The sequence below is a fragment of the Syntrophales bacterium genome, assembly GCA_023228425.1.
GTDB lineage: Bacteria > Desulfobacterota > Syntrophia > Syntrophales > UBA2210 > MLS-D.
Window position 1 is genome coordinate 1 of the sequence record JALOBE010000001.1, and the last position, 57,671, is coordinate 57,671.

Consider the following 57,671-nt stretch of genomic DNA (forward strand, 5'->3'; position numbering starts at 1 on the left):
TTTTTCCCACGGGATAGGTTCTTTCAAGCAAGGCTTCGATGGGGGTCCAGTCAACGATGGCGTTGATCTCTTCCATGCGTTTGATGGCCCGGTTTTTCTCCATTGAGGTTGACAGTGCTATGTCGGCGAAGGTGAAATTGACTTTCATGTTTTTGAAGCCCATGGAATTCTCCCAAGAGTGAGTTTTATGGGCGAACTATGACAGGAAAACGTTTGAATGTCAAGGAATATTAATATGATAGCTTTGAATAACGCAGTTTTTCAGGGCCTATGTGAACGTGAAGGAAAGGGATAATGAGGGAGTTGTGCAAAGGTCTCAAGAGTATTTTGAGGTTCTTTACAAGCGGTATAAGGAAGCCCGCCGTAAAGAAAAAACGGTTATCATCAGTGAATGTTGCGCTGTTTGCGGTTACCATCGGAAACATGCGATCCGTCGGTTAAGAGGATATAAGCGGTTTACAAAGCCAAAGGTTAAGAAAAGAGGAAAACCTTCTGTTTACAATAAGAGACCTTTGCACAACTCCCTCATTATCCCTTTCCCTCACGTCCACATAGGCCGAGAGCTCTGAATAACTGCCATTTTTGTCATTTCGACCGAAGGGAACCGGAGGGAGAAATCTTTCAAAAGAAACGACAGGACAATGGAAAAGAAAGATTTCTCGTCGCTTCGCTCCTCGAAATGACGGACCTTAAGACGCTCCTCGAAATGACATTTTTAAAGGTCATTTCGAACGCATGTGAGAAGTCTCAAAGATCCCTCGCTGTGCTCGGGACATGGATTTCTCGTCGCGATGCTTCTTGAAATGACAAAATAAAGGTCTCGAATTGTGCCATTCGTTGTGATTTTTTTGAATTTGGGTCATATCGATAGATACAGCTCCGCTCCTTCAATTACAGAGAGCTGGTTTGCACAACAACCATTTTCGTCATTCGCCCGCGAGGGTGAATCCAGGAAGTTCCCGATAACACTGGATTGCCGCCTACGCGGCAATGACGGATTCGCTGGTTTTATACGGCTCTGCAAACGTCTCAGAACACGATCTTTGAAAAGCTATCGATTGTGTCATTTCGACCGCAGAGAGAAATCTTTTAAGATACTAGTAAAGAAAGATTTCTCGTCGCCATGCTTCTCGAAATGACAAAACTCGAAGCTTTCAGAACGTGACTGTATTCCGTAATCTACTGGCGTTACTCTCTATTCACGGGTGTACTTGAAGTCCCGCTATAGTCTTTTGTATTTACTGCCGCGTGCCTCGACTTCTGTTTTCAGCTGACGGATCTCTTCTTCCAATTGGTGGTATTCCTGTATTTTATGCTTGAGAAAATAGTAGGTGATCCGAGCTTTTTCTTCGATGCCATAAGGCGTCAAAAGATACAGGTACGCGGTTTTGTTGTCTGATTTTTTAAAGTTGTCGGCCTTGATAAGTCCCTTGCGAACCAGCGCCTTGAGAAGAAAATTGATCTTCCCGAGGCTGACCCCGAGACTGGCCGACAGTTCCCGCTGAGTCATTTCAGGGTTCCTGTGTATCTCGCGGAGGATGTTGAGAACCTCTTCTCGTTCAGTGTTAAATGTCTGTGTATCCAGCATGTCCAGCGACCTTGTTCAACTAATGAACGTGACTAACCTTACTATTAAAGCTGTTATTCAATGTCAAGAGAAATTAAAATAATTCTTGCAATACTGATCATGATAGAGTAGCCAATTCATATAGGAAATATATGATATGAAATTATCCGGCAAGAGCCTGTACGCTCTGGAAGCTTTGCAGCATCTCGCCCGCAATTACGGTGAGAAACCTCTGTCAGCGACCCGGCTTGCCGCTGAATGCGATTTTTCATTGAAATACCTGGAGCAGGTACTCGCCACACTGAAAAACAAGGGAATTCTGGTAAGCACCCGTGGAAAGCACGGCGGTTACTCCCTGCGGCTGCCACCGGCGGAGGTCACCCTGGGTGATATCGTCCGCGCCATTGACGGACCGCTAGCACCGATTGAGTGCGCGAGCAGAACGGCTCCTTCCTTCAACCGGTGCAAGCATTGCGAACCCGATACCTGCTGGATTCGAAAGGTTATGTTGCGCGTCCGGGACAACATGTCGGCCATTATGGACAGGGAGACGCTGGCGGGAATGTTGCAGGAAGCTGAAAAACCCTCAATTCGGTCTCATACCTCCGGATTTCCGCCTTCTCGGGAATGACGGAAAAGGTTTATTTTTTGCGACAATATCACATATAGCATATAGGAGAATAGTTGTATGATTGCCGGAACCTGTCGTTACGTGGCTGTCTTGGTGGTGATGTTGTTCTCGCCACTCAACGCTTTCGGAGGAACGGTTGAACTGCTGAATGCCTCCTATGACCCGACACGGGAGCTCTATCGGGAGTTCAACGATGCCTTCGCTTCGCACTGGCACGAGAAGACCGGGAACACGGTGGTCGTCCGCCAGTCCCACGGTGGATCGGGGAGCCAGGCCAGGTCTGTCATTCAGGGTTTACAGGCCGATGTGGTTACCTTGGCGCTGGCGGCGGATATCGACGCTATCGCCGAGCATTCGGGGCTGCTTCCGAGCAATTGGCAGACTCGTTTTCCCCACAACAGCGCTCCGTACTCGTCGACTCTGGCATTCCTGGTGCGCAAGGGCAACCCCAAGAACATACATAACTGGGATGATCTGGCACGCGAGGATGTACAGGTCATAACGCCCAATCCCAAGACCTCCGGCGTGGCGCGCTGGAACTACCTGGCGATCTGGGGGTTTGCACTGCGCCGGGAACTGGGGGAGAACTTCGTGGCCAGACTGAAGGACCCGCTCGACGCGGAAGAAGTTGCCGCAGCGCAGGAAAAGGCACGGGATTTTACTGCCAGGGTGTACAGGAACGTGCCCGTTCTGGACAGAGCGGCTCGAGGGGCGACCAATACCTTCATACAACGCAAGCTCGGCGATGTGCTGATCAACTGGGAAAACGAAGCCCTGCTGGGCGCCAACGAACTGGACGCTGCAAGAGTGGAAATCGTGGTCCCGCCGGTGGCTATCAAGACTGAACCCGTGGTGGCACTTGTCGACGTCAATGTGGACCGCAAGAAAACGCGGGAGATCGCCCAGGCGTACCTTGAATTTCTCTACTCACCCACCGGCCAGGACATAGCCGCCAGGAACTATTACCGTCCGGTGGATCCCGCTGTTTTCGCTCGATACGCGCACCAGTTCCCCGAACTTGAACTGTTTACCGTCGACGAGGTTTTCGGTGGCTGGCCCAATGCTTACCGTGACCACTTTGATGACGGCGCCTCCTTTGACCGGATATACAGCCCACGGTAAGTAGTGTGTACTCATGACTCCTTCGTCTGTCATACAGCGTGTACGCCTGAAACAGACCAGCGTGCTGCCCGGCTTCGGGCTCAGCATGGGCTTCACTCTGTTTTACCTTGCCCTGCTGGTGCTGATACCGCTGGGCGGTCTGGTGTTGTTTACGGGAACGCGGATCACCTTGGACGAATTCTGGGTCAAGGCCATTGCCGATCCCCGAGTGCTGGCGTCCTATCGGCTCAGTTTGGGCGGATCCTTCATCGCGGCGTTGCTGAACGCTGTTTTTGGCCTGATTGTAGCTTGGGTGCTGGTGCGCTATGAGTTTCCGGGCAAGCGGTTCATGGACGCCATCGTTGATCTACCCTTCGCGCTACCCACCGCCGTCTCGGGTATTGCTCTCACGACACTCTACGTCCATACCGGGTGGATCGGGCGATGGTTTGAACCGCTGGGCATCCAGATTGCCTATGCATGGCCGGGCATCATCATTGCCCTGACACTGATCGGCCTTCCCTTTGTTGTGCGCACCGTTCAACCCGCACTTGAGGGACTGGAGCCGGAGATCGAAGAGGCTGCCGCCAGCTTGGGCGCAACGCGATGGCAGACATTTGTCTATGTGACTCTGCCGACGGTGATGCCGTCACTGCTGACGGGGTTCGCTCTGGCCTTCGCCCGCGCTGTCGGTGAATTCGGGTCGGTTTACTTCATCGCGGGCAACATGCCCTACAAGACCGAAATAGCACCCCTGCTCATCCTTATAAAACTTGAACAGTTCGACTATGTCGGCGCCACGGCCATTGGAGTGGTCATGCTGATTGTCGCATTTGTTCTGCTTTTAATCATCAACCTGCTCCAGTGGTGGAGCAGACGTCATCAGTTGTGATGGATTGATTGTGTCGGAGGATCGTGCATTGGACGAGAACCTGTCTGCTTTTCGTGCTATCAGGTCGAATACCGAGTCCGCTCTGGCCCGCCGTATTCTGATCGGTACGGCACTGACCTTCATTGGACTGTTCCTGTTTTTGCCCTTGGTGCTCGTGTTCAGCTACGCATTCAGAGAAGGTTTCGGCATGTATCTTTTCTCCTTCACAACGCCGGATGCAGTATCAGCCATACGTCTCACGCTCGTAGCCGCTGCGATAGCCGTACCGCTGAACACGCTCTTCGGTGTCGCCGCAGCCTGGGCCATCGGCAAATTCGAGTTCAAGGGCAAGAGCGTTCTCATCACCCTTATAGACCTGCCCTTTGCCGTTTCGCCTATAATCGCCGGATTAATTTTCGTGCTGCTCTTCGGATCCCTCGGCTGGTTCGGCCCGTGGCTGCGCGATCTCGGCATCAGCATCATATTCGCGACGCCCGGGATTGTTATCGCAACCATGTTCGTTACCGTACCATTCGTCGCCCGGGAATTGATTCCCCTCATGCAGGCCCAGGGAACAGAAGAGGAACAGTCGGCGCTGACATTGGGGGCCAGCGGTTTTCAGACCTTCCGGCATGTAACGCTACCGAATATCAAGTGGGGACTTATTTACGGCGTGATTCTGACCAACGCGCGAGCCATGGGGGAATTCGGGGCCGTGTCCGTCGTCTCGGGACATATTCGGGGTCAGACCAATACCATGCCCCTACACATCGAGATTCTTTACAACGACTACCAGATGACCGCCGCTTTTGCCGTGGCATCCCTGCTGGCATTTCTGGCCGTAGTCACACTGGTGATAAAATTCATGGTCGAGTGGAAGGCCCATCGAGACCGGGATGCGGCGGCCCGCAGGGTGGAACAGGGGAACAGTCCATGAGCATAGAAATCAGAAATATTTCAAAGACCTTTGGAACCTTCAAGGCACTGGACAATGTGAGTCTTACCGTAAAGAACGGTGAACTGGTGGCGCTTCTTGGGCCGTCGGGATCGGGGAAGACAACGCTTTTACGCATCCTTGCCGGACTGGAGGAGGCGGATCCCGGTGGGGGAGGCATCTTCTTTCATAACGCGGATGTCGCCCGACGCCACGTCAGCGCCCGGGGTGTGGGGTTTGTCTTTCAACACTACGCGTTGTTTCGCCATATGAGTGTTTTTGAAAACATCGCTTTCGGGTTACGGGTCAAACGCCGGAATCAAAGACCGGACAAACAGTTCATCAGTAACAAGGTGCATGACCTGCTGAAACTGATCCAGCTTGAAGGTATGGCAAACCGGTATCCCCACCAGTTGTCCGGCGGCCAGCGCCAGCGGGTTGCCCTGGCACGGGCTCTTGCCGTGGAACCCAAAGTTCTGCTACTGGATGAACCCTTCGGGGCCCTCGATGCCAAGGTCCGCAAGGAGCTTCGGTCCTGGCTGCGTCGCCTTCATGACGAGATTCATGTCACCAGCGTGTTCGTTACTCACGATCAGGAAGAAGCTCTTGAGGTTGCTGACCGTGTAGTCGTCACTAATCTGGGCAGGATCGAGCAGATTGGAACACCCGATCAGGTCTTTCACCGGCCGGCAAACGAGTTTGTCATGAACTTTCTTGGCAACGTGAATACCTTCCGTGGGCGGATCAACGAGGGAACCGTTCAATTTGACTCCATTGAAATGCCCTTCTCGGAAAACAGGCGGAAGATAAACGGAGAAGCACGTATTTTCATACGACCCCATGACGTCACCATCGATACGACGGCCGGCGGCCAGTCCGCACTGGAGGCGGCAGTCCTTCGGGTAAACACCGCAGGGCCGCTTGTCCGGGTTGAACTGATTACCAGCGCCGGCCAGAACCTGACTTCGGAGATATCACAGGAACGCTTTGCCTCAATGAACTTGGAACCGGGCGGAAAGGTCTATGTTCGTCCCCGCCATATAAGGGTTTTCGCAGAATAAAGGAATGGGGACGTACTTAACTTATTAACTATCTGACCTGACCGCCTCACCGAAATGCGTCCCGACGTCCTCTGTTCTCCTGAACAGCCACGGCTGATTCCTCTCCCAAGGAATTCGAGAGCGGTTCGTGAAGATTCATGGATCGGCACTCCGTGCGCCGGGGTAGTCATCAGAAGCAGATAGTTAATAAGTTAAGTACGTCCCCCAATCTTTTTCAGCGCAGCCAGCACCCGGTCGTGAATGACGCCGTTGCTTGCGATGACGCCGCGGTTATCCTCCATCGTTGGAGCGTCGACGAAGTTCAGGGGTTTGCCGTCCATATCGCTTACCCGTCCACCGGCTTCCTCGACTATGATTGATCCCGCCGCGTGGTCCCAGATCTTCTCACGGTAATGCGGGGCCGCGGGGGAGGGCAGGCGCACATACAACAGGGCTTTCCCCGATGCCAGGACCCCGTATTTAACCTGGGAATCCATTCGAAGGGGGGGAGTTGTGATCCCCACGGAACGGGCGATCCTGGTCTGGCGCTCCTGGTCTCCGTGGGAACTCTCGACACTCTCGACAAAGCGCATATGTTCCCCGTCGCCGGGACCGGCAACGCGAAGAGGACGGGAGTCACCACCTGTCATGGATGTCATTATGGCGCCCTCGCCGCGGGTCGCCACGTAGAGGACACCCGTTTCGCCCTTTTCATCGGCCATGGCGGGACAGCCCAGGACACCGACCTTGACGTCCCCTTCCTCGACCAGCGCCAGGGCGACGGCATACTGGTCCCCCCGCAGGAACCCCTTTGTCCCGTCGATGGGATCAACCGTCCAGTACCGGGGCGCGACGATGCCCTTTCCCCGGTCTATCCAGGCAATGACCCGGTCCGGCGTCGTCCCGGAGACCTGTTCGCCCACATACCTGGTGACGCTCAAAAGATGGCGTGCCATGTCCGGGCGGCTCAAGGCCGCCGCGTCCTCTTCGGCCACGATCATGTCACCGGGAAAGGCCTCCGACAGGACCCTGCAGATCAGGGCCTGGGATCCGAAGTCGGCTACCGTTACGGGGCTTTTATCGCTTTTCTCCAGGGCCGCGGGGATGTCGGCGCGGGCCTGCTCACAGAGCCTGACTGCGGCAACAACGGCGGCGATGGCGATCTGCTGTTCTCGATCGTACTTCATGGGGGTCAGGTCTGCTTTCTTGTCTTTTTCAGGGTTCCTTGACACCGTATATATGCCGGTGTGCTTCCGTGTCTGCGCGGTGCGCCTTGAGATCTGCGGCGACGCCATCAAGCTTGGCTGCCGTAGCATCTCCTCGCAAGGCAACCTCATCGAGCTTCGCTGCCGTAGCATCTCCACGCAAAGCAACCTCATCGAGCTTCGCTGCAACCGCATCCAGCTTCGCCGCCGTGGCATCTCCTCGCAAGGCAACCTCATCAAGCTTCGCTGCAACCGCATCCAGCTTCGCTACCGTAGCATCTCCACGCAGAGCAACCTCATCAAGCCTCTCGTTGACCTTATCAAGCTTGCTCGCTGTAAGGTCGCCTTTCGCGGCGGTGACATCGAGTTTATATTCAACGCAACTAAAGCGTCGGTCTACGTCAGCCTTGAATCGATGCATCTGTTCCGAAAGCATCTGGTGACCTTCAACGAGAATATCGAATTTATGATTGACCGATTCAGCATACACACCTATGTGGCGGGCGATCATGCTTTCAATTTTTTCTAAATCCTTGTCATTCATATTTGTTTCCTCCGGTTCTCCGTTTTTTTCAGAAATGGTTCTTACGCACAAGTCGGAGCGGAAGCTGAGAGGACGGGATGGGGACGTACTTAACTTATTAACTATCTGACCTGACCGCCTCACCGAAATGCGCCCCGACGTCCTCTGTTCTCCTGAACCGCCACGGCTGATTCCTCTCCCAAGGAATTCGAGAGCGGTTCGTGAAGGTTCATGGATCGGCACTCCGTGCACCGGAGCAGTCATCAGAAGCAGATAGTTAGTAAGTTAAGTACGTCCCCCCAGTACCGCGTCGAAGGCTTCCAATGTTTTCCGGATGTCCTTGTCGCTGTGGGCGGCGGAGACGAAGGCCGCTTCGAACTGAGACGGCGCCAGGGCGATGCCCCGCTCGAGCATGCCCCTGAAATAGCGGGCAAAGCGATCCGTATCGGCTTTCTGTGCCGTAGCGAAGTCGGTCACATCATCGGGAGTAAAGAAGAGCGTAAACATGGATCCGGCCCGGTTGACAGTTGCCGGAATCCCATGGGCCTGAAGAACGTTTTTCACAGCTTCGCAGAGCGTCTCGGCCTTGAGATTCAGATCGTCATAGATGTCCGGAGTCTTCTGGAGAATCTCAAGGGTTGCCCGGCCCGCGGCCACGGCCAGGGGATTGCCCGACAGGGTTCCCGCCTGGTACACCGGCCCAATGGGGGCGAGCATGTTCATGATGTCCCGTCTGCCGCCGAAGGCCCCTACGGGCAGGCCGCCGCCGATAATCTTGCCCAGGCAGGTGAGATCAGGCTCGATGGTATAAAGCGTCTGGGCCCCTCCGTAGGCGAGCCGGAAGCCGGTGATGACTTCGTCGAATATGAGCAGTATGTTCCGTCGGGCGGTGACCTCCCGCAGTTCCCGCAGGAAACCCGGCCGGGGGGCGATGACACCCATGTTTCCCGCCACGGGTTCGACGATGACGGCGGCTATATCACTACCCCGTTCATCGAGAACGGCGCGAAGGGCGGTAATGTCATTATAGGGAACCGTCAGGGTCAGCTCCGCCAGAGACGCGGGAACACCGGGGCTTCCCGGAATGCCCAGGGTGGCGACGCCCGATCCCGCCTTGACAAGGAGCGAGTCGGCGTGCCCGTGGTAGCAGCCTTCGAACTTGACGATGCCGGTGCGGCCCGTATAGGCCCGGGCAAGGCGTATGGCGCTCATGACGGCTTCCGTTCCGGAGTTGACCATGCGGACCGAGTCCATGGCCGGAAAGGCCTCCACGATGAGCTCCGCCAGCTTCACTTCGCCTCTTGTAGGAGCCCCGTAGCTTGTCCCCCGCCGTGCCGCTTTCCGTAGCGCCTTGACAACGGCGGGGTGGGCATGCCCGAGGATAAGCGGGCCCCAGGACGCCACATAGTCGATATACTCGCGGCCGTCGACATCACGGACCACGGAGCCCTCGGCCCGGTCGATGAAGATCGGTTCGCCTCCCACGGATCGGAAGGCTCGGACAGGGCTGTTGACGCCGCCGGGAATGACACGGCGGGCGCGGCTGAAGAGCTTGATTGATTTTTTTGTCATGGCCGGAAGTACTCCATGCTTACTTTCTTGAATTCTTCGACGCTTTCGAGAACCAGGTAATCATTGACACCCAGTTCTGCCGCGAGGTCCCGAACGATGTCGGCCAGCGGCCTTTCCAGGCCGTGAAGCATGGTGAAGAGCCCGTAGGTTCCCTGGAAGGGGGGTGTCCTTTCGTAGCAGTGGGACACTTCTCGATGTCGCGCCGCCAGGGTCCCCGCGCGCTCCATGTCTTCAGCGGGAACGGCCCAGACCACCAGGGCGTTGCTCGTGATACCGGCCCGCTGGTGGCGCAGGACGGCCCCGAAGCGGCGAATGACACCCCGCTCCCTGAGCCGGCGGATGATGTCCAGGACCGTCGCTTCATCCAGGCCGGTCCGCTTCGCGATGGCGGCAAAGGGATCGGAATCGATGTCGATGTCGCCCTCGATCGCGGCGGCGACCCGCCGTTCATTATCCGTCAACATACATGCATGTTTTTCCATATCAGGCGGCTGCACGCCCGTGCCATTCACAGAAGATCCAGCCAAAGATCTAAAAGACATATTCCGTCAGCAGACAACCGCTCAGCAGTGTCGGGAGACCTGTGCATTGTGTCATGTCGATCGCTCCCTCGGGTCATGTCGATTGTTCCATCGTGTTATTTCGACCGTTCCCTCGGGTCATTTCGACCGCTCCATCGTGCCATTTAGGCCGCTCCCTCGGGTCATTTCGACCGCAGGGAGAAATCTTGCTGCATGCCACTGGTAAAAAAAGATTTCTCGTCGCTGCGCTCCTCGAAATGACACAATGGGCAATCGAAATGACACAACAGCGCCGTCGTAACGGCTCAATGAAGCGAGCGCAGTCGTAACGGCTCAATAAAGCGGTCATAACGGCTCCACCGGGGAACAGTGATGGCCCTTCTCGACGTCCAGGACGTCGTAACGGCTCAACAGAGCGGCCGAAATGACGCACCCCGTGAAATTCAGACGTCCGTCTTACGAAGACAGTGACACCTGACGGCTTTGTAAAGAAGTCCAAATTTTCCAAAAGCAGCTTTGTAACTCATTGGAAATATTAGGCTCGATTTTTAAAATTTGCCATTTTTCGACTTTTTACGGAGCCGTCACACCTGAATCTTGCATTTTTTTGTGGCCAAGTCAAAAATTTTCTTGACAAGGATCACTGTTCTCTATATCAAGCACGTAGCGGATTTCCGGTATTGAAGGAAGGTTCCAGCCAACATGACAAAGGAACCTGGGACTCTTCAGTCGATACCACAACCCGGGGAATCCGTAAATTCAGCACAGGAGGTGCGTTATGCGTAAAGGGTTAAAGGGAGTAGTTCTGTGTTTGCTGGTTCTCGGTCTGGTTATGGCGTTGTCGTCCTTCGCAATGGCCGCCGAGGAAGGTGCGACGGCTGTTGTGGACTATTCACTGGCAATCGTTCTCGCCGCGAGCGTCATCGGCGCGGGATTCGCCATGGGAATGGGCGCGCTCGGACCCGGTAGCGGTCTGGGACAGGCCACAAGCGGTGCCGCGAACGCTGTCGGCAGGAATCCGGAAGCCCAGGGCAAGATTCTTCTTACCATGCTCGTTGGTATGGCCATGACGGAATCCGTTGCTATCTACGCGCTTGTTATCGCACTGGTCATTATGTACGCTAACCCGCTGGTGAGTATTATCGCGGGCTAGTGCCACGTAATAGCCGGCTCTTCGGAGCAAATCCCGTCACGCGGAGTACCTTGGTCGTACTGACCGGAGAAACAATACAGCGTGACACGGTATTAGTTGAAGGCTTCATACGAGAAAAGGGGGATGCCGCAACCACGAGCATTCCCCTTTTTTTGTCTTGTTTCGCCGCCATCCCGTCGTCTCGACCGGAAGGGGCATTGTTTCTGGCCCGGCACAGGCGCGGGCATGTCTCGCCGTCCGGTTTTCACCCCGGGCTGAGGCATCTTTGCCGATCGTAAGAAGACCGCTGAATCATACGTCCGGAACCGGCGGCTTCCGAAGCTCTTTCTTTTCCGACTGGCGGCGTTTCGCTTCCAGGACTTTCTCCTTCGCCCGTCCGGATCGTTTCCGTTTCTGCCGCCGCATTTTTTCTATGCGCTGGCGCTCCGCCGAAACGATGCCATCCCGCATCCGTTCGATCCTGTCCATGAGAAGCCGCCTGGCAAAAAAACGGTTCAGGGCTTGTGAGCGCTCCCGCCGGCATTTGACGGCAAGTCCCGTGGGAATGTGGAGGAGGTGAACACAGGAAGAGGTTTTGTTGACCTTCTGGCCGCCCGGCCCGGAGGAACGGACGAAGGTTTCCCGCAGGTCATCCTCGCAGACTCCGAGTTTTGCCATCCGCTTTTTCAGTTCCTGTTCCTTTGCCTCTGTTACGGTAAACATACTGCGCGCATTTCTGATCCGTCTCCCCGCTTAAGCCCGGGATCCATCGTCGTCTTGGCGGCCTGCCCGTCCAGTCATTTTCGCCCGGGCGGGAACCTGGGGGTAAAAAAGAAAATGCCGATATCTTTAAAACCTGTCGATTGTGTCATTTCGGCCTCTCCCCCTATCACTTCGGCCTCTCCTCCGTCACTTCGAACGCTTCCCTGTCACTTCGAACGCATGTGAGAAGTCTGAAAGATCCCTCGCTTTGCCCGGGACAGGGATTTCTCGTCGCTTCGCTCCTCGAAATGACGGACCTTAAGGTGCTCCTCGAAATGACGGACCTTAGGGCGCTCCTCGAAATGACAAAATTTCAAAGGTCATCGATGATGACACAATTCAACGGTCTCGTATATTGATATTTCCTGTACGCTTGTCTATACTTCGCCTGGCATGAACGGCATCGAACGTTTTTCGATCCTATACGAGAGCATCGGTATTCACGGACCTTAAACCACCTGGGGCCACTGCTTGTCAATACCGGAGAGAGGACACGGCGTATCGCCTTCCATGTTTTCGGCGCAACTCATCAATGAACCATGTTCAGATCCGGGGCTCTATGTCAAACTGAAGCACCGACAGGAGGCTTTTCTTTTTGATCTCGGGGACATCAGCCGCCTGTCCCCCCGGCAGATTCTTCGGGTGAGTACGATTTTCGTCTCCCACACTCACATGGACCACTTCATCGGATTTGACCACTTTCTGCGAATCAGCCTCGGCAGGAAGGGCGGTGTATCCCTTTTCGGGCCGCCCGGTTTTATCCGAAACGTCGAAGGAAAACTGGCATCCTACACGTGGAATCTGGTTCACAACTATCAGAATGATTTTATCCTTCGCGTCACAGAAGTTGACGAATACTCGATGGTGTCGAAACAGTACCGGTGCAGGCGGGGATTCGAGCCGGAAAACCTTCCGTCGGCACCTTTCAACGGAACGCTTCTGGACCGGGATGACCTGATCGTGAAGGCCGTGTTTCTCGATCACCGCGTCCCCTGCCTTGCCTTTTGCCTGAAAGAAAAGCGGCACATCAACATCATGAAAAACGTGCTGACCGAGATGGGTTTTGAGCCGGGCAGGTGGCTGCGGGAGGTGAAGGATGCCCTGCGGAGCGGCCCTCCGGGAGACATGACCATTGATGCTCCGGCGATTGAACGCGGAAAGGACGGTGAAATCAGGCGGGAAACCATCAGCATCGGCGAGCTGGCGGAGCGGGTGGTGAAGATCACGCCGGGCCGGAGGATCGCCTACGTGACCGATGCCCTGTTCACCGCGGAAAACGCCCGGAAGATTGTCGATCTCGCCCGGAATTCAAATGTCCTGTTCATTGAGGCCGCATTCATGGATAAGGACCGGGACAGGGCAGTTGAAACCTGTCACCTGACGGCCCGGCAGGCGGGAATGCTGGCCCGGGCGGCCGGCGTCGGTTACATACGGGTTTTTCACCTGTCACCACGGTACACGGACCAGGTGGACATGGTCATCCGGGAAGCCGAAGAGGCCTTCAGCCCCGGCTCTCTCCCGTCGCCCGCGTTCGAGACGTAACGGTCATCAAGGAAACTCGGCGCCGCTTCTACCACCCCCGCGAGCATCCTTGTGAACGGATCCGTCCTGCAGGACACACCGTGGGAAAGACGGTCGCGCTTCGGAACACCCTCCCCTCGGGAATTTCCTCTCGACCGGAGCGGCAGAACACCGGTCGAAGGCGATACCGGGAGTCTTTCAGGGGCGGATGGCCGATTCGGGAGCCGCGGCTCCGCCCTGTGTTCAGGCGCACCTGCAAGCTTCCTGTTGTGATGAGACAGGCTCGATGGTATAATCCATTCTGTTGCCGTCGCCGTTTTGTGATGCCGATACGGGCTTACAAGAGGAACTCCCGGAAGTAACGCTATGAAAAAAGTTCTGTACATTCTGTATCAACCATACAAGTGGCTTATTTTTGCTCCTGTGCTGCTTCTGTCGACGCTTCTTTTGGGAATCACGGCTCTTGTTCTCCTCATGTTCCTGGGGCCCAGGACGGTCAGCCGGGTCTGCGGGCAGACCTGGGCCCGCATCAACAGCTTTGTCACCCCCATGCTTGTCACCGTGGAAGGCCGGGAGAACATAGATCCCGAGCAATCCTACGTTGTCATCAGCAACCACCAGAGCCAGTTCGATATCTTCGTTCTCTACGGCTGGCTGGGCATCGATTTCAGATGGGTTATGAAGCAGGAACTGCGCAAGGTGCCGGCCTTGGGGGTCGCCTGCGAGAAAATCGGCCATATTTTTATCGACCGATCGAACCACGAAAAGGCCCTGGCGTCCATAAACAGGGCGAAGCAACAGATCACCGGGGGAACGTCGGTATTGTTTTTCCCCGAAGGAACGCGAAGCTGCAGCACGGAGATGCTTCCCTTCAAGAAGGGGGCCTTCAGGATGGCCGTCGACATGGGCCTGCCCCTGCTGCCCGTAACCATCGTGGGAACGGAAAAAATACTGCCCAACAAGACGATCGATCTGTTCCCGGGATCGGCAACCATGATTGTTCACCCGCCCATAGACACCACGGGATACGATGATGGGACACTCCGGGAGCTCATGGACCGGGCCCGGGAGGTCATCGAATCGGCTCGACCCCCGCGGAACCAATAAGACTGCACCTATGATCTCTCTGAACAGGGTTTCAAAACGCTATGGGGACAAGCTTCTTTTCAACGATTTCTCCTTTCAGATCAATGACGGCTCCCGAATCGCCCTCGTGGGATCCAACGGAACAGGAAAATCGACGCTTCTGAAAATCATTGTCGGAGAGGTGGAGCCTGATTCCGGATCGGTGGAGCGGGCGCGCTTTGCTACAGCGGCGTACCTCCCCCAGGAGGGGGTCCGGCACCGGGGGAACACGCTGATGCGGGAGGCGGAACAGGCCTTTCCCGATGTTCTCCGCCTGGAGGAACACATAGCGGCCGTGAGCCGCCGAATTGAAGATCTCGCCGCGCGCGGCGGGACACCGCCACCGGAGCTTCCGGCGCTTCTCGAAGAACTGGGGCACGCCCAGCACGACATGGAACGGTGTGAAGGGTACACCAGGGAAGCGAAAATAAAGGAAATACTGTTCGGACTGGGATTCACCGAGGAGGATCTGCCCCGAAAGACGGAGGAGTTCAGCGGCGGCCGGCACATGCGGATCGAACTGGCCAAGCTTCTTTTGCGTGAACCCTCGGTGCTTCTCCTGGATGAACCCACGAACCACCTGGACATGGAGTCCCTGGAGTGGCTCGAAGAGTTCCTCGTGTCCTACCGGGGCTCGGTCGTCCTGGTCTCCCATGACAGCCGCTTTCTTGACACCCTGGTGAACCGGGTGGTGGAACTGTCCCAGGGAAAGGCCACGGAGTACCGGGGAAACTACTCGTCATACCTGTTGCAAAAAGCCCAACGACGAAAAATCGCTGAATCTTCCTACGAAAACCGGCAGAAATTCATTGAGCGGACCACCCGGTTCGTCGAACGGTTCCGCTACAAGAATACCAGGGCGCGCCAGGTTCAGAGCCGGCTGAAGATGCTGGAAAAGCTGGCCGCTATAGAAATCGGGGGACCGGAGCGGCAGATCGCCTTTTCCTTTCCTGATCCTCCCCGTTCAGGGCGGGTGGTACTGGAACTTGCAGGTCTGGAAAAGTCCTATGGAACCAAACCTGTTCTCAGGGACATCTCACTCACCATAGAGTCGGGAGACCGTATCGCCTGCCTGGGTGTCAACGGTGCCGGAAAATCCACACTGGCCCGCGTCATGGCGGGTATCGAAGCCTGTGACCGCGGGGAACGCAGGGTGGGACACAATGTCACCATCGCCTATTACGGCCAGAACACGACAGAACTGCTCAATCCCGACAGGACGGTGCTCGGGACCCTTGACGAGCAGGCTCCTTTCCGGTCACCCGGCGAATTGAGGACCCTGCTGGGATCCTTTCTCTTTACCGGTGATGACGTGTTCAAGCCCGTGTCGGTCCTGTCGGGAGGTGAAAAAAGCCGTCTCGCCCTGGCGAAAATGCTGCTTGAACCGGCGAATTTCCTCATCCTCGATGAACCCACCAATCACCTCGATGCCCGATCGAAGGCGGTGCTGCAAAAGAGGCTGCGGGACTTTCCGGGAACCTTGTACATCGTGTCTCATGACCGGGACTTCCTGGCACCCATAACCAACAAGGTGCTGGCCCTCCGCCGGGGGGGAGTGGATGTTTACAGAGGAACCCTCGAAGAGTACCTGGAGAGGATACACGGGCTTCGTGAAAGTCCGGAGAATCTTGAAAGAGACACCGGCACGGCCGGCGGCGGGAAGGAAGCTTCCGCCGACCGCGAGCGGAAACGCCGGGAAGCACTCACCAGGCAGGAGCGTCACAGGCGAATCAAGCCTCTTCGGGACGAAGCCGCCGCCCTCGAGGGGACCATTGAAGAAGCAGAAGCCCGTCTCCGGCAAATCGAAGCGGCCTTTGCCCGGGAAGAAACCTTTGTCGACGAGCGTCTGATACAATCGCTTCAGAAAGAGTACGCCGATCTTTCAGCCCACCTGGAGTCGCTCTATGACACATGGACCGCCCGCCACGAATCGATCGAAGCCGTTGAACGGGAGTTCTCGGTCCCTTGAGACACCGCGTGGACGGCCTGAATCCTCAGAACGGCTTCTCCCAGGCAGGGAAAAAGGCAGGACGCAGGGGATCCCACCTTCCGACGAGCCTGTCGTAACAGGGATCGGGAAAGGTTTCCTTGAATATCCCGTAGTAGTAGAGCTCCTCCACCGATGACAGCAGGGGGGTGCCCCGCCGACTGTTGAAGGCCTCCAGATCAGCCTCGGAATACACCTTCTCCGCTTCTCTTCGCATGACGTGGGAAACACCCGAACCCTGGGCAAAAAACCGCTTCGTCTGATAGAGGACATGTTTCGGGAGAATGCCTTCAAAGGCCTCCCGGACAATCCATTTCCCCCTCAGGTCCGGACCGTGAATCTTGCACTCCAGCGGAATTTTACGGGAAAAATCCACAACAGCGGCGTCTGTAAAAGGGACGCGGCTCTCGTAACCGTTGGCCGCGTTGAGACGGTCGAGACGTTGCAGGGCCGTGTTGTGGGCCACGTTGATGAGGCTGTCCACGATGCTCGCCCGCTCTTCCGGGTTTTGCGCCTCCCCGTACTGACCGTCGTAACCGGCGAAATGTTCGTCCGCTCCCTCGCCGGAAAGAACACAGTCGGCTTTCCCCCGCAGGAAGCGCCCGGCCAGGAAATGCGCGATGGCGCCGTGGACACAGCTTTCTTCGTACATTTCCTGGTGATGGATGGCCGGGGGAAGAATTTCGTTGATCTCCTTCTCACCGAAGATCAGGACATGGTGCTTGAGCCCCAGGTATGCGGCAACATCCCGGGCGAGGGGCAAATCGGCCCCCCCTTCCATGCTGACGGTGAAGCATTCAATGTCGGGCTCGACCTGTGCCGCCATGGCCGCGATGAGGCTGCTGTCCAGACCGCCGCTGAGGAGAATACCCGTGACGGCCCCGTCTTTCATGCGTCTGACTACGGCGGACTCCAGGAGATTCCTGAGAACCACCTTGGCCTGATCGAAGTCTTCGAATTCCGGGGTTTCCACGGCTCCGCACCGGAATGCTCTGAAGCCCCGTTCCCGTGAATAGCAATAGCCCGGGGGAAATTCTCGAACATCATTCGCGAGGCCCACAAAGGCTTTCGCCTCCGAGGCAAAGCAGAGGTTCCCCTCGGAATCGTGGCCGTAGTACAGAGGCTTCACGCCTGCCTCGTCACGTGCCAGGATGAGCGAGCCCTCGTGGACGATGGCGCAGGCAAAGTCTCCGTCGATTTTTTCGGCAAATGAGGGCCCGAACCGCTCAAAAAGCTCCAGGACCGCCTCGGCGTCGGACATTTCCTCAAGATCGGTATTGTAGACACGGCCATCAAGAACCACTGACGCTTTCTCCCGGGACGCCCGGTGTGATATCGACGAGCCCCCGCCACCCAGACGAAGTTCACACAGGCCGATATGGGCGGAACCGTCTTCGAACTTCCAGGTACCGTGAGGACCCCGGTGCCTGATTTTTTCAAGTAATTGATCCACAAGGCCTGAATCGGCTCCGAGTGTTCCGGCTATTCCGGACATCGCTGTAAACTCCTTTCTTCGCGGCGCCCAGGTCAGGCCGCCGGCATTGACTCGAGTATCCTGACGGCCTCAAACCCGTCGGCACAGTAAGCGTCGGCGCCTATTTCCTCGGCATATTCCTTTGAAACGGCCGCTCCTCCCACAAAGACGCGAACCTGGTCCCTGAGTCCGGCCTTCCCGAGAGCTTCAATAACCTCGCCCATGACCAGCATGGTCGTGGTCAGCAGGGCCGACAGGCCCAGGTAGGCCGGTTTGTGTTCCCGAACGTATTCGACGATTTTCTCCGTGGGAACGTCGATTCCCAAGTCCACCACGTCGTACCCGGCACCCTTGATGAGAATGGATACGATGTTCTTGCCGATGTCGTGTATATCGCCCGCTACCGTGGCGATGGCAAAGGTTCCCCTGGGCTGAACGTCGGACCGCTCGAGGTGCGGTTTGAGAATATCCATGGCGGCGCTCACCGCTTCCGCCGAAGCCAGCATATCGGGAACATAGTATTCTCCGGAGTTGAATTTTTTGCCCACTATCCCCATGCCGGCCGTCAGGCCCTCCGAAACAATCTGCTGAACCGGCAGGTTTTCACCGAGTGCCTGTTGTGTCAGTTCGACGACGCCGGGACCGCCGGTGAGGCTGTCATCGATGCCCTCATCTTCGCTGGTCATCCGTCCCTGGATGACGTTTTCCTTCAGTCTGGAAATGATATGTTCGCTCATGGCTGATAACCTCCTTTCGGTATTCGGTTCATCATGGTTCACGCGTATGTATTCAGCCTCGGCAGGAGACCCGGAATCTCCCGGAATATCTTCTCCGTTTTCTCCCGTTCTATATGCCGTACCGGACGGGCCAGGAGTTCTTCCATCCGTTCATGGGCATGGTAAAAGACATCATCGCCGGGGCCGGTTCCCTCGAAGGGATAGGGCGGCGACAACAGGCCGGTCCTCAGGATTTTTCTCACGTGGCGGATAAAGAGCTTCCGGGGCGAGTCCATAACGCCCCGTATCTGCTCTGCCATGGCCTCCAGCTCATTGCCGTCAACCCGCGGTTCCTTCAGAAAATACCTGATCATGTTGAAGTGGGCATCGTCAATGACGGCCTGCAACAGTGAAAAGGATGCATTGCAATCCAGGAGCCCGTAGGCACAGTGCAGGTACTGGGGACCGCTCAAGGTGACCAGAATGTTCGAGAAGAGCCGCTCCACCGTAGACTGCTGCCCCGGGAACGCCGGGTCACAGACTCCCGCCGTGGAGTAGTTGGGTATCCCGTAATAGCGGGCGATCTGGGCACAGTCGATGGTGTACTGGCTCGTTTCGATGGCCCCGTAGGAATCGGACAGGTTGTCCATGCGGGTTCTCACCGGAACGGTACCGTAGAGTATGGGTGTTCCCGGGTTCACCAGCTGCCCCAGTGTGATGCCCGCCAGGACCTCGGCGTTGATCTGGCTGACAATGCCCGCTTCCCTGACGGGAGCCGTGGTGCCCGCCTGGGGTGATGAGGAAACAACCACCGGGAGCCCTCTGCGGCAGATGTCCATAAAGGACCGGGTCGTGTCATCGACGAACTGAAGGGGGCTTTTCACCAGGCAGGTGATGAAAGAAAGCAGCGGATTCTCCCTGAGGGCCTCGTCCCCGCCGGCGATGATGGACGCCATGGCCAGTACGTTGTCCAGCTGGTCCTGCCTCGTGAGCCCTACCATGACATGCTTGGTCGTGTGGTCGAGCGACGCGAATATCTTGTTGACGTCCTTGTTTTCCTCGGTGATGTCCGTGTCCTGGATATTGACGTTCCGGATGAAACCGTCCAGTGTATCCAGGTGTTCCGACACCTGGGCGGAGCGGCACAGATCGTTCAGGGTTCCCCGGCGCGGCGTAAATTCGGCCACCCGGATCTCCCGGGAGGGGTCAGATTTCTTCTGGTAGGTCTGAAAATCGACGTCCACCCATATGTTGGCCTCGGAGCCGGTCACAAAATAGACCCGGGGCTCCTTTCCGTTCATCTCCAGGGAATTGCCCCGGTCCCGGGCTCCCAGTACAATGGTTGACGGCGCGCTGTCCAGGGCGTCGCGAACCATGTGTTCCGGTATTCTGACCGAGTGGGCCGGAGGGGTGCTTTCAAGAACTGTAACCGAGGCTCCGGCTCCGGCAAAAATCCCGGCCGCCTCTCTGTTGTAGCAAACGAGACCGGGATCATTCAGAATGTCCAGTGAGGCCCGGTGAATACCCTCGATCTGCTCCCTCGACAACCGTTCGATGGGCCTCGGTATTACGATTCCTTGTCGTGCCATTCTTTCTCTCCTTCCGCTGTTTCGGTTACTCGACGAGGTCTCCTCGACGGAAGGCCTTCGTGAAGCGTTTACACCGCGGATCACGGCCGGTCAGAAGGTCCGCCGTCGTGACCAGGCTCATGAGACGCCTGTCAAGAGGATTGAGAATGGCCGCGTCCAGTCCGACCGCCGCCGCCATGAGCAGAAAGGAACGGTTTACGATGCCCCGGGCCGGCAGGCCGTAGGATATGTTACTCAGGCCCATGACGGTTCCGGCGGCGGGATAACGCTCTTTCAGGGACTCGATGGTTCTCAGGGTTACGCCCGCCTGACTCGCGTCGACAGAAGCGGGCAGAACCAGGGGATCAAAGAGGATCTGCTCCTCGGCGAGACCAAGCCGGGCAAAGGCCCCGACAATGACATCGGCGGCTTCGAGCCGTTCTTTCACGGTACGGGGAATCCCTCTGTCCCGCATGACGAGGGCTATCACCCGCGCCCCGGCCCGGCGGGCGATGCGTCCGACCTCTCTGAGCCGGTCCTCCTCGGCGCTTACGGAATTTATCAGAACTTCCTCACCCCTGCAGGCATCGATACCCGCCTGAAGAACAGCGGGATCGTCGCTGTCAATGCACAGTGGTTTCGTGGTCGCCTCCCGGACCACCCCGACGAGCCATCGCATGATGTCCGCCGGTGAACTGTCGGCATCCCGGCTGTCCCCGGCGTTGACATCGATGAAGTCCGCCCCCGCCTCGTCCTGATCGCGGGCGAGACGGGCAAGGAATTCCGTATCCCTCCGTCGAATTGCCTCCCCCGTTGATGGTATGGAGGCGTTTATTTTTTCACCGATAATGATCATCCGCTACTCCTGTGGTTTCTCGAGCCCCGGGATTTCCCGCAACAGCAGATCGTCAACTTCCCGAGAAAAAAAGGAGCGGACCGGCTCGTTCAGAACGGTCCGTGCCTTTTCGGCGGCCCTGGCCCTGATGTCCTTCGAACCTGCCGCTTCCCACTCGAACCTTTCCTTCCGGTCGCCCATGTCCGGAAGGTGCCTCTCGGCGCGCATGTATTTCCTGGTGTGCCCCTGGGCGACGTAATGCCCGCCGGGACCGACTTTCTTTATGATATCGAAGGCAAGCGTTTCCTCGTTGACCTCGATACCCTCCACGGCGCGCATGACCATACCGATGATGTCGTTGTCGATGACCAGCTTCTCGTAGGATGCGGTCATGCAGAATTCGATGAACCCCGCGGCGTCGTGAATGAAGTTGGCGCCCGCCAGGGCAACCAGCATGTTGGTTATGGCCGATTCATATCCAGCCTGGGCGTCGCTTACCTTCGAATCGGTCATCCCCGCCGTGGCATAGTAGGGGAGACGATAATACTGGGACATCCGGGCCGCCGCCGCGTTGAGGAGCCCCATTTCAACGGCGCCGGAAAGGTACTTCATGGTGTTGAGGTCAGCCACGGAAGCGACGCTCCCGTAGATCACGGGTGTTCCCGGGTTCGCGAGTTGGGCCAGCATCACTCCCGAAAGGGTGTCCACGTTTTGGATAACCAGCGTTCCCGCAAGCGTTACCGGACCCGTCGCCCCGCACAGCGGTTCTGCGGGGACCACCACGGGAATGCCCTTGCGGGCCACCTCGATGGTAAGTCCCGAGTAGTGCATGTCCAGCCTCAGAGGGCTGACCACGCAGGTCACCATGGAAACAATGGGACGCTCCCTCAGGGCATCGGGACCACCGGCAATTATCTCGGCCATGCGGATAACGTTGCGGACTCCCTCGGCGGTATAGACGCCGCCCATGACGTGTTTCCGCGTGTGTTTCAGGGCCGTGTAAAACCGGTTTACATCGACCACGTCGCCCTCCAGGTCATTGGGGTAGACGTTGATCATGTAAAAATCAATGTTCGCCAGGACATCGACCAGTCGGGCCATGGAGGCGATGTCGCCCAGCTGCGAAGGCCGACTGGCGTTCGAGCCCGGATCCTGCACGTTGAGAGCCGTCCCGCCCGTCCCCATGTAAACGTTTCGGCCTCCGATATGACAGTCCAGGGCTCCGCTCTCATCCCGGCCGCAGAGAGTCACCATCGGGGGGGCCTGTTCTATGAGGCGTTCAACCAGCCCGGAGGGGATTTTTAAAACATATTCCTGTTCAGCCGGGATGGCCCCGGCCTCGAGAAAGAGTGCCCGCGCCTCGGGAAGGCGCACTTCGATGCCCACTTCTTCAAACACACGCAGTGACGTTTCGTGAATCTTTCCGACATCCCCGTCGGAAAGTGGTTTGTACGTTCCCCCCCGGCGCGTTTTTTTCATGTCTCGGTCCTCCCGGGTATTGAAAGATGCCGCAGTATCTCCTTCACGGGACCGCTCCGGTTCATACTGTAGAAATGCAGCCCCGGAACACCCTGTTCAAGAAGATCCCGGCTCTGGCAGATAGCGTAGTCCATACCGATGCGCGCGACCTCGTCATTTTTATCCTGAACCGCCTGCATGGCTTTGTGCAGATCCGACGGGAGCGTGGCCCCGCACAGAGCGGTCAATCTTTGTATCTGCCGGTAGTTGAGAATGGGGAATATTCCCGGAACAATGGGCACGTCAACGCCCGCCGCCTGAGCGGCATCCCTGAACCGGTAAAAATCTTCGTTGCTGAAGAAAAGCTGGGTGATGATGAAATCCGAACCGGAATCAACCTTTTTTTTCAGGTTTATGATGTCTTCTTCGAAACTCGGAGCCTCTATGTGTCCTTCGGGATACCCCGCCACCCCCACGCAGAAATAATCGTATGTTCCAATAAACTCAACAAGTTCTGAGGCATAACCGAAGCCTTCCTCGGGTTTGATGAAACATTCCTGGCCGTCCGGGGGATCGCCTCGAAGCGCGAGGATGTTTCTGATGCCCTTTGACTTCAGTTCCTGCAGCACTCCGTCAATCCCGAGCCGGGAGTAGCCGACACAGGTCAGATGGGCCATGACCTCGGTGCTTCCGTACTCTTTCATCAGCGCCGCAATCTCAACGGTCATGTCGCGGGACGTACCACCGGCTCCGTAGGTTACAGACATGAAATCGGGCTTGAGTTCTACAAGTTCATTGATGACGGGTACCAGGTGATCGATGGTCCCGTCTCGTACGGGAGGAAATACTTCAAAAGAAACCAGGCAGTCTCTCCTGTCGAAAAGATCTTTGATTTTCATGAGTCGTCTCCTCCATTGCTTCCAACCCGATAAAAATGAAAGCGGTGCTTCTGAAACGATGGACGAGAGGGAGTCGGGCGCCTCTCGGGGCAGCGACGTTCTCTACAGTGGAGACATGGGTTATGGATGGGAGGCAGCCTGCCGCCTTCAGTCTCCGCGATTCCAAAAATCCCCGACACGGACTTACGGGGCATCATAAGCAACGATTCCGTCAGCGACACGCCGATGTACTCCGTGTCCACCAGAGTAAAGAGCTTTCGCTGATCATCGAGGGGCCAGTCACAATAGCCGGGGCTGAACCGCATGGTGACACCCTTGTTCTCTCCGGTAAACCTCTGCTCCATTTCCAGGTGAAAGGCGTTGACGAACTCTTCAATGGCCAGCGAACCAACCCTGTCCAGAAGATATTCGTCGGCACAGCGGTTACCCCTAGACAGCGCCTTAATTTTCCTGTCTATTTCAGGGCCTATGGTGGCAACAAAGCACAGGGCCCACCGGCACCCGGCAAGGGTGCCCGCCAGTTTTTCGCTTTCCAGGACGACGCCTTGCTCCATCGTGACCGAGCCGGCGCTGACTGTTTCTATGGCTGTGGTGGTAAAGCTCAGCCGGGGACGAACGAGGTGATCGGACAGGCTGTGGTTTTCGTCTCCCTCATTATGCAGCAGTCGCTTCAGCCGGCGCCCATGACGTCCGCCTGCCAGGCGCTTCCACTCCTTCCCGGCCGAATCCGTGAAAGGCAACGACGAAAAGGGAAAACGGAACTCTATAACTCGGCTCGTTTGATGTATCATAGTCTGTCCTCTTGGCCTTTGTGGTGTCGGCACCCCTTTAAAACAATGGAACGTACCCCATGATGATGTCGGCCCGGAGGGGAAGATCATCACGGAAGTCAACGGCCACGAATAAAGCTGCAACAAATTGACGATACGATGAAGGACGCGGGGAACCGGTCGCCGTCACACCGGGAAGGAATGACCGAAGCCCGCCCGATGGTTATGAAGGGCATCCATGCGATCAAGCATACATGCGGGGTACATACAACTATCCCCTCCCCCGTTCCGCCTTCGGGCGGAACGGAGCGAGGGGACTGATTCGCTAGCGGCCGATCACGTAGCGGTAGGGATCGACTTCTTCCCTGAGAATACGCAGCTCATCCGCATGGGGGGGTTCGGTGTCTGAGAGTACCTCAGACCAGAGGAGTTCAAAGCCGCAGTTGTCCTGCACATCCTGGCGGCTGAACCCGGGATTGATTGAAAGAACCTTCATGCGTTTGGTCTTTTCGTCAAAGCCCATGATGGCCATGTTGGTGATGATCCGGTAGGGTCCTGAACCCTTCGGAAGTCCTGCCTCGTATCGGGACTCCCCTCCCGTCAGATAGCCCGGCGAGGTAATGTAATGCATCTTGTCGGTAAACCGTTTTGAGTCCTGGGGCGTCATCATCATGGTCCGCCAGCAGAGGGAGGCCAGGTCGTTGGCGCCGCCCGACCCCGGAAAGCGGACTTTCGGTTTCTGATGGTCGTCGCCGATCATGGTGGAGTTGATATTGCCGTACATGTCGATCTGGGCTCCGCCCAGGAAGGTGTAGTCCACCATCCCGCGCTGGCAGGTCTCCATGATGTCCGGCATGGTACTCGCCATCAGGGCCTTGTAAAAGGTTCTCGAGTCGCCCACGGAAATGGGCATGGAAGGGAGCAACGGTGCCACGCCTCCCGCCTCGAACATGATACAGAGGTTCGGCGAGTGTGTCTTCTGAGAAAGCATAGCCGCGGCGCAGGGAGCACCGGTGCCAACGACGACAGTGGCTCCGTCCTCGAGGTTTCGCGCCGCAACACATATCATCAGTTCCATTTGATTGTATTCTGCCATTGTCGCGCCTCCTTATTTCCTATCCCACATAAGCTCTATGGCCCGAAGTTTCATCATCTTCGAAATACCGCCGTTGATCTCCAGGTACTCGTAGAAGTTCTTCGTCCCGTAAATCTGCTTGTCCAGGAACTTCTTGTACTCGTCCTCGTCCCTCTCGACCTTCAGCCATTCCCGGAGATGATCCTCATCAGAGAAGTATTCGTAGGGCATGTTGCCCGGATAGCTCCCGAAAGGAACTTCGATGACGGCGTCGACACACCAGAAGGGAATGAACGTACTTTCCGGACTCTGCCGTATCTTTTCGCTGGGAACGATGCGCTCGGTGGTGAGAACCACCTTTTTGGACGCCTTTGCAAGATCCTGGTCGGAAACGGAGGCCCCGAGTACACGGGCATTTCCGTAAATGTCACATTCATGGACATGAATAGCCGCAAAGTCGGGGTAGAGCGCCGGGTAGGCAACGTACTTCTGGTCTGTGTAGGGACAGAGGATTTCCTTGCCCGCGCTGTAATGGAATGTGGAGGTACCGAGAATGTTCCGTGCCGGAAGGAAGGACACTCCCATGGCCGCCGCCTTGAGCCGCCAGGAAAGAGCAGCGTTGGTCCATTCCACGAGATAGGCCTTTCCGCCTTCTATGTACCGTCGTGCCGCCGGTGAAAGGCCCCGGGCCTCGAGCCCGATGATGTAAGCGATGTCGACCCTGTCGAAGCACTCGCCGGCCACCATGAGCTGAAAGTCATGGGTGGAGGTGTGTCCGGCAAAGCCCAGGTTTTTCTTGCCCTGTCGAATGATCTCGTGGACGATCGCCGTCGGTATGCGGTTAGCCCCGAATCCTCCGATGGCAATGTAGTCGCCGTCATTGATCATGGTCTTCACCACATCTTCCACGGTGGAGAGCTTGGACTTGAGGGCCCTCGACTTGCCCCGGAAAAATTCCCGGGCATGATCGGCGTCAGGATCGGTTAACAAACGATTTATGCCTGATTTTAACTCCTGTGCCATAAACAGAATCCCCTTTCGTATTGATTCTTTAAGACCTTTGAAAAACTATCGATTGTGTCATTTCGACCGCAGGGAGAAATCTTGCAAGACAAAGATTTCTCGTCGCGATGCTCCTCGAAATGACAAAATTCAAAGCTCTCATTCTTTTTTGAGACTCAAGAGCCTCAATTGACCACCAACAAGCCGTTGGAAAACAGTTATTCACGGCATCATCTCGAAGCATCGCCGTTTGTAAACTTCGTGAGTATAGTGAAAAAAAGTGTCTTGTCAAGCGATAATCAGGAAACCTTTCATGCTTCATGACCGGGCGTCTGTTTCGGACGGACAATTTCACTGTTGCCAGACCTGCCGGAAATGGTTATAGGTATGTGATCGTAAAAAACAAGGCACGGGATACACATGTCTGGCGGGGAAAAGGGCATCATGATGGTTGTTTCGGCACCCTCGGGTACGGGGAAGACAACGCTCTGCAAGGAACTTCTGCGATTGTACCCGCTGCTGCGTTTCTCTGTTTCCTATACAACGCGCCCTCCGAGACCCCGGGAAATAGATGGCGTGGATTACCGCTTTGTTTCCCCGGAAGAATTTGCCGAACGGGACAAACAGGGAGAATTCATCGAAAAGGAAGAAATGTTCGGCCACTCCTACGGGACATCCCGGAAAGACATCGAGGACATACTCAACGATGGCGGTGACGTGCTCATCGACGTCGACACGAGAGGGGCAAAAACGCTCAAGGAAGCGTGGGAAGAGGGGGTATTCATTTTCATACTTCCCCCTTCCCACGAGGTCCTGCGGGAACGGTTGCGGCGCCGGGGATCGGAAGACGAATCAGCCATCGCTCTCCGCCTGTCGCGGGCCTTCGATGAAATTAATGACAACTACTGGTATGATTATGTTGTATTTAATGATAAACTCCAAAATTCCGTCCACATTCTCCAATCCATCTATGTGGCGGAGAAAAACAGGAGAATACGGCAACTTGACAAACTGGCGGAAGTGATCCGCTCGCAGGGAGGAAACTGAAAGATATGGCGCGTGTTACCGTTGAAGACTCTTTGAAGCAGGCAAAAAACAGGTTCGCCTTGACGCTGTTGACAGTGCAGCGGGTACGGCAGCTCTACGGGGGATCAAAGCCACTGTCCGAAAAGAAGACAAACCGTGAAGTGGTGACGGCCCTTCGGGAAATCGCCGAGGGGAAGGTGATGTATGAAAACCCTGAATATCTGGATCACCTCGATGAAGCCTTCAAAGTGATTCCCCACGAAACGGAGTTTGTCGGCAGCGAAGATGAAATCGAATGACCCGGCCGGGGAGCGGCTCATCTTTGCCCTCGACGTGGGGGACGGCCTGGACAGCGCCCTGGAATGGGTGAGTCTGCTCAAGGATCATGTGGGCCTCTTCAAGGTGGGAATGGAAGCCTTTACGCGATTCGGTCCGGTCATTGTCGAAGAAATAACCTCCCGTGGCGGAAAGGTGTTTCTCGACCTGAAGTTTCATGACATTCCAAACACGACGGCCCGCGCCGTGGAGGCGGCCATGAAGATGCCCCTGGCCATGATCAACATTCATGCCCTCGGCGGAAGTGACATGATGCGACAGACCGTAGACGCGGCACAAAAACTGTCGAGAAATGAGGGAATCCCGCTGCCTCTCATACTGGCCGTTACGATTCTCACCAGCCTGAACGACGCGGATGTCGAGACTCTCGGTTTCGCGTCCGGCACGGACTCTCTCGTTAAACGACTCGCCCTCATGGCCCGCGACTGCGGTGTTCCCGGTGTCGTCGCGTCCGCCCGCGATGTGACTTCTCTGCGGAGGCTCTGCGGCGATGATTTCATTATCGTTACTCCGGGCATACGCATGGCGGGCGACGTCCCCGGAGATGACCAGAAACGGACGTTGACACCCATGGAAGCCATCACCGCGGGGGCCGACTATATCGTCGTGGGCCGTCCCATACGGACATCCCGGGACCCGGTGGAGGCGGCGGCCTCCATTGTAGAAGAAATCAGCAAAGGTCTTGCGAAAAAACCAGGGCACACCTGATGGACGACAGGGAGGAACTTCCATGCAGGTGCTGTACGGCCTCCACCCGGTACTTGAACATCTGAGGTCCGGGGGCGAAGGCCTGGAAACGATTCTTCTGTCCCATGACAAAAAGGGGGACGCCGTGGAAGAAATCCTGCAGCGTGCCCGTCGGAAAGGCATTCCCGTACGACGGGAGTCCCGTCAGTCAATGGACCGTCTCGTTCCCGGAAAACGTCACCAGGGAGTCCTTTCCTTCTGCGGTGATTTCACTTACACCCCTCTTGAACGAATCCTCGAAGCCGACGGGAAGAACAAAACCAGCGTTCTGCTGATTCTCGACTCCATCTCCGATCCCCAAAACCTCGGTTCGCTGATTCGAAGCGCCCACTGCTTCGGTGCCCGGGCTGTGGTCATTCCAAAGAACAGGGCGGCGACAGTAACGCCCGCTGTTATGAAGGTTTCCGCTGGAAGTGCCCGGCATACGGCGCTGTGCCGGGTGGCAAATATCGTCCGGACCATAGAACAGCTCAAGGAGACGGGATACTGGGTATACGGAGCCGACGCTTCAGGCGGGGACGACTGCCGCAGTCCGGATTACCAGGGACGGGTCGCGCTTGTCCTGGGAAGCGAGGGCGCAGGGCTGCGCCCACTGGTGCGACGAACCTGTGATTTTCTTGTCAAGATACCCATGGGCGGTGTCATCGACTCGCTGAATGTTTCCGTGGCCGGGGGCATTCTCCTCTATGAAGTGGCTCGAAGCCGGCTCCGGAGTGCCGGGTTGTCCGAAACAAGCAAGGAGGAAGAACCATGCCCGAATATATCTGGGAAGGGCTGACGAAAAAGAAGGAACCGCGAAAGGGTGAGATCGAGGCCGACGACGAGGCGGCGGTACGGATACAGTTGCGCCGTCAGGGTATACAGCCGACCAGAGTAAAGAAAAAACCGAAGGATCTTTTCGAAAATGTCTCGTTTCTCCAGCAGAAGATCAAGGAAAAGGAGGTGGTCATTTTCGCGCGGCAGTTCGCCACCATGATCAACGCCGGGTTGCCCATCATTCAGTGCCTTGACCTGCTCTCGGCGGAGGAACCGAACAAGAAATTCAAGAAAATAATTCAGACCGTCAAAGCCGACATCGAAGGCGGCATTTCTCTTTCCGAATCCCTGTCGAAATACCCTGACATCTTTGACGAACTGTTCGTCAACCTCGTGGCTGCCGGAGAAGCGGCGGGCATTCTGGACGTCATTCTGAACCGGCTTTCAAATTACATGGAAAAGGCCATGAAGCTGAAGTCCAAGGTGAAAGGCGCCATGACCTATCCGGCGAGCGTGCTTGTCATTTCTATCGGCGTGGTGGTTCTCCTTCTGTACAAGGTGGTTCCCGTCTTTGACGACATGTTTTCCGGCATGGGTTCGGCACTTCCGGCACCGACGCAGTTCCTGGTCGATGCCAGCAAATTCGTCCAGCACTACATTCTCTACATGGTGGCCGCCCTCGCTGTTCTTATCTTTCTCTTCAGGCGGTACTACAAAACTGAAAGAGGCCGCCTCGCCGTGGACACGTTTATCCTCAAGTCACCCGTCTTCGGCATGCTCCTGAAAAAAGTCGCCGTGGCCAAATTCTCAAGGACCCTTTCAACCATGATCAGCAGTGGTGTCCCTATTCTGGACGGGCTGGAAATCGTCAGTAAAACGGCGGGAAACAAGGTCGTGGAGAACGCCCTCATGGACACCCGCAAAAGCATCAGCGAGGGGAAGACCATCGCGGAACCCCTCGCCGCTTCGGGAATTTTCCCCTCCATGGTTGTCTCCATGATCGGCGTCGGCGAAAATACGGGCGCCCTGGACGAAATGCTTTCCAAGATTGCTGATTTCTATGATGATGAAGTCGACGCCGCCGTGGAAGCACTGACGGCGCTGCTCGAGCCCTTCATGATGGTGTTTTTGGGGGGCATCGTCGGAGGCATGCTGATCGCCCTCTACCTGCCGATCTTTTCCATGGCAGGAGCGGTCGGTTAGCGAAACGTCCGGGAAATGACCGGAAGCGACGGACTCTCAGGAAAGTCACCGGGGCATAACCTTCGGCATTACGCCCGGATGCTTCGCTGCGCTCTTCCTTCCGGCACCACGGCGTACCCCGGGGTACGCCTCCTTCTTCAGGACACGCGCGCCGTGCCTTGAGAGTTTTCTTGCGAAACCGCCCTCCATCGGACGGTTTTCGACGTTGCGCGATACCGTCAAAAATGGTCGGGATGGCGCGATTCGAACGCGCGACTCCTGCGTCCCGAACGCAGTGCCCTACCAGACTGGGCCACATCCCGACATGGCAGTACTCATTAATATACTTCGGAGGGAAAAGTCCATAAAAAAGTGGACAATCATACTTGCCGCCCGTGCCGTCCGGCAGATCGACCGTGCACAAACCGGGCATACACAGACCGGGAAGTCATTGCCGAACCGCGGAATTCATGGTATGGCAATCATAAAAAGAAACGAGGATTTGAGCGGTGATTATATACGATCTCGCCTGTGACGGGAACCACACCTTCGAGGGATGGTTCCAGGACAGGGCTTCCTTTGAACGGCAGAGGGAACTGCACCAGATTGAATGTCCCGTGTGCGGAAGTCTTGCCATAGAAATGGTCCCTTCGACGGTCATGATCCGTGCAAAGCAGGGACAGCCGGCCCAGGGCGAAGAGCGTCCGCCGTCACCACTGGGGACGCTCAGGATGATCCATGATTTTATTGACCGGAATTTCGACAACGTGGGCAAAGACTTTGCTGAGACAGCCATCAGGATACATCGTGGCGAAGAGCCGAAGCGAAATATACGGGGCAGCACCACGGAACGTGAGGAAGAGGTGCTGCGGGAGGAGGGCGTCGAATTTATGAAAATTCCGCTTCCTCCCAAGCTCGACAGCTGACGGCACGCACCGATGTAAGCACCATCGGGATGAAAACCTTTTCGATAAAGGTCTCACACTTCGTTCGAGGGCGTCGGCCGGACGCCAGTGAGTATGACAACACATGACAACGGACCATCAATCACAGCCTGATCGCCATGAATCGATTCTTGATCTTATCGGCAACACTCCCATCGTCCGTATCACCACCCTCAATACCGCGGATAACGTAACCATCTACGGCAAGCTGGAAGGAATGAACCCCGGGGGGTCCGTCAAGGACCGGATCGCCCTTTCCATGATCGAAGCGGCGGAACGAACAGGAGACCTGGCACCCGGAAAAATCATCATAGAGGCCACAAGCGGAAATACGGGAATCGGTCTCGCCCTCGTGGCAGCGGCGAAGGGATACCGGATCATCCTTGCCATGTCGGAAGCGGCAAGCGAAGAACGGAAAAAAATCCTGAAAGCCCTGGGTGCCGAGTTGCTCCTGACGCCGGCACACCTTGGAACAGACGGGGCCATCGAGATGGTTTACGAGATGGTCCGGCAGAAGCCTGACAGCTACTTCGCCCCGGACCAGTTCAACAACGAAAACAATGTATTGGCACATTACCACGGTACCGCCGAAGAAATATGGCGCCAGACCGGCGGGATGGTGACGGTCGTAGTGGGGACCTTGGGAACATCAGGCACCATGATGGGCATCTCCAGGCGGCTCAAGGAATACAACCCCGCTATCCGGATCATCGGTGTCGAACCCTTTCTGAATCACAGGATCCAGGGCCTGAAAAACATGAAAGAGTCGTATCGGCCCGGCATTTTCGACCGTTCCGCCCTGGATGAAACAGTCAACGTCACCGATGAAGACGCTTTTGCCATGGCGAGGAAGCTCGCCGTGGTGGAGGGAATCATGGCGGGCATGAGTTCCGGAGCCGCCATGCATGTTGCTCTGGAAAAAGCACGGACCCTGAGGGAAGGCGTCATGGTAGTCATCCTGCCCGATAACGCGGAGCGGTATCTCAGCACTGAACTCTTCGCCGACAAGGAAGAGACGACTCTTGCCCTGTTCAACACCGCCGGCCGGGCGAAGGAATTCTTCAAACCCATCAGCCCCGATCGCGTTCTCATGCACTCCTGCGGACCCTCCGTCCATGACGTCCCGCACATCGGAACCCACCGCCGATTCGTCATCGGCGACATGCTCGCACGGTACCTGGCCTTGAAAGGGTTAACAGTGCACCACGAAATCAACATCATCGACATGGCCGACAATTCCGTCGCGAAAGCAGGCGAGGCGGGAATGAACCTGGAAAGCTATACGGATCAGCATGTTCGGTCGTTTTTGAGGGATATGAACACCCTCAACATGAGTGACGACATTCTCTATCCCCGGGCAAGCCGGAACGTCGATGCCATGATCGATCTTACCCAGAAACTGGTGGAAAAGGGCTATGCCTATGAGAAGCTGCGATCTGTCTATTTCGATATATCGAGGCTGGAAAACTACGGCCGGCTTTCGGGGATAGATCTCGGCCGGGTCCGCCACCGCAAGACAATCGACGATGATGATTACGAAAAAGACAGCCCCGTGGACTTTACACTCTTCAAGCGATCCACCCTGGATGAGCTGAAGCGTGGAATATTCTTCAAGACGCGATGGGGGAGCGTACGGCCGGGATGGCACCTTGAATGCGCCGCCATTTCCCGGAAACACCTGGGGGAAACCTTCGATATTCATCTCTCGGGAACGGACATAATCTTTCCCCATTGCGAAAATGTCATGGCCATCGGTATGGCAGCCAATGGTTCAAGCCCGGCGCGCTTCTGGCTGAACGCCGAACTGGTCATGAGGGACGGCAAAAAGATGTCCCGCTCCCTGTCGAACACCTTTACCGTGGAAGACCTCCTGGCCCGGGGATACGGGGGAAAGGAGATCCGTTACTTTCTCCTCAGTTCCCACTACCGGAAGCCCCTGAACTTTTCCTTCGAGTCCCTCGACACGGCGGCAGGGTCGGTGAGGAGGATCAACAATTTCATACAGCGGCTGCAGGAACGCGCCCCCGGGAAAGGATCGGGAGACATATACCAGCAGGTCTACGACGCGAGACAGGCCTTCATGTCTTTGATGGACGACGACCTGAACATATCGGGAGCCCTGGCCACCCTCTTTACCTTTATCAAGTCCGTCAACAAACCTCTCTCGGAGGGTACCCTTGACGAGGGCGAAGGGAACGCCGTTCTCGACGTCATGAAGGTTATCGACGCCGTTCTCGGCATCATGAACTTCGAAACACATCGCCCGGGGGCTGATATCGATGACCTCATGGCCGCAAGAAGCCGGGCACGGGCGCGGGGAGACTGGTCCGAAGCCGACAGAATCCGCGATGAACTGGCCGGTCGGGGTATTCTACTCCACGACACCGCCGATGGAACCCGGTGGACACTCAAAAACTGACGGATTGAAACCTCTGAAAGACTGGTATACGGTTACAAGATCTTCGCAGACTCTCTGGTGTGTCATTTCGACCGTTCCCTCCGTCATTCAGACCGCAGGGAGAAACGTATGGCGGCACAAAACAGAAAAGTCCTTCGGGCGCACCGACTCCATGAGCATTGTACCCCCCGTTGACACCCGGAAAGTGAAGGCCTTCAGACGAATGATCAACGGCTATTACAACCTGCACGGCCGCGATCTTCCCTGGAGAAAGACCACGGATCCTTACCGCATCCTCGTCTCCGAGGTAATGCTCCAGCAGACCCAGGTATCCAGGGTGATCCCGAAGTACGACCGTTTCATGGTCCGCTTTCCCCATGTCGCGAGCCTGGCCCTGGCGCCTCTCGAGGATGTACTCGGCGCCTGGCAGGGTTTGGGCTATAACCGGCGGGCACTGTCCCTGAAGCGGGCGGCGGAGATCATTGTCGAGCGTCACGACGGAGCGGTACCGGAGGATGAAGAGTCTCTTGACGCACTGCCGGGCATCGGAAGGGCCACGGCACGCTCCATCCAGGTTTTCGCCTTCAACAGACCCGTTATTCTTATAGAAACCAATATCCGGGCAGTGTTTTTACACTATTTTTTTAAAGGCCGTGAAAAGGTTTCCGACACTGAGCTGGAGCCCGTCGCAGAAGCAATGCTGGATCGGGACAACCCGCGCCGCTGGTACAACGGGCTCATGGATTATGGAACCTGCCTGAAAAAAGCCTTTCCCAATCCGGCCCGGGCAAGTGCCCACCACACGGTTCAGGCCCCCTTCCAGGGCTCCCTGCGCCAGGTGCGTGGCGCCGTTCTGCGCCTGCTGCTGAATGGCGGCGTCGCAGCCGAGGACGACCTGCCGGAACGGCTCGGATTCGAGGCATCGCGGATCCGCGATGCCCTTTCACAGCTCGAAAAGGACGGCCTTGTTTTACGGGAAGGGTCCCGGGTATCCATCCCGGGCGGAAAAAACTCTCTATAAAAAAGGGATGGGGCACCATGAAACTATACACGAAGCGGGGGGACACGGGTGTGACTGATCTTCCCGGTGACAAAGGAATTCCCAAAGATGATCCCCGGCTCGAGGCCTGTGGAACCCTTGACGAACTCAATGCATACCTCGGCCTTCTTCACTCCCTGATCGATAACCCGGAAGACGGGGCGGGAAATGATCTTGCACGCATACAGGCTGAGGTAATGGACATTTCCACGGAAGCGGCATCCTCTGTTCCCCGGGACGAAGACAGTATCCGGGAGTTGTCCCGGGAAAGGGCCATCGCGCTGCTGGAGGCTGCTATAGACCGTATGGATGCCTCGCTTCCCCGGCTGAAAGGATTCATTGTTCCCGGAGGCACTCCCGGCGCATCAGCGGCCCACGTGGCCCGAACAGTCTGCCGCCGAGCGGAACGCCGCCTGGTACGCATCTCCCGGGATTCCCCAAACGAGAGGCGGCACCGGGAGATCGCGGCCTCTCTCGCCTACATGAACCGGCTGTCGGACTATCTCTTTGCCCTGGCCCGGTATCTCAACAGCATCGGCGGAACCGGCGACAGAACAATCGTCTAGCACCGTGTCAGGCTGAATTGTTTCCTCGTACAGCGCGGTCGAGCGGTTCACGCGGCGGGTTTTCATCCGAAGGATTGACGAACCCATAAAAAGTCCGAAAAACGTCTGATAGAGGACGGCTTTGTAGAAAGCTCCGCAGCACCGTTTTGCTCATCAGCGGCTGATCCTGACTCCGACCCTGTCGCAATAGTCCCGGACCGGGCAGGAGCTGCACAGCGGCGACACGGGCCGGCAGATCGACTTTCCGAAGGCGATTATCAGGCCGTTGAAATCAATCCAGTATCTCCGGGGGAGCTTCTTTCGCAGGGCGGCCTCGGTTGCATCGGGGTTGGCCGCGGCAACGTATCCAAGACGGTTCGATACGCGATGCACATGGGTGTCCACGCAGAGAGCGGGACGACCGTATCCCATGGAAACGACGAGATTTGCCGTCTTTCTTCCCACCCCCTTGAGACTCAACAGCTCGTCGATGTCCGATGGAACTCTGGAGGAAAAACGATCGATCAGTTCCCGGGAAACGGAAATGATTGTCTGTGCTTTCCTCCGATAGAACCCAACGGGATAAATAGCGGCCCTGATGACGTCCTCGGAGAGGCGCACCATTTCTTCCGGTGTCGAGGCCAGCTCGAAAAGCCGCTCATCGGCACGGCGGGTCACTTCATCTTTGGTGCGAAGACTGAGGAGTGTCGAAATCAGGATGCGGTACGGGTCGGGGGACGTTCTCCGGCCGGCTGCGATCATGGGAAGACGCTCGGTCTTCACGGCGCCCTTTATGAGGGCGATGACACGGGCTATGTCCTGATCCTTCATATCCCATAGTTCCCTGAACCGCATTCACAGCAAGCACACCCGGACAACCCGGTGTTACCATCGCGGCGGATTCGTCCTCCGACTTCCCGAGGAACACCTGCCTCCTGAAGAATGACGGGCCGTAACTCTTCCACGGCGATCCCGGAGAATGACGCGTTCCACTTACCGGCTGCATCTGCCGATACCGTCAGTCGTAGCCCTCATCGTTCGCCAGTATATCCAGATGGAGCGTCGCTATGTCCTCGATGTCCAGGTTAGCGTCTTCATTGGTATTTCTGAAATCAATGGTTTTGATGTAGCGGTTGCATTCATTGCAGACATCGACCCGGTACTTTTCCTCGTCCTCAACAGTGAAGTAGGCCAGCGACTGTTGGTCCTCGTTGGCACAGAAGGGACATTTGAGACGGGGGAAGCGCCATTGAATGCCGCACTGCCCGCAGAAGAGATACTTTTCGCCCTCTTCATGCCTCAGCTCACAGATTTTCGGCTCCCGTCCGCAGATGGGACAGAACCCCTCGGCCCACCGCGAGGCTTCAATAAGTGAACCGTACTTTTCCGCCAGGATCTCCAGGGACGGTCGAAGGCTTTCTTCCACAAGAAATCCGAGAAGATCAAAAAACTCGTCATCATCTTCTTCCATGGTTTCTTCAACGGTGCCGGAGTCAAAGGACTCGCGAATCATTGTGAGGAAATCGAAGGTGCCTCCCTCCATGTCAAGACGTATCCGCCGGGCCTCTCCTCCCAGTTCCCGTTTTTCCGCGAGGTCAAGAAGAGCGAGAAAATACCTCTGAGCATCCTTGGCATCGATATCGCCGGCGGCGAAATCGACAAGGGGCATGCCGCATTCCAGTTTCTTCCCGACCAGGCTTTTCTCGATCGTGTAAATGTCTTCTGTGATTTTCCTGCGGAACTCTTCCCTCAAAATAAGAATATCTCCCAGAATATCAAGCAGTTCCTCGTAGTGAGGGTTCGCGATTTTATAGCGCTCGATAGTCTGCAGCGAATTGTTGAGCTTCTGTGCCATTATGCCGCCACCTCGGTTGTTTCTTTCCTTATCCGGTCCCCTATATCCGTATTCCCTACCAAGTTCAAGGATTTCTTTTCCTTGCTTTCCGGGTGTATCGGATGAATGTCCTCATTGTATTGAACGGTATGTTTCCTGATGATATGGGGTACGCCGCGGTGACGAAGGAGGGAGTCAAATCATGCCTCCGGTACCATGGTACGACACCGTCGTGGTCGGTCAGGAATACAGGCCCGGTTCATCACGTCTTTTCCTCGAAAAGCATATGAAAATCGGCCTCGGCATCTGCCAGCAGGGTTTCGACGTCTTTTTCGAGTTTTTCAAACCGGTCGATGATAGCCCGGGTTTGCTCCATCAGTTCCAGGGATTTTCTCCCCTCGCCCGACCGGACCAGCTCGATGCCCATGCGTTCCTGGGAAGCCTTCAGGCGGCCCCAGGCGGCCCGATAGGACATGCCCAGCTTCTTTGCCGCCGCGTTGAGGCTTTTCTCTTCGTCAAGGGCCTTCAATATATCGTCCCGCCCCCGGCCGAAGAGAACCTTGTCGTCTCTTTCTATCCAGATCTTGTACCTGATTTTCATTATCGCCCGAATTCTTTCACTCCCGTTGATTGTGGTTATAGGAACGAGTAACGGCACTTGTCAACGTTTTTGTATGTACCCGCCCAGGAAACCGTCAATCCTTACGAATAGTCATCGCGCTATCGGCGTCATGGACTATGTTTTTATAAACAGATTGACTTTTCCAGATATCCTCTTTATCTATCCCATACAAGACATATACTGGAGGAGGAGTCGGATGGACATTACCAGACGAGGATTTTTGGCGCTCACCGGCGCGGTCGGTTCCGGCGTGGCCTTTTCGACACTCGGCATCGACATACGGCCCGTTGAGGCTTACGCCGATGAGTTGGACAAAATGAACCGGATCAGAAAGGCCCGGCAAGTCAGCACCATCTGCTGTTACTGCTCCGTCGGGTGCGGCCTGATCTGCAGCGTCGACACGATTACGGGGAAAATCATCAACATTGAAGGCGACGCTGATCATCCTATCAACGAAGGATCCCTCTGTGCCAAGGGAGCGGGCTTTTTCGACCTTACCGAGGCCAACAAGCACCGCCTCACCAAGGTCCTCTATCGCAAACCCTATGGAACGGAATGGGAAGAAAAGGACTGGGACTTCGCCATTTCCCGGATAGCCCGCCTGGTCAAGGACACACGCGACAAAGAATTTATAACGAGAAATGACAGGGGCGATCTGGTCAACCGCTGTGAGTCGATCGGCCACTACGGCAGTTCCAACGTGGATAACGAAGAGTGCTGGATCATGAGCGTCCGCTCAAGAGCGCTGGGTCTTGTATATATAGACCATCAGGCCAGGGTCTGACACAGTCCCTCTGTAGCGGCTCTGGCAGAGTCGTTCGGACGCGGTTCCATGACGAACCACTATTGCGATTTACAGAATGCCGATGTCATTCTGATTATGGGCAGCAACGCCGCCGAGCATCATCCCATCGCCTTTAAATGGATCCTGAGAGCGAAGGAAAAAGGCGCACGGATCATTCACGTGGATCCTCGCTACACCCGTACGTCCGCCCGCTGCGACTATCACGTGCCGCTTCGTTCCGGTACGGATATCGCCTTTCTGGGCGGCATGATCAATTATATTTTTGAAAACGACACGTATTTCAAAGAATATGTTGAACATTACACAAACGCCTCATTCATCGTAAACAGCGGTTTCTCCTTCGATGACGGCCTCTTCTCCGGCTACGACGCCGGCAAGCGCTCATACAACAAGGATACGTGGACATTTGAACTCGATGCTGACGGGATTCCCCGGCGTGACATGTCGCTTGAGCATCCCCGTTCGGTATTCCAGCTTCTGAAAAAGCATTATTCCCGGTACACGCTCGATAAGGTCTCCAGCATTACAGGGGTTTCGAAGGAAAACCTTCTCAGGGTTTATGAGGAATACAGCGCTACCGGCGTACCGGACAAGGCGGGCACTGAGTGCTACGCGCTGGGATGGACGCATCATACCGTGGGAAGCCAGAACATCCGCACCATGTCCATCATTCAGCTTCTGCTGGGCAACATGGGGATTGCCGGAGGAGGCATCAACGCCCTGCGCGGCGAGCCCAATGTTCAGGGATCGACGGATCATTGCATCCTTTACGGTAACCTGCCCGGTTATCTGAAGATCCCTACTGCGTCACTGAGGACACTGGACACGTATCTGGAAAAATGCACGCCTACGTCGAAAGACCCGCAGTCGGCCAATTACTACACGAATTATCCAAAGTTCTTTGTCAGCTTCCTCAAGGCTCTCTGGGGGGACAGTGCGACAAAAGAAAATGATTTCGGCTACAACTGGCTCCCCAAGATAGACGATGGCAAGCATTATTCGACGTTGCACATGTTCGACAAGATGTATGAGGGGAAAATCAAGGGATACTTCTGCGTCGGTGCCGACACGGCCATGAGCACGCCCAATACCGGTAAAGTCCGAAAAGCTATGGAAAATCTGGATTGGCTGGTCGGCGAAAACATTTTCAATAATGAGACCTATGAATTCTGGCGCGGTCCGGGCGTCGATCCCACAAAGATCAAAACGGAATGTTTCCTTCTTCCCGCTTCTGCCTCGATGGAAAAGGACGGCTCACAGAGCAACTCCGGCCGCTGGGTGCAGTGGAAATACAAGGCTGCCGAGGCTCCCGGAGACGCTCTTCCCGTCGGCGAGATTGAAATCAAGATCATGGCAGCGATCAAGAAGCTCTACGAGAAGGAAGGCGGTCCCAACGCTGAACCCATCGTGAATCTCGAATGGGATTATCTGGACGGCAACGGGCACATGGATGTCTTGAAGGTGTCCCATCACATCAACGGCCGTTTCACGGGCAATACGGTTGCCGGCGGAACTTCCTACGCGAAAGGGACCCTGGTTCCCGGGTTCGGCTTGCTCGCGGACGACGGTTCGACGGCCTGCGGCAACTGGGTCATGTCCGGCAGCTTTACCGCAGACGGCGGCAATAAAATGCAATCCAGGGGCAAGGAAGATCCAACGGGGCTGGGTTTGTTCCCTGACTGGTCCTTTGCCTGGCCGGTAAACCGCAGGATTATTTACAACCGCGCGTCCTGCGATATACATGGCAAACCTTACAATCCCAAGCGTAAGCTTCTGGAGTGGACAGGCGACAGGTGGGTCGGCGACGTGCCGGATGGCCCCTGGCCGCCCATGGCAGATAAAGAGCGGGGGAAATACCCCTTCATTATGACTCGGGACGGCTTGGGGCAGTTGTTTGGACCGGGCATGGCCGAAGGCCCCTTTCCTGAACACTATGAGCCTCTGGAAGGGCCCCTGGCGAAAAACCCCATGTCGTCACAACTCAGCAATCCGGTCACTGAAATCTTCACCAGCGACATGGATACAGTAGCCAACGCCAGTGAAAAATATCCCTACGTCTGCACCACCTATTCCTGTACCGAACACTGGTGTACAGGCGCCCTGACCCGCTGGCAGGCATGGCTCCTGGAAGCGATGCCGGAACTTTACGTGGAGATCGGTGAACAACTGGCCAGGGAAAAAGGCATCAAGAACGGCCAGCGTGTCAAAGTGACATCAATTCGTGGCGAAGCACCCTGCGTTGCCATGGTAACGAAGCGCTTCAAGCCTTTCCTGGTGGAGGGAAGAACAATTCACCAGGTCGGCCTTCCCTTCAATTATGGATGGCTCTTCCCTAAAGACGGCGGAGACAGCACCAATTTCCTGACACCAACTGTTGGCGACGCGAACACCTTCTGTCCTGAATACAAGGCGTTCATGGTCAACGTAGAGAAGGCATAGGAGGGATGCGGCCATGACAACAAAACGTGAACTGGTCAAGCTGATCGACACCACCCTGTGCACAGCCTGCCGGGGCTGCCAGGTGGCCTGCAAGCAGTGGAATGAGATGCCCGGATTGAGAACCAGGCAGTGGGGAAGCTACCAGAATCCTCCCGATCTGGCATGGAATACCTGGACTCTTATCCGGTTTCAGGAATATGAAGCCCCAAACGGTGATTTCGAGTGGATATTCCGCAAGGACGGATGCATGCACTGCACCGACGCGGGCTGCGTGAAGGTCTGTCCCAGCGGAGCCCTTTACAAGACAAAGTACGGGGCCGTTGCGTTTGACGGCAACAAGTGCATCGGCTGCAAGGAATGCATCTACGGTTGTCCCTTCGACGTGCCCCGCTACGACCCGAATACGGACAAAATCACGAAATGCGATCTCTGTTACAGCCGTATACGGGCAGGGCAGGCGCCCGCCTGTGTCAAGTCCTGTCCCACGGGCGCGCTTACCATCGGCTGGAAAGATGAAATGATCAAAAAGGCTTACGCCCGGGTCAAGGAACTGGGCGGCGACGCGAACGTGTACGGAGACACGCTCCTTGATGGAACTCATGTCATCTATGTGCTGCGGTACAAGCCGTCCGTGTATGACAATCTTCCGGTACGTCCGCGGATTCCCCTTTCCGCCATTGCCTGGAAAGACCTGTTCAAGCCTCTCACGCTGCTGGCAGCGGGCGGTGTTCTGGCAGGCACCTTCCTCCACTACATAACCAAGGGGCCCAAGGACACCGGCGGCGACGACAAGGCCGGTCGGGAAGGAGGAGAATAGCCATGATTCCCAAAAAAGGAATGATTAAAGTATCGGACTCCTTTGAGCGTATTGTGCACTGGTGGCTTGCCGCCACCTGCATTGTCCTCATCATCAGCGGTTTGGGGATGATGTTTCATTCTTTCAATTTCATCGGCATCCCCGTGGGAGGGTTGAAGAATCTGAAGCTGATTCACAATTTCACGGGTCTGCTGTTTGCCCCGGCGCTTTTTTTCGCCATTTTGATCTGGTGGCGTGAGGCGGGGATTTTCAAGCTTCCCGAGGATCTCGAGTGGATGATGGTAGCCGGCGGTTACCTGTGGCACGTTGACACGGTTCCCGAGACGGGCAAGTACAATCCCGGGCAGAAGGCTTTTTTCCTTGCCGTGGCGCTTTTCGGGATTCTGATGGTCATCACCGGCCTCATCATGTGGTTTCCGCTGGCTCTGCCCCGCGCCCTGGTGCAGTGGATGTATCCCCTGCACGCGCTGGGTATGCTGGCGATCTTTCCCTTCGTGCTGGTCCACATCTACCTGGGCACCATCGGCGTTCCGGGCTCGGCCCAGGCAATTTTCACAGGCTACGTGACCCGCTCCTGGGCAGAGAAGCAGTGCCCGGGTTGGCTGAAGGAAATGGAGCACAAGGGAACACTGGAAATCTACGGCGAAGAGAAACAAACCGCCGAACACGGACACCACGGTTGACAAACCGCATCACAAATGATCATATATCGGCCGGAAACGGAGGGACGGCTCGCGCGACTTGAGCGCGGGCTCCATCCGCCTTCGGTGCCGAAAGAAAAGGAACGTTCCCGGACATGGGGAAACATACAGCTGAAGCGGCGGCAATCGATGCCGTCGTTGATCATGCCATTGAACAGAACCCGCACAGCTCCAGCCTTCTGGAAGCCTTCCGGCCGGTCATACGGCAACAGCGATTCCTGGTCGAGTCTTTGCCCCTGCCAAAGCTCGATTATTCTACAATCGACAAAGATCGTATGAAATCGGGAGTCCCCGTGACCAGGCAGATCAATCTGCTGTCCACCGACGATCCGGTCAAAGAGGCGACCCTGTGTATCGCACCTGCCGTCTCACAGGGCTTCCCCTCGCTGACAGAGGGAATCGAGACGTTTACATATCTGGTCGAGGGGGGCGTTATCGACCCCGCCGACTATTTCCGCACCAACACGAACGATACAACAAACAGCGCGGCGGCTGCCTGGGAGCAGGAACATGCTCTGGATCAGGAACTGTCCTTGTTCCTGATGAACCTTGTGTCCCGGATCATTCTGGAAAAGCGCGCGGGGGAAATTGAGGCGGACATGGACCGATTGCCCTGGGAAAAGGGCTATTGTCCCATCTGCGGAGCTTTTCCCTCAATCGCCCTTATAGAGGAAGAAGGAGGCCGTCGTTTTCTGCATTGCAGTTCCTGCGGCCATGACTGGTCTTTCACCCGGGTGGCCTGTCCCTATTGTGAGCACCGGACACCGCAGGGCATGCATTATTTTTTTATCGAGGGTGCTCCGCAGGAATCGGCATTTATATGTGAACGGTGCAACAAATATCTGGTTACGTTGCATCGTGTGGGCAACATCCTCGATCGCGACATGGAGGTTTCAGCCATCAGCCTGGCACATCTGGACATTCTCATGCGGCGCAAGGGATACGAACCGATGAGCTGCTGCCCCTGGAACACCATTGATTAGTCGCCGCATTGAACCATGATGTCACATATGGTTGCCGGATACCCACACATCGCTGCCGGCCTATAGAATCGAAAGGTGGTTCGCTCATGAAGGATGACCTTCGTTGGAAAAAAACTCACTGTGCCCGGATGGACCACGGTGGTTGCGGCCTTCTGGTCGGCGTCCGGAACAACAGCATCGTCAGCATCAAGGGAGATCCCGATGGATATCTGAACAGGGGATATACCTGCTACAAGGGCCGGGTTTCGGCGGAACGACTCACGCATCCCAATCGCCTGAAGCAGCCCCTGAAGCGGGTTGGGGCCCGTGGAGAGGGAAAGTGGCAGGCTGTTTCCTGGGATCAGGCACTGGACGAGACGGTGGAAAACCTTGATCGCATCAGAGAAAAGCATGGGGCCCGCGCAGTCGGTTTCGGCGTCGGTATGCCGAAAGGCCTCGAACACTTCGTCCTCATCCGCCTGGCCAACATCTTCGGCTCACCGAATGTCATCGCTTCTCAGGATGTCTGCCACGCGCCGAGGGAAATCACAGGCGTCCACACCTGCGGCTTTTATCCCGTGGCGGATTTCCTCAACCCGACGAAGCTGATGTTCTTCTGGGGCAGCAACCTGGCGTCCACCAGCGAAGAGGGACAGATCTACAGCCAGGTGACGGGTCAACTCAAGGACGGCTCCCGTCTCATCGTCGTCGATCCCCGAAAAACCGAGTTGGCCGAAAAGGCCGATCTCTGGCTCCAGCTTCGTCCCGGCACCGCCCAGGCGCTGGCTTTGGGAATCATCAACGTGATCTGCGAAGAGATGCTTTACGATAAGTCATTTGTGGAAACATACACCCACGGGTTTGAAGAGTTAGCCCGGCAGGCCGCGCAGTATACGCCGGAAAAGGTGGCCGACATCACGTGGGTCCCGCCGGATCTCATCCGCCGGTCCGCCCGGATGTATGCCGAAGCGAAGCCCGCTGCGTTGCAGTGGGGAAACGCGATAGAACACGACATCAATGTCTTCGACGTGGCCCGTGCCTTATGCTGTCTGATGGCGATAACCGGCAACCTGGAGGTTCCGGGCGGCAACGTCAATGCCCGGGACCCCAACATTATGCGCCTGGGGCCCTTTGTCCGGGCCGACCTCATTCCGGACAAGCGCAAAGATATGGTCGGCACCTATCACGGGATCATTCCGAGACTCATGACCGTGGCCCCCGCCTTTTTCCGGAAAGCCGTCCTTGAAGACGTGCCCTACCCCATGCGCGGATATTACGGCATGTGCACCAATCCTATGGTGGCCTGGGCCGACAGCAGGACAACCCATGAAGCATTCAAGAAGCTCGAATTTTCCGCCGTAGCGGAAATTTTCATGACACCCACGGCCGCCATGGCGGACATTGTGTTTCCCGTGGCCCATCAATATGAAATGAACGACATCGGCCATTACGGAATCGGTCACGGAATGATTCTTGCGCGGCCCAAGGTGGTTGAACCTCCGCCGGAGTGCTGGCCCGACATAAAAATCATGAACGAGCTGGGCAAGCGGTTGTCTCCGCCGGAGCTGTGGCATGACGATCATGAGGAGTTTCTGGAAGATGTCCTCAGACCCTCGGGACTCACCTATGCTGAATTCGTCGAGAAGGGTTTCCTGAAGGGCCCCGCCGGAACCAGGTCCTACGAGGCAAAGGGCTTTTCCACTCCCACAGGCAAGGTGGAGCTGCTCTTGAGTACAGCTGAAAAATTCAGGCTCAAGCCCCTTCCGGAGTTTTCGGGACTCCCCGAAGAGGACGACCCGGACTATCCTCTCATTGTCATCAGCGCCAAAAGCCGCTATTATCTCCTCTCTTCCTACCGGTGGGTCGAAAAACTGCGTGAAAAACGGCCTCACCCGGTCGTGGAGATCCACCCCCATACGGCGGAACAGTACGGAATCAGCCATGGCGATGACGTGATCATCGAAACAAAATACGGATCCATTATTCAGAAAGCCCGAGTCACCGACATCATCCACCCTCGCGTGGTCAGCGCCGATCTTGGATGGTGGTTTCCCGAAGCCCCGCCTGAAACGCAGTACGACTGGAAGACATCGAATTTCAACATGCTGACTTCCATCGAAAAACTCGGGAAGGAATATGGGACGCCGAACATCAAAAACTTACCATGCCGGATACAGAAAAAAACTGACAAGGAACGATAGTGAGCTGCTTGTATGAAAGATACCTTTTCTCTGAATGGAAATGAGACTCCCTTCACGCCCGGGGAGACAATTCTTGATGCCGCCCGCAACAATGGCATCGAGATTCCTTCCCTCTGTTATCTTGAGGGGTGCGCGCCGAGCGGAGCATGCCGCGTCTGCGTCGTCGAAGTAGAAGGAGCCCGTTCTCTCGTGGCTTCCTGTTCAACTCCCGTTACACCGGGGATGGCTGTTTTAACCGACACCGACCGGGTGCATAGAGCCAGGAAGCTTGTCATCGAGCTCCTTCTGTCAAGTGGGAACCATAATTGCCTCACCTGCGAAGCCAATGGTAACTGCCGCCTCCAGGATCTGGCCTATTTCTATAAAATTGAAGGCCTGCGCTTTGATGAAAGGCAAGACACATACCCCACGGAAGCTGAAAACCCTTTCATCATCCGTGATTTCAGCCGGTGCATTCTTTGTGGCCGTTGTGTTCAAGCCTGCAATGAAATGGTAGTCAACCGCGCCATTTCCATGGGTTACAGGGGAAGCGACAGCAAAATTGTAACCGGAGGTGACCGGCCCTACCACGAAAGCGAATGCGTCTTCTGCGGTCAGTGCGTGGAAGTCTGTCCCGTCGGCGCGTTGAAGGAAAAAAAGGCAAGAGGAGCAGGTCGCCCCTGGGAAACGAAAAAAATTCGCACTACCTGCCCTTACTGTGGCGTCGGCTGCCAGCAATGGCTCCACGTGAAGGACGGAAAAATTATTAAGGTTTCCGCCGTTGAAGATGCAGAACCAAACAAGGGCCGACTCTGCGTAAAGGGCAGATTCGCTTATGACTTCATTTATTCCGGGGAACGTCTCACTTCACCGCTCATCAGAGAGGAAGACGGCTCTTTTCGAGAGGCTTCCTGGGACGAGGCACTTGGTCTGGTTGCGTCGAAATTCAAGGAAATCATTGATCGGGATGGGCCCGACGCCATCGCCGGCGTCAGTTGCGCCCGCAGTATAAACGAAGATTCCTACCAAATGCAGAAACTGTTTCGCGCGGTGATCGGCACCAACAATATCGATCATTGCGCCCGTACCTGACACGCCCCAACTGTCGCCGGTCTGGCGGCTTCATTCGGTTCGGGCGCGATGACCAACTCTTTTGCGGACTTCAGCAAGGCAAAAATGATCATGGTGGTAGGTTCCAACATGACGGAAGCTCACCCCGTTGCGGCTTCCCTGGTCAAACAAGCCGTTCTGTCAGGGGGGTCTCTTGTCGTCGTCGATCCCCGCCGCACTGATCTGGTCGACTTCGCTGAACTGCACGCACAGATTGCCGTTGGTTCGGATATCGCCTTCTTTAACGGAATCATGCACGTCCTGATAACCGAGGAACTGTATGACAGGGAGTATGTGGAGTCCCGAACGGAGGGTTTTGAAAAGCTCAAGGAAAAAGTGATGGAATATCCTCCTGAGCGGGCAGCCGAGATAAGCGGTGTTTCCGCTGATCTGATCCGCTCCATGGCTCGCAGGATCGCGTCCGTCAAGCCGGCAGCGCTCATGTATACCTTGGGCATCACGGAACATATATGCGGCGTCGACAACGTAAAAACTATGGCCAACCTGCAAATGCTGCTCGGCAACGTGGGGTTCCGGTGCGGCGGTGTGAATCCTCTGCGTGGCCAGAACAACGTTCAGGGGGCCTGTGACATGGGTGCCTTACCGAACGTGTTTCCAGGTTACCAGCCTGTCACAAGCGAGGAAGCACGCCGGAAGTTCGCTGACGCGTGGAATGTTCCGTCATTGCCTGACAAACCTGGAATAATGATGCCCACTATGCTTGAGAGTCTCCCCACGGGAGACATCAAGGCCTTCTATGTTTTTGGCGAAAACCTGGCCAATACCGAGCCGGACATCCGGCATGTCGAGCATTGTCTTGAATCTGCTGAATTTCTTGTCTGTCAGGACATTTTCCCAACGGAGACCACACGGTTCGCGCATGTTATTCTTCCGGCCGCCGCCTGGAGCGAGAATGATGGAACCTTCACCAATTCCGAGCGGCGGGTCAACCGGGTGCGGACAGCGAGCACTCCCCCCGGCATGTCCATGCCCAACTGGTGGATCTTCAAGGAAATAGCCAAACGGATGGGGCACGACTGGGAGTCAGACAGCGCGCGCGAAATATGGGACAACGAAGTATCAGTACTTGCTCCCTCCATGGCGGGCATCAAGTACGACAGGCTGGAAAATGATGGAATCCAGTGGCCCGCGCCTAATGTGGAACATCCCGGAACCGCATTTCTTCACAAAGATCGCTTTACCAAAGGCTTGGGAACTCTGGAACCTGTCGATTGGATTCCTCCGGCTGAAGTCCCCGACGAGGACTACCCCTTTGTGTTAAGTACGGGCCGTCGCCTGTATCACTACCACACACGAACACAGACTGGACGAAGCACGGGCATAAATGATCTCTTGGGTGAAGAAACAGCTGACATTTCACTGGCTGACGCGGAAAAGATGGGCATCGCTCAGGGCGAAAGAATATCCGTGGCCTCACGCCGTGGCGAAGTGGTGGTAAAAGCCAATATCACCGGGCAGGTCCCCCCCGGACTCGTCTGGATGGCCTTTCACTTTCGCGAAGAATGCGCCAACTGGCTGACCAATCCCGTCTATGATCCCGCTACGATGACGGCGGAGTACAAGGCCTGCGCCGTACGGATCTCAAAACTGGCGGCTTCGTAATTCGTAAAGGGTCGTCCGCAGACGCTTCGTCGCGTTCTCTCCGCTATCACCTGAGGCGTACACTGAAGTACGCCTCAGCCTTCAGGATGCGTGCGCCCGTGTACGCGGCGCTTCTTACAAAGCCGTCCTCTATCAGGCGTTTTTCGACTTTTTACGGGTTCGCCAGTATTCAGAAGGCCCGCATGGAAGCTCCCATCAATGGTCTTGTCCCCGCCGGAAGGCTCGCTGTCTCTGTAATGGAGAGACAGTATCCCGGTCGAGCCGCCTACACTCGTCAGTATACACAGGATGTATCTTCTCACTGTACAGGCACGGGGGAAAAAATAGCTTGACATATATGCCGTTAGTGGCATACGTAACGTGCGCTGCCTGCTATGAATAGCATAGGTTAGGAATAACTTAAATGCGGGCTTCCGGGTTACCGCACATCGGCAAGGAAAGACTCGTCCCGCATGAAAAAATCCCCTGTCAGGAACAACCCGTGGAATTACCCGGCCTTTCCGACAGCCACGATTAAGAAAGGAAGGTCTAATGCGCGCGCTTCTTCGAATCACTACCACAGTACTGCTGTTTGCGCTGATCAGTCCGTTTTCAGCTATCGCCCAGGAAAAAATGTCGGTGGCAGTAGCAGCAAACTATATTTCGGCCTTTAAAGAAATCGCCGCTGCCTTCGAGGAGAAATCGGGCGTGAAAGTCGAGGGAACGTTTTCATCGACCGGCAGTCTCTACAACCAGATTAAAAACGGTGCTCCCTACGATCTCTTTCTCTCCGCCGATGACACAAGGCCGCAGCTCCTCCACGATGAAGGTCTCGGCGACGAACCCTTTATCTACGCGCGGGGACGGGCAATTCTCTGGTCGTCAAACCATGATTTCTGCGCCGGCACAGACTGGAAGGAAGCAATAAAAGGCAGCAGCGGAAAAATATCGATCGCGAACCCCGTGACGGCCCCCTATGGAGCTGTTGCCATGAAGGCCGTTGAAGAGGCAGGCATGGCGGAACTGCTGAACAAACGATTCGTCACCGCCCAGACCGTTGCCCAGTCGTTTCAGTATGCTTCCACGGGTGCCGTTGACGCCGGGTTCTGCGCCCTTTCGGCGATTGCCTCCGAAGAAGGGCAGGGAGGGTGCTTCTACCCTATTCCCGAGGCAGCCCCGGTAGTGCAGGCCGCCTGCATTCTGGAAAGGACAGAAATCAGGGATGCTGTTGAACGATTCGCCGCTTTTCTCATCTCCGAAGAAGCCCTGGCAATCATGCAAACGTTCGGATATGAATAGATGGACTACACGGCACTTTTCATCACCCTTAAGCTGGCTCTCGCCGTCACGGCTGTTCTGGTTGTACTGGCGGCTCCCGTTGCCTATCTTTTCGCCTGCCGGAATTTTCCCGGCAAACCGCTTCTCGAGGCCCTCCTCTACCTGCCCATGGCATTGCCTCCCACGGTAATCGGGTTTTACCTTGTCATCGTCATGGGCCCCAGAGGGATTCTGGGCACGTTCTGGCAGACGCTGACGGGAAACAGGCTTCTTTTCACCTTTGCGGGCATTACAGTGGCGGCGGTGCTTTACAGTCTTCCTTTCGCCGTACAGCCCATGAAAGCGACCTTTCAGAAAATCGATCACCGTCTTCTCGAGAGCGCCGCCGTTCTGGGGCTGTCACCGACGGCCGCCTTTTTCCGGGTGGTCATCCCCAACAGCACCAACGGCATCATTGCCGCCGCCGTTCTTGTATTCCTCCACACCATAGGGGCCTTCGGGGTTCTACTCATGGTGGGAGGAAGTATTCCCGGCGTGACGAAGGTCGCATCAATCGCAATCTACGAGGCCGTTGAAATGATGGATTATCGCAGCGCCGGACTTATGGCTCTGACGTTTCTTCCCGTAAGCTACCTCTTTCTCCTTTTTGCCAACAGGCTCAGCAGGGATGGCGGACATGACTCTTTCGGCAGATGTGGAAAAAAAACTTGATTTCTTTGACTTGAAGATCTCCCTGTCCTGCGACGACGATGAAATGCTCGTTCTCATCGGCCCATCCGGAGGAGGGAAGACAACCCTTGTCCGCATACTCGCGGGACTGGACCAACCCGACAGCGGAACCATCACGTTCGGCGATGAACAATGGTTCGACTCATCCCGGGCGATCAACCTGAAACCGCAAAAACGACGACTCGGCTATGTCTTTCAGGATTACACCCTTTTCCCGCACCTGAATCTTTTCGAAAATGCCGCATTCGCCGCCGCAGACCGTCGCGAAATAGACGATCTTTTCGAGCTGTTCAACATCAGTCATCTGAAGAACCGCATGCCTTCCATGGTATCCGGCGGTGAACGCCAGCGCTGCGCAATCTGCCAGGCCCTGGCACGGCGGCCGCAGTTGCTGCTGCTCGACGAGCCCTTCTCGGCCCTGGACGTGGTCAGCCGCCGGGGACTGAGGGAAGAACTGAAAGCATTGAAGGACACATTCTCTTTCCCGGTAATTTACGTAACCCACGATATTAACGAAGCCCTCTACCTGGCAGATGATATACTGCCCGTGGTAGAAGGAAAAGAAGACCGGGACTGGATTCGACGCACCATCTCCGGGACGGCACCCCGGAAAGAGTCACTCAAGGCAGCCCGTGAACAGCGGCTTGCCCTGGCGTTTTAATCTAGTGGGACACCCGATTCAGAAGCGAAGCGACTGAGTCGGGCATGCCGAGCTATCCCCGGCAGGGGATGATGTAAACGATTACGAGGAGTTGCCGACCATGAACATCTGCACCTATTCTTACGAAGAATACCTGCACCTGGTGGAATCCTTTCACGGAAGCATGGCGCCGGGCCTCATCATCGGCGGGTTCATCGTCGACCTGGCACTCAAGAACCTCCCCAAGGGCGATTTTTTCGATGCCATATGTGAAACACCGGTCTGCCTGCCTGACGCCGTTCAGATACTCACCCCCTGTACCATCGGCAACGGCTGGCTTACCGTGATCAACATCGGAAGATTCGCCGTCATCTTGTACGAAAAATTCGGAGGTGAAGGAGTTCGGGTCTTCCTGGACACTGAAAAACTAAAAAAGTGGCCCGAGATCCACGACTGGTATCTCAAAAAAAAGAAAAAGCACGAACAGGATTCGGAACTGCTTCTGTCCCAGATCAAGGATGCGGGACACGATCTGCTGGGCATGCAACCCGTGCGGGTCGAGCCGGACGGCATTCGCAGAAAAAAGATGGGACCTGTCAGCATCTGTTCCGGATGTGGTGAGGCCTATCCCGCGCGGGACGGAGACAGATGCCTCGGCTGTCGGGGCGGGACCCCCTATATACATGTCGCCCCTGTGGACAACTGAGACTACCAGCGGTGTAAGCCGACGGGTTCAGCGGTCATAGCGAATACATGTGACGGCTTCGTAAAAAGCTGCGAAGGCACGACCTCAGGCATTATAACCGGATGCCGCGTTACGCCGCATCCTTCGTCACTGCGGCACCTCCAGGTACACGCCTCATTCCTCAAGATGTACCCGCCATCTCTCAAGGGCCTTGTGCCGGTCCATCGAGTTCGATGGACCCGGCGGCTCCAGAAAAGCCTCACAGATTGGTCTTGATTTAACATAGCAGCTGAGGCAGAATAAATGTTCAAAAACGGCTTGATTCTGTTTTGAATACAGGCTGTTCGGCAGAGCTCATGCCGTTTTTTACGTTGTTGGTCGTACGCGTACATAAAGCCTATGCTTCCCTGTACCGGGAAGCTTGTGTTCAGACAATGCATTCTATCACAGCGCAGGAGGAATCCATGCACAGCATCACCTTGAAAGCATCGACGGTTCTGGAGAATAAGGGCGGGAAGCTCTATAAGGTTCAACTGGGGGAAAAGCTTATTGATTGCGTGCGCTTGATGAACAAGAAGCGGATCGGTTTGCTGGTCGTTCTCGATGACGGGGGGAAGCTCGCCGGTGTTGTGTCCGAACGCGATATAATGCGCCTTGTGGAAAGCAGGGATCCGGACCTCTGGGACAAGCCCGTGAAAGATGTCATGACCCCTGCGGAGGCACTCTATGTGGTCCAAAAAGACACGAAGCTGGACGCCGTCATGGCTCTTATGACCGAGAAACGGGTGCGCCATCTTCCCGTAATGGACGGACACTCTCTTACGGGCGTCATCTCCATGGGGGATGTGGTCAAAAACCTCTTCGATGAGGCGGCTTTCACGACAGAACAGTTGAAAAACTATATCCTGGGGGGGTGATGACACCGCCAAAGACAAAGATCGTCTGCACTATAGGACCGTCGAGTAACTGTCCTGAAACCATAGCATCTTTGATCGAAAGCGGCATGAGTGTCGCCCGGCTGAACTTTTCTCACGGGACTCATGAAGAGCATGGAATCGTCATAGAGCGCCTCAGAGAGGCTTCAGCCCGTCTGGGGCGGCCCGTGGCAATCCTCCAGGATCTGGGGGGACCTAAAATCCGGGTCGGCACAATCCCCGAAGGTGGTTTGCGCCTTTCCGCGGGGGAAAAGATGATTCTTACCGGCGACCCGGGACCCGCCCGGGGGAACCGGGTGTCCGTTTCCTTTCCAAACCTTTCCTCCCAGGTCGGCAGGGGCGACCGGATCCTGCTCGCCGACGGCATGATGGAACTGGTAGTGGAACAAACGAGCGGACCGGACATTACCAGCCGTGTCATAACCGGCGGTGTACTGACATCCCACAAGGGAATCAACCTGCCTTCAAGCACGCTTGACATGCCCGCAATGACAGAAAAGGACCGCCGGGATCTCCTCTACGGACTGGCGATGGACGTTGATTACGTGGCTCTGTCCTTCGTTCGGACCGCCCATGACATTTTCAGCATCAAGGATATCATTCGAAGCCGGACCAAGAGCACGCCCGTCATCGCCAAGATCGAAAAGCACGAAGCTCTGAACCACGTGGACGCCATCCTGGAGGCCTCCGACGGTGTCATGGTGGCCCGGGGAGATCTGGGCGTGGAAATTCGGCTGGAAAAAGTCCCCGGCATACAGAAAATGCTGATCCGCAAGGCCAATGCCCTGGGCAAACCGGTCATCATCGCCACCCAGATGCTGCGGTCAATGGTGGAGTCTCCACACCCCACCAGGGCTGAAGCGGCTGACGTGGCGAACGGCGTCCTGGATGGCGCCGATGCCGTTATGCTGTCTGAAGAAACCGCCATAGGGAAGTATCCCGTGCAGTCTGTCCGCTACATGGCCAGAATCGCCCGGAGTGCCGAAGAAGAGTACCTCCACGCCGCCTATCTCAACCTCCCCACTCATCCCGGGATCGCCGGGGCCGTGGCCAAGGCCGCTTGCAGCCTGGCGAAAAACATTGACGCCGTCGCTATTGTCGCCACTACCCGGAGCGGCTTTACGGCCGCCCAGATAGCCCGCTATCGCCCCCGGCAGACCGTCGTCGCCCTGACACCGAACCAGGATGCCGTTCGCCGCCTCGCGTTGTACTGGGGCTGCATTCCTCATTATCTCGATACTATCGAGCACACCGACGAAATGGTCGAAAGAGCAGCGGCGGCCGTCCTTGTGGAAGGTTACGCCCGGGAAGGCGATACGCTGGTGATTACCGCCGGACGACCCCTCTGGGAAACGGGAACCACCAATATGCTCTGGGTCAAGACTCTTTGAACGAGCCTTCATGAGGTATCGCGCTTCGGGGCAATACCGTTGTATGATGAAAAAAACGGTCCCCCTTTCCCCCGCAGCACGTCGGGGCTGAAACCGGTTCCCACCAGCGGAACCCCGGCACCTTAAGTCGGCAGGAGGGATACCAGATCTCCGGTTCCTGGTACATGTCAGCCACAAGCACAAGTGACGAAGAGGGCCACCCGTTAAAAGACACCTCGTGAGGAGCGGAAGCGGCGGCGATTGCCGGTTACAATATCGGCAAGTACCGTTCCAGTTCGTAGGTGCTCACATGGGTACGGTACAGATCCCACTCGATCTTCTTGTTGGAGATAAACTTCTCGAAAATATGATCGCCCAGCGCCTCCTTCAAAAAAGCGCTGTTCTCGGCACGAGCGATGGCCTCTCCGAGACTGCCCGGCAGGGACGCGATACCCCGTTCCGCGCGCTCGCGGTCGTTCATTTCGAAGATATCGTCCTCGACGGGGTCGGGAAGGACCAGCTTCTCTTCGATACCCTTCAGACCCGCGGCGAGCATCACCGCAAAGGCGAGGTACGGATTGCAGGCAGGGTCGGGACAGCGAAACTCCATCCTCGTGGCCTGGGATTTGCCCGGCTTGTACATGGGAACCCTGATCAGGGCCGAACGGTTCTTCCGGGCCCAGGAGATGTACACCGGAGCCTCGTAACCGGGAACCAGGCGCTTGTAGGAATTCACCCACTGCGCGACAACAATGCACAGTTCCTCGGCATGCGTGAGAAGGCCCGCTATGTAGCTTTTGCCCAGCGACGACAGGAAATAGTCGTCCCGCTCATCGAAAAACACGTTCTTTCGGCCCTTGAAAAGGGACTGGTGAACATGCATGCCGCTCCCGTTCTCACCAAAAAGGGGCTTGGGCATGAAGGTTGCGTAAAAACCGTACTTGGCGGCCATCTCTTTCACGGTCAGGCGGTAGGTCATGGCCGCGTCGGCCATGGTCAGCGCCTCGGCATAGCGCAGGTCGATCTCGTGCTGACTCGGCGCGACTTCATGGTGGCTGTACTCCACGGGAATGCCCATCTCCTCCAATGCAAGAATCGTGTCGCGGCGCATGTCGCTCGCCACGTCCATGGGCATCTGGTCAAAGTACCCTCCCCGGTCCAGAATCCGGGGCTCGCCCTCGGAGCTCTTGAAATAAAAAAACTCCAGTTCGGGCCCCACATACAACGACAGCCCCAAGGCAGAGGCCTTCGCAAGCTGGCGCTTCAGAGCATGGCGCGGATCTCCCCGGTAGGGCACACCGTCCGGGGTCAGGATATCACAGAACATGCGGGCAACCTTTGAACCATCGGCGGGGCTCGTCCGCCAGGGAAGAATGGCAAAGGTGGCGGGATCCGGCTTCGCCAGCATGTCGCTCTCCTCGATACGGGCGAAGCCTTCGATGGAGGACCCGTCGAAGCCCATACCCTCATCCAGCGCACCTTCAAGCTCCCTCGGCGAAATGGAAAAACTCTTGAGCATGCCCAGTACGTCGGTAAACCAGCAGCGGATAAAACGAACGTTGTTGTCCTTAACCTGTTGCAGTACATACTTCTTGTCTTTTTTTGCCATGACCGCATCTCCTTAATGAGAACCGGGCTTCCCCGAAAGATCACCGCCCCTGAAACAACCCGACCGGACCGAGGCTTCATGCCTATCGAATTCGACACCCCGACCATAGAGTTCTTATGGAACCCCTTCCGTCGTCGCCGATCCGCATTGCAATAGCACACCACTCATGTGATCTCAACCGGCAATCCGGATGGCACCGACTGGAAAGGGATACAGGACCTCGACACGATCCTGTTGCATCAGTCCGGAAAAATTTTCCCGGGGTTCATTATATTCAGGGGATCAAAGACCTGCTTGATTCGTTTCTGCAGGGCGATCAGTTCGGAACTCATCACAATGGGCATGTAAGATGCCCTCTTGGAACCGATACCATGCTCTCCGCTGATCGTACCACCCAGGCGGAAGACTGTTTCGTAGAGATCTCTGAGCAAGAGCGGCAGTGTGTCATCCCATCGTTCCAGGGGCGTTTCGGGTTTTTTGACAGGGGTGGCGTGAAGATTTCCGTCCCCCGCGTGGCCGAAGCAGGGAATCAGAACATCATATGTCGAGGCAAGACGCTCCAGTTCCCGGACCAGTTCCGGAATGCGCGCTGTGGGAACCACGACATCCTCGAGGCTCTGTACGGGACAGAGCGCCTTGAAGGCCTCGGCGACACTGACCCGGGGCCGCCACATTTTGCGCTCCGTGGTCGGGGTATTGCCCACGTAAACATCCAAAGCCCCTTCCTGAAGGAAGAGTTCACCCACCACCCGGCATTCTTCATCGACGGTTTCCCGGCTCGACCCGTCCAGCTCAACAAGCAGCATGGCCCCGATACCCGGGCAGGGCAGAGCTTCACCGAGAAATTCGTAAGCGGTCTCAACGGACAGACGGTCCATGAATTCGATCCCCGCCGGCAGTATGCCCGCTTCTGAGAAAACCCGCGGATAGGCCCCTACGGCAGCGCCTGCATCCGTGAAGGGGATCAACAGAACGGCCGTGGCGAGGGGTTTTGGAATCAGTCGAAGAATGATCTTCGTGAATATTCCCAGCGTCCCCTCGGAACCAACCAGGAGGCGGATGAGATCATAGCCGGTCACGTCCTTGACCCGCTTGCCCCCCAATGTGAGCAGTTCGCCCGTGGGGAGAACGACCTCCAGGCCCAGGACATACTGTGCCGTGACCCCGTACTTGATAGCCCGTCCGCCCCCGGCGTTTTCCGCCAGGTTCCCCCCGATGAAACACGACTCGAAACTCATCGGATATCCCGCATAAAAGAGTCCCACCTCCTGGACGGCCGCACCGATGACGCTGGTCACGACACCCGGCTCCACGACGGCTACCATGTTTTCCCGGTCAATCTCGAGTATGCGGTTCATTCGCTCCAGAGAAAGCACGATGCCGCCGAATCGCGGCACGGCGCCGCAGGATAGCCCCGTTCCTCCGCCACGGGGTGTTACCGGCAGGCGATGCAGGTTCGCCAGCTTCATGATGGTTGAAATCTCGTCGGCTCGGGAGGGCTTCACAACGACGTCGGGCGGGCGGGCATATTCCGGACCGGCCACCTCGTCGCGGGAATAATTTTCCAGCGCCTCGGGATCGCCATAGATCATGTTGTTCACACCGACCACCGTCGCCAGTTCCTGCGCGATTTCCGACGTCACGGTTCCGTAGGGTGTCGTTTTGCTCATATTCGATCCTTTCTTTCTTCGAACGTCTCATACCACATGAGGCGGGGTGAACGCCATTAAGTTCCGGCATCCCCCCGGAAGCACCGCCCTATAGATTACGCAGCGGCCTGTGCTCTCGCGGATGCATATTGATGGTCCCGTAAAAAGTCCGGATTTTCCAAAAGCAGCCTTGTAACTCATTGGAAATATCAGGCTCGATTTTCAAGGTTCGCCATGTTTCGGACTCATTGCGAGCTCGCCGATTATGCACGACCCCGGGATTCCGCCACCGTCTGAAGCATTTCAAGTACGTGACATATGCCGGGGCTTGTGATAGTACCCCGCAGATAATGGACGCCGGAACGGAGAGACTGCGGTCTTTACTGAACGGTGATCGATGAACAGGCGCTCCGGCGGGAAGCGGGGATAACGATACATGACG

50 protein-coding genes, 1 tRNA gene and 3 pseudogenes (1 of these 54 running past the window's edge) are annotated in these 57,671 nt (G+C 56.2%); 33 read left to right on the plus strand and 21 right to left on the minus strand.

Going from position 1 to position 57,671, the window contains the following annotated elements:
- Window positions 1–1,222: 1,222 nt before the first annotated feature.
- A complete protein-coding gene (locus tag M0Q23_00005) occupies window positions 1,223–1,588 on the minus strand; it encodes a MarR family EPS-associated transcriptional regulator (protein MCK9527033.1) in 366 nt (121 codons plus the stop codon).
- Window positions 1,589–1,724: 136 nt separating this feature from the next.
- On the opposite strand from M0Q23_00005, the gene M0Q23_00010 reads away from it, so the two are divergent.
- From M0Q23_00010 to M0Q23_00030, 5 genes and pseudogenes are all read left to right on the plus strand, one after another.
- Window positions 1,725–2,198: an Rrf2 family transcriptional regulator gene (locus tag M0Q23_00010; GenBank protein ID MCK9527034.1), complete on the plus strand. Its 474-nt coding sequence runs from the start codon at window positions 1,725–1,727 to the stop codon at window positions 2,196–2,198.
- 135 nt (window positions 2,199–2,333) lie between these two features.
- Window positions 2,334–3,320: pseudogene (locus M0Q23_00015) on the plus strand (sulfate ABC transporter substrate-binding protein).
- A gap of 13 nt (window positions 3,321–3,333) precedes the next feature.
- Window positions 3,334–4,191, plus strand: a complete 858-nt coding sequence (cysT, locus tag M0Q23_00020) for a sulfate ABC transporter permease subunit CysT (GenBank protein ID MCK9527035.1) — start codon at window positions 3,334–3,336, stop codon at window positions 4,189–4,191.
- Window positions 4,192–4,219: 28 nt separating this feature from the next.
- The gene (gene cysW, locus M0Q23_00025) at window positions 4,220–5,107 is read left to right on the plus strand and encodes a sulfate ABC transporter permease subunit CysW (protein ID MCK9527036.1); all 888 of its coding nucleotides are present in this window, start codon (window positions 4,220–4,222) and stop codon (window positions 5,105–5,107) included.
- The gene (locus M0Q23_00030) at window positions 5,104–6,165 is read left to right on the plus strand and encodes a sulfate/molybdate ABC transporter ATP-binding protein (GenBank protein ID MCK9527037.1); all 1,062 of its coding nucleotides are present in this window, start codon (window positions 5,104–5,106) and stop codon (window positions 6,163–6,165) included. The genes cysW and M0Q23_00030 overlap by 4 nt, the downstream gene beginning before the upstream one ends.
- A gap of 191 nt (window positions 6,166–6,356) precedes the next feature.
- Here the strand turns inward: M0Q23_00030 and M0Q23_00035 are convergent, their stop codons facing one another.
- From M0Q23_00035 to M0Q23_00050, 4 genes are all read right to left on the minus strand, one after another.
- The gene (locus M0Q23_00035; protein ID MCK9527038.1) at window positions 6,357–7,331 is read right to left on the minus strand and encodes a 3'(2'),5'-bisphosphate nucleotidase; all 975 of its coding nucleotides are present in this window, start codon (window positions 7,329–7,331) and stop codon (window positions 6,357–6,359) included.
- A 28-nt stretch (window positions 7,332–7,359) separates the two neighbouring features.
- Window positions 7,360–7,893: a hypothetical protein gene (locus M0Q23_00040; protein MCK9527039.1), complete on the minus strand. Its 534-nt coding sequence runs from the start codon at window positions 7,891–7,893 to the stop codon at window positions 7,360–7,362.
- Between the two features lie 264 nt (window positions 7,894–8,157).
- On the minus strand, window positions 8,158–9,444 hold the full coding sequence (hemL, locus tag M0Q23_00045; protein MCK9527040.1) for a glutamate-1-semialdehyde 2,1-aminomutase: 1,287 nt from the start codon (window positions 9,442–9,444) through the stop codon (window positions 8,158–8,160).
- Complete coding sequence (locus M0Q23_00050; GenBank protein ID MCK9527041.1) at window positions 9,441–9,908, minus strand: winged helix-turn-helix transcriptional regulator; 468 nt, start codon at window positions 9,906–9,908, stop codon at window positions 9,441–9,443. Before M0Q23_00050 ends, hemL begins: the two co-directional genes overlap by 4 nt.
- Window positions 9,909–10,743: 835 nt before the next feature.
- On the opposite strand from M0Q23_00050, the gene atpE reads away from it, so the two are divergent.
- Complete coding sequence (gene atpE, locus M0Q23_00055) at window positions 10,744–11,118, plus strand: ATP synthase F0 subunit C (GenBank protein MCK9527042.1); 375 nt, start codon at window positions 10,744–10,746, stop codon at window positions 11,116–11,118.
- A gap of 291 nt (window positions 11,119–11,409) precedes the next feature.
- Here atpE and M0Q23_00060 read toward each other — a convergent pair whose 3' ends face one another.
- Window positions 11,410–11,820, minus strand: coding sequence for a peptide chain release factor-like protein (locus M0Q23_00060; GenBank protein ID MCK9527043.1), 411 nt, complete (start codon window positions 11,818–11,820; stop codon window positions 11,410–11,412).
- A 549-nt stretch (window positions 11,821–12,369) separates the two neighbouring features.
- On the opposite strand from M0Q23_00060, the gene M0Q23_00065 reads away from it, so the two are divergent.
- From M0Q23_00065 to M0Q23_00080, 4 genes and pseudogenes are all read left to right on the plus strand, one after another.
- Window positions 12,370–13,401, plus strand: coding sequence for a hypothetical protein (locus M0Q23_00065; protein MCK9527044.1), 1,032 nt, complete (start codon window positions 12,370–12,372; stop codon window positions 13,399–13,401).
- 345 nt (window positions 13,402–13,746) lie between these two features.
- Window positions 13,747–14,487, plus strand: coding sequence for a 1-acyl-sn-glycerol-3-phosphate acyltransferase (locus tag M0Q23_00070; protein MCK9527045.1), 741 nt, complete (start codon window positions 13,747–13,749; stop codon window positions 14,485–14,487).
- A 94-nt stretch (window positions 14,488–14,581) separates the two neighbouring features.
- Window positions 14,582–15,022 (plus strand): annotated as a pseudogene (locus M0Q23_00075) (ATP-binding cassette domain-containing protein).
- Window positions 15,023–15,091: 69 nt separating this feature from the next.
- Entirely contained in the window at window positions 15,092–16,474 is a 1,383-nt protein-coding gene (locus tag M0Q23_00080; GenBank protein ID MCK9527046.1) for an ABC-F family ATP-binding cassette domain-containing protein, read from the plus strand.
- 25 nt (window positions 16,475–16,499) lie between these two features.
- On the opposite strand, the gene M0Q23_00085 is transcribed toward M0Q23_00080, so the two are convergent.
- From M0Q23_00085 to M0Q23_00125, 9 genes are all read right to left on the minus strand, one after another.
- Window positions 16,500–17,987, minus strand: a complete 1,488-nt coding sequence (locus M0Q23_00085; protein MCK9527047.1) for an asparagine synthase-related protein — start codon at window positions 17,985–17,987, stop codon at window positions 16,500–16,502.
- A 32-nt stretch (window positions 17,988–18,019) separates the two neighbouring features.
- On the minus strand, window positions 18,020–18,703 hold the full coding sequence (locus M0Q23_00090) for a corrinoid protein (GenBank protein MCK9527048.1): 684 nt from the start codon (window positions 18,701–18,703) through the stop codon (window positions 18,020–18,022).
- Between the two features lie 38 nt (window positions 18,704–18,741).
- On the minus strand, window positions 18,742–20,271 hold the full coding sequence (locus tag M0Q23_00095; protein MCK9527049.1) for a trimethylamine methyltransferase family protein: 1,530 nt from the start codon (window positions 20,269–20,271) through the stop codon (window positions 18,742–18,744).
- A 25-nt stretch (window positions 20,272–20,296) separates the two neighbouring features.
- On the minus strand, window positions 20,297–21,106 hold the full coding sequence (locus tag M0Q23_00100; protein MCK9527050.1) for a dihydropteroate synthase: 810 nt from the start codon (window positions 21,104–21,106) through the stop codon (window positions 20,297–20,299).
- Window positions 21,107–21,109: 3 nt separating this feature from the next.
- Window positions 21,110–22,564, minus strand: coding sequence for a trimethylamine methyltransferase family protein (locus tag M0Q23_00105; GenBank protein MCK9527051.1), 1,455 nt, complete (start codon window positions 22,562–22,564; stop codon window positions 21,110–21,112).
- The gene (gene metF / locus M0Q23_00110; protein ID MCK9527052.1) at window positions 22,561–23,442 is read right to left on the minus strand and encodes a methylenetetrahydrofolate reductase [NAD(P)H]; all 882 of its coding nucleotides are present in this window, start codon (window positions 23,440–23,442) and stop codon (window positions 22,561–22,563) included. The genes M0Q23_00105 and metF overlap by 4 nt, the downstream gene beginning before the upstream one ends.
- On the minus strand, window positions 23,439–24,233 hold the full coding sequence (locus M0Q23_00115) for a hypothetical protein (protein MCK9527053.1): 795 nt from the start codon (window positions 24,231–24,233) through the stop codon (window positions 23,439–23,441). Before M0Q23_00115 ends, metF begins: the two co-directional genes overlap by 4 nt.
- A 304-nt stretch (window positions 24,234–24,537) precedes the next feature.
- The gene (locus M0Q23_00120) at window positions 24,538–25,308 is read right to left on the minus strand and encodes a ketoacid-CoA transferase (GenBank protein MCK9527054.1); all 771 of its coding nucleotides are present in this window, start codon (window positions 25,306–25,308) and stop codon (window positions 24,538–24,540) included.
- A 12-nt stretch (window positions 25,309–25,320) separates the two neighbouring features.
- The gene (locus M0Q23_00125) at window positions 25,321–26,310 is read right to left on the minus strand and encodes a hypothetical protein (protein ID MCK9527055.1); all 990 of its coding nucleotides are present in this window, start codon (window positions 26,308–26,310) and stop codon (window positions 25,321–25,323) included.
- A 399-nt stretch (window positions 26,311–26,709) separates the two neighbouring features.
- Here M0Q23_00125 and gmk point away from each other — a divergent pair, with 399 nt between their 5' ends.
- The 5 genes from gmk to M0Q23_00150 are packed head-to-tail and all read left to right on the plus strand — an operon-like array spanning window position 26,710 to window position 30,357.
- On the plus strand, window positions 26,710–27,336 hold the full coding sequence (gene gmk / locus M0Q23_00130; GenBank protein ID MCK9527056.1) for a guanylate kinase: 627 nt from the start codon (window positions 26,710–26,712) through the stop codon (window positions 27,334–27,336).
- A 5-nt stretch (window positions 27,337–27,341) separates the two neighbouring features.
- The gene (gene rpoZ / locus M0Q23_00135) at window positions 27,342–27,614 is read left to right on the plus strand and encodes a DNA-directed RNA polymerase subunit omega (protein MCK9527057.1); all 273 of its coding nucleotides are present in this window, start codon (window positions 27,342–27,344) and stop codon (window positions 27,612–27,614) included.
- A complete protein-coding gene (gene pyrF / locus M0Q23_00140) occupies window positions 27,601–28,359 on the plus strand; it encodes an orotidine-5'-phosphate decarboxylase (protein ID MCK9527058.1) in 759 nt (252 codons plus the stop codon). The genes rpoZ and pyrF overlap by 14 nt, the downstream gene beginning before the upstream one ends.
- A gap of 22 nt (window positions 28,360–28,381) precedes the next feature.
- Window positions 28,382–29,176, plus strand: coding sequence for a 23S rRNA (guanosine(2251)-2'-O)-methyltransferase RlmB (rlmB, locus tag M0Q23_00145; GenBank protein MCK9527059.1), 795 nt, complete (start codon window positions 28,382–28,384; stop codon window positions 29,174–29,176).
- The gene (locus M0Q23_00150; protein MCK9527060.1) at window positions 29,149–30,357 is read left to right on the plus strand and encodes a type II secretion system F family protein; all 1,209 of its coding nucleotides are present in this window, start codon (window positions 29,149–29,151) and stop codon (window positions 30,355–30,357) included. Before rlmB ends, M0Q23_00150 begins: the two co-directional genes overlap by 28 nt.
- Before the next feature lie 225 nt (window positions 30,358–30,582).
- On the opposite strand, the gene M0Q23_00155 is transcribed toward M0Q23_00150, so the two are convergent.
- Window positions 30,583–30,659, minus strand: a tRNA-Pro gene (locus tag M0Q23_00155).
- Between the two features lie 186 nt (window positions 30,660–30,845).
- Here M0Q23_00155 and M0Q23_00160 point away from each other — a divergent pair.
- The 4 genes from M0Q23_00160 (at window position 30,846) to M0Q23_00175 (ending at window position 35,283) form a co-directional block, all read left to right on the plus strand.
- A complete protein-coding gene (locus M0Q23_00160; GenBank protein MCK9527061.1) occupies window positions 30,846–31,262 on the plus strand; it encodes a DUF1178 family protein in 417 nt (138 codons plus the stop codon).
- Between the two features lie 103 nt (window positions 31,263–31,365).
- Window positions 31,366–33,699 carry a cysteine--tRNA ligase gene (cysS, locus tag M0Q23_00165; protein MCK9527062.1) on the plus strand — a complete coding sequence of 778 codons (2,334 nt, stop codon included), beginning with the start codon at window positions 31,366–31,368 and terminating at the stop codon, window positions 33,697–33,699.
- A gap of 151 nt (window positions 33,700–33,850) precedes the next feature.
- Window positions 33,851–34,699: an A/G-specific adenine glycosylase gene (locus M0Q23_00170; GenBank protein ID MCK9527063.1), complete on the plus strand. Its 849-nt coding sequence runs from the start codon at window positions 33,851–33,853 to the stop codon at window positions 34,697–34,699.
- A 17-nt stretch (window positions 34,700–34,716) separates the two neighbouring features.
- The gene (locus M0Q23_00175) at window positions 34,717–35,283 is read left to right on the plus strand and encodes a cob(I)yrinic acid a,c-diamide adenosyltransferase (protein ID MCK9527064.1); all 567 of its coding nucleotides are present in this window, start codon (window positions 34,717–34,719) and stop codon (window positions 35,281–35,283) included.
- 153 nt (window positions 35,284–35,436) lie between these two features.
- Here the strand turns inward: M0Q23_00175 and M0Q23_00180 are convergent, their stop codons facing one another.
- From M0Q23_00180 to M0Q23_00190, 3 genes are all read right to left on the minus strand, one after another.
- Window positions 35,437–36,093, minus strand: coding sequence for an endonuclease III (locus M0Q23_00180; GenBank protein MCK9527065.1), 657 nt, complete (start codon window positions 36,091–36,093; stop codon window positions 35,437–35,439).
- 187 nt (window positions 36,094–36,280) lie between these two features.
- The gene (locus M0Q23_00185; GenBank protein ID MCK9527066.1) at window positions 36,281–37,117 is read right to left on the minus strand and encodes a formate dehydrogenase accessory protein FdhE; all 837 of its coding nucleotides are present in this window, start codon (window positions 37,115–37,117) and stop codon (window positions 36,281–36,283) included.
- A 241-nt stretch (window positions 37,118–37,358) separates the two neighbouring features.
- A complete protein-coding gene (locus tag M0Q23_00190; GenBank protein MCK9527067.1) occupies window positions 37,359–37,697 on the minus strand; it encodes a LysR family transcriptional regulator in 339 nt (112 codons plus the stop codon).
- Window positions 37,698–37,914: 217 nt separating this feature from the next.
- Between M0Q23_00190 and fdnG the strand changes: the two genes are divergently transcribed.
- The 13 genes and pseudogenes from fdnG (at window position 37,915) to pyk (ending at window position 53,992) form a co-directional block, all read left to right on the plus strand.
- Window positions 37,915–40,962: a formate dehydrogenase-N subunit alpha gene (fdnG, locus tag M0Q23_00195; protein MCK9527068.1), complete on the plus strand. Its 3,048-nt coding sequence runs from the start codon at window positions 37,915–37,917 to the stop codon at window positions 40,960–40,962.
- A gap of 13 nt (window positions 40,963–40,975) precedes the next feature.
- Window positions 40,976–41,779: a 4Fe-4S dicluster domain-containing protein gene (locus M0Q23_00200; protein MCK9527069.1), complete on the plus strand. Its 804-nt coding sequence runs from the start codon at window positions 40,976–40,978 to the stop codon at window positions 41,777–41,779.
- 2 nt (window positions 41,780–41,781) lie between these two features.
- On the plus strand, window positions 41,782–42,462 hold the full coding sequence (locus M0Q23_00205; GenBank protein ID MCK9527070.1) for a formate dehydrogenase subunit gamma: 681 nt from the start codon (window positions 41,782–41,784) through the stop codon (window positions 42,460–42,462).
- A 113-nt stretch (window positions 42,463–42,575) separates the two neighbouring features.
- Window positions 42,576–43,463 carry a formate dehydrogenase accessory protein FdhE gene (locus M0Q23_00210; GenBank protein MCK9527071.1) on the plus strand — a complete coding sequence of 296 codons (888 nt, stop codon included), beginning with the start codon at window positions 42,576–42,578 and terminating at the stop codon, window positions 43,461–43,463.
- A gap of 86 nt (window positions 43,464–43,549) precedes the next feature.
- Entirely contained in the window at window positions 43,550–45,643 is a 2,094-nt protein-coding gene (locus M0Q23_00215) for a molybdopterin-dependent oxidoreductase (GenBank protein MCK9527072.1), read from the plus strand.
- Between the two features lie 12 nt (window positions 45,644–45,655).
- Window positions 45,656–47,698, plus strand: a pseudogene (locus M0Q23_00220) (molybdopterin-dependent oxidoreductase).
- A 132-nt stretch (window positions 47,699–47,830) separates the two neighbouring features.
- Window positions 47,831–48,355 (plus strand): hypothetical protein, encoded by a 525-nt coding sequence (locus M0Q23_00225; GenBank protein MCK9527073.1) that lies wholly within the window; start codon window positions 47,831–47,833, stop codon window positions 48,353–48,355.
- Window positions 48,356–48,886: 531 nt separating this feature from the next.
- A complete protein-coding gene (modA, locus tag M0Q23_00230; GenBank protein MCK9527074.1) occupies window positions 48,887–49,633 on the plus strand; it encodes a molybdate ABC transporter substrate-binding protein in 747 nt (248 codons plus the stop codon).
- Window positions 49,634–50,323, plus strand: a complete 690-nt coding sequence (gene modB / locus M0Q23_00235) for a molybdate ABC transporter permease subunit (GenBank protein MCK9527075.1) — start codon at window positions 49,634–49,636, stop codon at window positions 50,321–50,323.
- Window positions 50,289–51,002, plus strand: a complete 714-nt coding sequence (locus tag M0Q23_00240) for an ATP-binding cassette domain-containing protein (protein MCK9527076.1) — start codon at window positions 50,289–50,291, stop codon at window positions 51,000–51,002. The genes modB and M0Q23_00240 overlap by 35 nt, the downstream gene beginning before the upstream one ends.
- 100 nt (window positions 51,003–51,102) lie before the next feature.
- Entirely contained in the window at window positions 51,103–51,687 is a 585-nt protein-coding gene (locus tag M0Q23_00245; protein ID MCK9527077.1) for a formylmethanofuran dehydrogenase subunit E family protein, read from the plus strand.
- A gap of 443 nt (window positions 51,688–52,130) precedes the next feature.
- On the plus strand, window positions 52,131–52,583 hold the full coding sequence (locus M0Q23_00250) for a CBS domain-containing protein (protein MCK9527078.1): 453 nt from the start codon (window positions 52,131–52,133) through the stop codon (window positions 52,581–52,583).
- A complete protein-coding gene (pyk, locus tag M0Q23_00255) occupies window positions 52,583–53,992 on the plus strand; it encodes a pyruvate kinase (protein ID MCK9527079.1) in 1,410 nt (469 codons plus the stop codon). The genes M0Q23_00250 and pyk overlap by 1 nt, the downstream gene beginning before the upstream one ends.
- Before the next feature lie 247 nt (window positions 53,993–54,239).
- Here pyk and M0Q23_00260 read toward each other — a convergent pair whose 3' ends face one another.
- The gene (locus M0Q23_00260; GenBank protein MCK9527080.1) at window positions 54,240–55,580 is read right to left on the minus strand and encodes a glutamine synthetase family protein; all 1,341 of its coding nucleotides are present in this window, start codon (window positions 55,578–55,580) and stop codon (window positions 54,240–54,242) included.
- Window positions 55,581–55,819: 239 nt separating this feature from the next.
- Window positions 55,820–57,250, minus strand: coding sequence for an FAD-binding protein (locus tag M0Q23_00265; protein MCK9527081.1), 1,431 nt, complete (start codon window positions 57,248–57,250; stop codon window positions 55,820–55,822).
- A gap of 415 nt (window positions 57,251–57,665) precedes the next feature.
- On the opposite strand from M0Q23_00265, the gene M0Q23_00270 reads away from it, so the two are divergent.
- On the plus strand, window positions 57,666–57,671 hold the start of the coding sequence (locus M0Q23_00270) for a prenyltransferase (protein MCK9527082.1). 936 nt of this gene lie beyond the right edge of the window; only the first 6 of its 942 coding nucleotides appear in the window; its start codon is at window positions 57,666–57,668; its stop codon lies off the right edge, out of view.

What these genes read in the sequence shown, in the direction of transcription:
- M0Q23_00250 (MCK9527078.1), top strand. Translation starts at nt 52,131, where the DNA reads ATGCACAGCATCACCTTGAAAGCATCGACGGTTCTGGAGAATAAGGGC.
- M0Q23_00035 (MCK9527038.1), bottom strand. Translation starts at nt 7,331, where the DNA reads ATGAAGTACGATCGAGAACAGCAGATCGCCATCGCCGCCGTTGTTGCC.
- M0Q23_00225 (MCK9527073.1), top strand. Translation starts at nt 47,831, where the DNA reads ATGGCGGGCATCAAGTACGACAGGCTGGAAAATGATGGAATCCAGTGG.
- M0Q23_00065 (MCK9527044.1), top strand. Translation starts at nt 12,370, where the DNA reads ATGTTTTCGGCGCAACTCATCAATGAACCATGTTCAGATCCGGGGCTC.
- M0Q23_00070 (MCK9527045.1), top strand. Translation starts at nt 13,747, where the DNA reads ATGAAAAAAGTTCTGTACATTCTGTATCAACCATACAAGTGGCTTATT.
- M0Q23_00050 (MCK9527041.1), bottom strand. Translation starts at nt 9,908, where the DNA reads ATGTTGACGGATAATGAACGGCGGGTCGCCGCCGCGATCGAGGGCGAC.
- M0Q23_00240 (MCK9527076.1), top strand. Translation starts at nt 50,289, where the DNA reads ATGACTCTTTCGGCAGATGTGGAAAAAAAACTTGATTTCTTTGACTTG.
- rpoZ (MCK9527057.1), top strand. Translation starts at nt 27,342, where the DNA reads ATGGCGCGTGTTACCGTTGAAGACTCTTTGAAGCAGGCAAAAAACAGG.
- atpE (MCK9527042.1), top strand. Translation starts at nt 10,744, where the DNA reads ATGCGTAAAGGGTTAAAGGGAGTAGTTCTGTGTTTGCTGGTTCTCGGT.
- pyk (MCK9527079.1), top strand. Translation starts at nt 52,583, where the DNA reads ATGACACCGCCAAAGACAAAGATCGTCTGCACTATAGGACCGTCGAGT.
- modA (MCK9527074.1), top strand. Translation starts at nt 48,887, where the DNA reads ATGCGCGCGCTTCTTCGAATCACTACCACAGTACTGCTGTTTGCGCTG.
- M0Q23_00210 (MCK9527071.1), top strand. Translation starts at nt 42,576, where the DNA reads ATGGGGAAACATACAGCTGAAGCGGCGGCAATCGATGCCGTCGTTGAT.
- M0Q23_00100 (MCK9527050.1), bottom strand. Translation starts at nt 21,106, where the DNA reads ATGATCATTATCGGTGAAAAAATAAACGCCTCCATACCATCAACGGGG.
- M0Q23_00085 (MCK9527047.1), bottom strand. Translation starts at nt 17,987, where the DNA reads ATGTCCGGAATAGCCGGAACACTCGGAGCCGATTCAGGCCTTGTGGAT.
- cysS (MCK9527062.1), top strand. Translation starts at nt 31,366, where the DNA reads ATGACAACGGACCATCAATCACAGCCTGATCGCCATGAATCGATTCTT.
- M0Q23_00040 (MCK9527039.1), bottom strand. Translation starts at nt 7,893, where the DNA reads ATGAATGACAAGGATTTAGAAAAAATTGAAAGCATGATCGCCCGCCAC.
- M0Q23_00090 (MCK9527048.1), bottom strand. Translation starts at nt 18,703, where the DNA reads ATGAGCGAACATATCATTTCCAGACTGAAGGAAAACGTCATCCAGGGA.
- M0Q23_00030 (MCK9527037.1), top strand. Translation starts at nt 5,104, where the DNA reads ATGAGCATAGAAATCAGAAATATTTCAAAGACCTTTGGAACCTTCAAG.
- M0Q23_00205 (MCK9527070.1), top strand. Translation starts at nt 41,782, where the DNA reads ATGATTCCCAAAAAAGGAATGATTAAAGTATCGGACTCCTTTGAGCGT.
- M0Q23_00200 (MCK9527069.1), top strand. Translation starts at nt 40,976, where the DNA reads ATGACAACAAAACGTGAACTGGTCAAGCTGATCGACACCACCCTGTGC.
- rlmB (MCK9527059.1), top strand. Translation starts at nt 28,382, where the DNA reads ATGCAGGTGCTGTACGGCCTCCACCCGGTACTTGAACATCTGAGGTCC.
- M0Q23_00150 (MCK9527060.1), top strand. Translation starts at nt 29,149, where the DNA reads ATGCCCGAATATATCTGGGAAGGGCTGACGAAAAAGAAGGAACCGCGA.
- M0Q23_00190 (MCK9527067.1), bottom strand. Translation starts at nt 37,697, where the DNA reads ATGAAAATCAGGTACAAGATCTGGATAGAAAGAGACGACAAGGTTCTC.
- M0Q23_00185 (MCK9527066.1), bottom strand. Translation starts at nt 37,117, where the DNA reads ATGGCACAGAAGCTCAACAATTCGCTGCAGACTATCGAGCGCTATAAA.
- M0Q23_00095 (MCK9527049.1), bottom strand. Translation starts at nt 20,271, where the DNA reads ATGGCACGACAAGGAATCGTAATACCGAGGCCCATCGAACGGTTGTCG.
- M0Q23_00080 (MCK9527046.1), top strand. Translation starts at nt 15,092, where the DNA reads ATGGAGTCCCTGGAGTGGCTCGAAGAGTTCCTCGTGTCCTACCGGGGC.
- pyrF (MCK9527058.1), top strand. Translation starts at nt 27,601, where the DNA reads ATGAAATCGAATGACCCGGCCGGGGAGCGGCTCATCTTTGCCCTCGAC.
- modB (MCK9527075.1), top strand. Translation starts at nt 49,634, where the DNA reads ATGGACTACACGGCACTTTTCATCACCCTTAAGCTGGCTCTCGCCGTC.
- M0Q23_00005 (MCK9527033.1), bottom strand. Translation starts at nt 1,588, where the DNA reads ATGCTGGATACACAGACATTTAACACTGAACGAGAAGAGGTTCTCAAC.
- M0Q23_00245 (MCK9527077.1), top strand. Translation starts at nt 51,103, where the DNA reads ATGAACATCTGCACCTATTCTTACGAAGAATACCTGCACCTGGTGGAA.
- M0Q23_00215 (MCK9527072.1), top strand. Translation starts at nt 43,550, where the DNA reads ATGAAGGATGACCTTCGTTGGAAAAAAACTCACTGTGCCCGGATGGAC.
- M0Q23_00175 (MCK9527064.1), top strand. Translation starts at nt 34,717, where the DNA reads ATGAAACTATACACGAAGCGGGGGGACACGGGTGTGACTGATCTTCCC.
- M0Q23_00125 (MCK9527055.1), bottom strand. Translation starts at nt 26,310, where the DNA reads ATGGCACAGGAGTTAAAATCAGGCATAAATCGTTTGTTAACCGATCCT.
- hemL (MCK9527040.1), bottom strand. Translation starts at nt 9,444, where the DNA reads ATGACAAAAAAATCAATCAAGCTCTTCAGCCGCGCCCGCCGTGTCATT.
- M0Q23_00115 (MCK9527053.1), bottom strand. Translation starts at nt 24,233, where the DNA reads ATGATACATCAAACGAGCCGAGTTATAGAGTTCCGTTTTCCCTTTTCG.
- M0Q23_00260 (MCK9527080.1), bottom strand. Translation starts at nt 55,580, where the DNA reads ATGGCAAAAAAAGACAAGAAGTATGTACTGCAACAGGTTAAGGACAAC.
- M0Q23_00180 (MCK9527065.1), bottom strand. Translation starts at nt 36,093, where the DNA reads ATGAAGGATCAGGACATAGCCCGTGTCATCGCCCTCATAAAGGGCGCC.
- M0Q23_00010 (MCK9527034.1), top strand. Translation starts at nt 1,725, where the DNA reads ATGAAATTATCCGGCAAGAGCCTGTACGCTCTGGAAGCTTTGCAGCAT.
- M0Q23_00060 (MCK9527043.1), bottom strand. Translation starts at nt 11,820, where the DNA reads ATGTTTACCGTAACAGAGGCAAAGGAACAGGAACTGAAAAAGCGGATG.
- M0Q23_00170 (MCK9527063.1), top strand. Translation starts at nt 33,851, where the DNA reads ATGAGCATTGTACCCCCCGTTGACACCCGGAAAGTGAAGGCCTTCAGA.
- M0Q23_00105 (MCK9527051.1), bottom strand. Translation starts at nt 22,564, where the DNA reads ATGAAAAAAACGCGCCGGGGGGGAACGTACAAACCACTTTCCGACGGG.
- cysT (MCK9527035.1), top strand. Translation starts at nt 3,334, where the DNA reads ATGACTCCTTCGTCTGTCATACAGCGTGTACGCCTGAAACAGACCAGC.
- M0Q23_00265 (MCK9527081.1), bottom strand. Translation starts at nt 57,250, where the DNA reads ATGAGCAAAACGACACCCTACGGAACCGTGACGTCGGAAATCGCGCAG.
- M0Q23_00120 (MCK9527054.1), bottom strand. Translation starts at nt 25,308, where the DNA reads ATGGCAGAATACAATCAAATGGAACTGATGATATGTGTTGCGGCGCGA.
- gmk (MCK9527056.1), top strand. Translation starts at nt 26,710, where the DNA reads ATGTCTGGCGGGGAAAAGGGCATCATGATGGTTGTTTCGGCACCCTCG.
- metF (MCK9527052.1), bottom strand. Translation starts at nt 23,442, where the DNA reads ATGAAAATCAAAGATCTTTTCGACAGGAGAGACTGCCTGGTTTCTTTT.